The 53,471-nt window shown below is 62.0% G+C and carries 61 protein-coding genes and 1 tRNA gene (1 of these 62 only partly in view); 31 read left to right on the top strand and 31 right to left on the bottom strand.

What is annotated here, in order from left to right:
- Positions 1-276, top strand: partial view of a sigma-70 family RNA polymerase sigma factor gene (locus OSJ75_RS15500; protein WP_416362577.1) — the final stretch only. The gene continues 639 nt to the left of window position 1, outside the view; the window shows 276 of its 915 coding nt (coding positions 640-915); its start codon lies off the left edge, out of view; its stop codon occupies positions 274-276.
- Between the two features lie 30 nt (positions 277-306).
- Positions 307-1,092, top strand: a complete 786-nt coding sequence (locus OSJ75_RS15495; protein ID WP_267228662.1) for a PhzF family phenazine biosynthesis protein — start codon at positions 307-309, stop codon at positions 1,090-1,092.
- Here the strand turns inward: OSJ75_RS15495 and OSJ75_RS15490 are convergent.
- The gene (locus OSJ75_RS15490) at positions 1,080-2,414 is read right to left on the bottom strand and encodes a dihydroorotase (RefSeq protein ID WP_267228661.1); all 1,335 of its coding nucleotides are present in this window, start codon (positions 2,412-2,414) and stop codon (positions 1,080-1,082) included. The two genes, OSJ75_RS15495 and OSJ75_RS15490, sit on opposite strands and share 13 nt — an antisense overlap.
- A gap of 72 nt (positions 2,415-2,486) precedes the next feature.
- Between OSJ75_RS15490 and OSJ75_RS15485 the strand changes: the two genes are divergently transcribed.
- The 5 genes from OSJ75_RS15485 to OSJ75_RS15465 are packed head-to-tail and all read left to right on the top strand — an operon-like array spanning position 2,487 to position 5,993.
- Positions 2,487-3,338 carry a YgfZ/GcvT domain-containing protein gene (locus tag OSJ75_RS15485; RefSeq protein WP_267228660.1) on the top strand — a complete coding sequence of 284 codons (852 nt, stop codon included), beginning with the start codon at positions 2,487-2,489 and terminating at the stop codon, positions 3,336-3,338.
- A 9-nt stretch (positions 3,339-3,347) separates the two neighbouring features.
- A complete protein-coding gene (locus OSJ75_RS15480; RefSeq protein ID WP_267228659.1) occupies positions 3,348-3,983 on the top strand; it encodes an HD family hydrolase in 636 nt (211 codons plus the stop codon).
- A gap of 3 nt (positions 3,984-3,986) precedes the next feature.
- Positions 3,987-4,508: a tyrosine phosphatase family protein gene (locus tag OSJ75_RS15475; protein WP_267228658.1), complete on the top strand. Its 522-nt coding sequence runs from the start codon at positions 3,987-3,989 to the stop codon at positions 4,506-4,508.
- Entirely contained in the window at positions 4,505-5,464 is a 960-nt protein-coding gene (locus tag OSJ75_RS15470) for an NUDIX hydrolase (RefSeq protein WP_267228657.1), read from the top strand. Before OSJ75_RS15475 ends, OSJ75_RS15470 begins: the two co-directional genes overlap by 4 nt.
- Before the next feature lie 10 nt (positions 5,465-5,474).
- On the top strand, positions 5,475-5,993 hold the full coding sequence (locus OSJ75_RS15465; RefSeq protein WP_250014486.1) for a cupin domain-containing protein: 519 nt from the start codon (positions 5,475-5,477) through the stop codon (positions 5,991-5,993).
- Between the two features lie 25 nt (positions 5,994-6,018).
- Here OSJ75_RS15465 and OSJ75_RS15460 read toward each other — a convergent pair whose 3' ends face one another.
- Complete coding sequence (locus OSJ75_RS15460; RefSeq protein WP_416362572.1) at positions 6,019-6,900, bottom strand: VOC family protein; 882 nt, start codon at positions 6,898-6,900, stop codon at positions 6,019-6,021.
- Positions 6,901-7,126: 226 nt separating this feature from the next.
- Between OSJ75_RS15460 and OSJ75_RS15455 the strand changes: the two genes are divergently transcribed.
- Positions 7,127-7,675: an RBBP9/YdeN family alpha/beta hydrolase gene (locus tag OSJ75_RS15455; RefSeq protein WP_250014488.1), complete on the top strand. Its 549-nt coding sequence runs from the start codon at positions 7,127-7,129 to the stop codon at positions 7,673-7,675.
- Between the two features lie 4 nt (positions 7,676-7,679).
- Here the strand turns inward: OSJ75_RS15455 and OSJ75_RS15450 are convergent, their stop codons facing one another.
- Positions 7,680-8,447: an HpcH/HpaI aldolase family protein gene (locus OSJ75_RS15450; protein WP_250014489.1), complete on the bottom strand. Its 768-nt coding sequence runs from the start codon at positions 8,445-8,447 to the stop codon at positions 7,680-7,682.
- A gap of 187 nt (positions 8,448-8,634) precedes the next feature.
- Positions 8,635-8,955 carry a DUF1476 domain-containing protein gene (locus OSJ75_RS15445; RefSeq protein WP_250014490.1) on the bottom strand — a complete coding sequence of 107 codons (321 nt, stop codon included), beginning with the start codon at positions 8,953-8,955 and terminating at the stop codon, positions 8,635-8,637.
- A gap of 303 nt (positions 8,956-9,258) precedes the next feature.
- On the opposite strand from OSJ75_RS15445, the gene purC reads away from it, so the two are divergent.
- From purC to OSJ75_RS15420, 5 genes are all read left to right on the top strand, one after another.
- A complete protein-coding gene (gene purC / locus OSJ75_RS15440) occupies positions 9,259-10,023 on the top strand; it encodes a phosphoribosylaminoimidazolesuccinocarboxamide synthase (protein WP_250014491.1) in 765 nt (254 codons plus the stop codon).
- A gap of 32 nt (positions 10,024-10,055) precedes the next feature.
- A complete protein-coding gene (gene purS / locus OSJ75_RS15435) occupies positions 10,056-10,295 on the top strand; it encodes a phosphoribosylformylglycinamidine synthase subunit PurS (protein ID WP_267228656.1) in 240 nt (79 codons plus the stop codon).
- Between the two features lie 28 nt (positions 10,296-10,323).
- Entirely contained in the window at positions 10,324-10,992 is a 669-nt protein-coding gene (gene purQ / locus OSJ75_RS15430; RefSeq protein ID WP_250014495.1) for a phosphoribosylformylglycinamidine synthase subunit PurQ, read from the top strand.
- 111 nt (positions 10,993-11,103) lie between these two features.
- Positions 11,104-11,763, top strand: coding sequence for a glutathione S-transferase family protein (locus tag OSJ75_RS15425; RefSeq protein ID WP_267228655.1), 660 nt, complete (start codon positions 11,104-11,106; stop codon positions 11,761-11,763).
- A gap of 57 nt (positions 11,764-11,820) precedes the next feature.
- Positions 11,821-12,237, top strand: a complete 417-nt coding sequence (locus OSJ75_RS15420) for a hypothetical protein (RefSeq protein ID WP_267228782.1) — start codon at positions 11,821-11,823, stop codon at positions 12,235-12,237.
- 11 nt (positions 12,238-12,248) lie between these two features.
- Here the strand turns inward: OSJ75_RS15420 and panB are convergent, their stop codons facing one another.
- The 19 genes from panB to rpoZ all read right to left on the bottom strand — a co-directional run bounded on the left by panB (position 12,249) and on the right by rpoZ (position 28,657).
- Positions 12,249-13,061 carry a 3-methyl-2-oxobutanoate hydroxymethyltransferase gene (gene panB / locus OSJ75_RS15415; protein WP_267228654.1) on the bottom strand — a complete coding sequence of 271 codons (813 nt, stop codon included), beginning with the start codon at positions 13,059-13,061 and terminating at the stop codon, positions 12,249-12,251.
- A 17-nt stretch (positions 13,062-13,078) separates the two neighbouring features.
- The gene (gene panC, locus OSJ75_RS15410; protein ID WP_267228653.1) at positions 13,079-13,924 is read right to left on the bottom strand and encodes a pantoate--beta-alanine ligase; all 846 of its coding nucleotides are present in this window, start codon (positions 13,922-13,924) and stop codon (positions 13,079-13,081) included.
- Positions 13,921-14,808 (bottom strand): carboxylating nicotinate-nucleotide diphosphorylase, encoded by an 888-nt coding sequence (gene nadC, locus OSJ75_RS15405; protein WP_267228652.1) that lies wholly within the window; start codon positions 14,806-14,808, stop codon positions 13,921-13,923. The genes panC and nadC overlap by 4 nt, the downstream gene beginning before the upstream one ends.
- Complete coding sequence (locus tag OSJ75_RS15400) at positions 14,805-16,364, bottom strand: L-aspartate oxidase (protein ID WP_267228651.1); 1,560 nt, start codon at positions 16,362-16,364, stop codon at positions 14,805-14,807. Before OSJ75_RS15400 ends, nadC begins: the two co-directional genes overlap by 4 nt.
- A gap of 16 nt (positions 16,365-16,380) precedes the next feature.
- Entirely contained in the window at positions 16,381-17,454 is a 1,074-nt protein-coding gene (nadA, locus tag OSJ75_RS15395) for a quinolinate synthase NadA (protein ID WP_250014502.1), read from the bottom strand.
- 230 nt (positions 17,455-17,684) lie between these two features.
- Entirely contained in the window at positions 17,685-17,897 is a 213-nt protein-coding gene (locus OSJ75_RS15390) for a hypothetical protein (RefSeq protein ID WP_250014503.1), read from the bottom strand.
- Between the two features lie 121 nt (positions 17,898-18,018).
- Entirely contained in the window at positions 18,019-18,306 is a 288-nt protein-coding gene (locus tag OSJ75_RS15385) for a PTS sugar transporter subunit IIB (protein WP_250014505.1), read from the bottom strand.
- 24 nt (positions 18,307-18,330) lie between these two features.
- Positions 18,331-18,792, bottom strand: coding sequence for a PTS sugar transporter subunit IIA (locus OSJ75_RS15380; RefSeq protein WP_250014507.1), 462 nt, complete (start codon positions 18,790-18,792; stop codon positions 18,331-18,333).
- 15 nt (positions 18,793-18,807) lie between these two features.
- On the bottom strand, positions 18,808-20,217 hold the full coding sequence (locus tag OSJ75_RS15375; RefSeq protein WP_267228650.1) for a PTS galactitol transporter subunit IIC: 1,410 nt from the start codon (positions 20,215-20,217) through the stop codon (positions 18,808-18,810).
- A gap of 183 nt (positions 20,218-20,400) precedes the next feature.
- The gene (locus OSJ75_RS15370; RefSeq protein WP_267228649.1) at positions 20,401-20,943 is read right to left on the bottom strand and encodes a PaaI family thioesterase; all 543 of its coding nucleotides are present in this window, start codon (positions 20,941-20,943) and stop codon (positions 20,401-20,403) included.
- A gap of 27 nt (positions 20,944-20,970) precedes the next feature.
- A complete protein-coding gene (gene recO, locus OSJ75_RS15365) occupies positions 20,971-21,705 on the bottom strand; it encodes a DNA repair protein RecO (protein ID WP_267228648.1) in 735 nt (244 codons plus the stop codon).
- 18 nt (positions 21,706-21,723) lie between these two features.
- Complete coding sequence (era, locus tag OSJ75_RS15360) at positions 21,724-22,656, bottom strand: GTPase Era (RefSeq protein WP_250014516.1); 933 nt, start codon at positions 22,654-22,656, stop codon at positions 21,724-21,726.
- Positions 22,649-23,365: a ribonuclease III gene (gene rnc / locus OSJ75_RS15355; protein ID WP_267228647.1), complete on the bottom strand. Its 717-nt coding sequence runs from the start codon at positions 23,363-23,365 to the stop codon at positions 22,649-22,651. The genes era and rnc overlap by 8 nt, the downstream gene beginning before the upstream one ends.
- Positions 23,366-23,372: 7 nt before the next feature.
- The gene (gene lepB, locus OSJ75_RS15350; RefSeq protein WP_267228646.1) at positions 23,373-24,161 is read right to left on the bottom strand and encodes a signal peptidase I; all 789 of its coding nucleotides are present in this window, start codon (positions 24,159-24,161) and stop codon (positions 23,373-23,375) included.
- Between the two features lie 96 nt (positions 24,162-24,257).
- Positions 24,258-24,671, bottom strand: coding sequence for a holo-ACP synthase (gene acpS, locus OSJ75_RS15345; RefSeq protein WP_267228645.1), 414 nt, complete (start codon positions 24,669-24,671; stop codon positions 24,258-24,260).
- Positions 24,668-25,228 carry a DUF2062 domain-containing protein gene (locus OSJ75_RS15340; protein WP_250014520.1) on the bottom strand — a complete coding sequence of 187 codons (561 nt, stop codon included), beginning with the start codon at positions 25,226-25,228 and terminating at the stop codon, positions 24,668-24,670. Before OSJ75_RS15340 ends, acpS begins: the two co-directional genes overlap by 4 nt.
- Positions 25,229-25,288: 60 nt before the next feature.
- Positions 25,289-25,867: an orotate phosphoribosyltransferase gene (gene pyrE / locus OSJ75_RS15335; RefSeq protein WP_250014521.1), complete on the bottom strand. Its 579-nt coding sequence runs from the start codon at positions 25,865-25,867 to the stop codon at positions 25,289-25,291.
- A 13-nt stretch (positions 25,868-25,880) separates the two neighbouring features.
- Entirely contained in the window at positions 25,881-28,100 is a 2,220-nt protein-coding gene (locus OSJ75_RS15330) for a RelA/SpoT family protein (RefSeq protein WP_250014522.1), read from the bottom strand.
- A gap of 155 nt (positions 28,101-28,255) precedes the next feature.
- Positions 28,256-28,657, bottom strand: a complete 402-nt coding sequence (gene rpoZ / locus OSJ75_RS15325) for a DNA-directed RNA polymerase subunit omega (protein WP_250014524.1) — start codon at positions 28,655-28,657, stop codon at positions 28,256-28,258.
- A gap of 372 nt (positions 28,658-29,029) precedes the next feature.
- Here rpoZ and OSJ75_RS15320 point away from each other — a divergent pair, with 372 nt between their 5' ends.
- Both OSJ75_RS15320 and OSJ75_RS15315 read left to right on the top strand, forming a co-directional pair.
- Positions 29,030-29,605, top strand: a complete 576-nt coding sequence (locus OSJ75_RS15320) for an NYN domain-containing protein (protein WP_250014526.1) — start codon at positions 29,030-29,032, stop codon at positions 29,603-29,605.
- Between the two features lie 72 nt (positions 29,606-29,677).
- Positions 29,678-30,337, top strand: a complete 660-nt coding sequence (locus OSJ75_RS15315; protein WP_267228644.1) for a uracil-DNA glycosylase — start codon at positions 29,678-29,680, stop codon at positions 30,335-30,337.
- Here OSJ75_RS15315 and smpB read toward each other — a convergent pair whose 3' ends face one another.
- Positions 30,338-30,826 (bottom strand): SsrA-binding protein SmpB, encoded by a 489-nt coding sequence (gene smpB, locus OSJ75_RS15310; RefSeq protein WP_250014530.1) that lies wholly within the window; start codon positions 30,824-30,826, stop codon positions 30,338-30,340.
- Positions 30,827-30,857: 31 nt separating this feature from the next.
- The gene (gene dapA, locus OSJ75_RS15305) at positions 30,858-31,739 is read right to left on the bottom strand and encodes a 4-hydroxy-tetrahydrodipicolinate synthase (RefSeq protein ID WP_250014533.1); all 882 of its coding nucleotides are present in this window, start codon (positions 31,737-31,739) and stop codon (positions 30,858-30,860) included.
- Positions 31,740-32,001: 262 nt separating this feature from the next.
- On the opposite strand from dapA, the gene OSJ75_RS15300 reads away from it, so the two are divergent.
- Both OSJ75_RS15300 and OSJ75_RS15295 read left to right on the top strand, forming a co-directional pair.
- Positions 32,002-34,107: a lytic transglycosylase domain-containing protein gene (locus tag OSJ75_RS15300; protein WP_267228643.1), complete on the top strand. Its 2,106-nt coding sequence runs from the start codon at positions 32,002-32,004 to the stop codon at positions 34,105-34,107.
- Positions 34,108-34,112: 5 nt separating this feature from the next.
- Positions 34,113-35,003: an alpha/beta fold hydrolase gene (locus OSJ75_RS15295; RefSeq protein ID WP_267228642.1), complete on the top strand. Its 891-nt coding sequence runs from the start codon at positions 34,113-34,115 to the stop codon at positions 35,001-35,003.
- On the opposite strand, the gene OSJ75_RS15290 is transcribed toward OSJ75_RS15295, so the two are convergent.
- The 3 genes from OSJ75_RS15290 to OSJ75_RS15280 form a co-directional block, all read right to left on the bottom strand.
- Positions 34,992-35,636, bottom strand: coding sequence for a 50S ribosomal protein L21 (locus OSJ75_RS15290; RefSeq protein WP_267228641.1), 645 nt, complete (start codon positions 35,634-35,636; stop codon positions 34,992-34,994). The two genes, OSJ75_RS15295 and OSJ75_RS15290, sit on opposite strands and share 12 nt — an antisense overlap.
- Before the next feature lie 135 nt (positions 35,637-35,771).
- Positions 35,772-36,431: a BON domain-containing protein gene (locus OSJ75_RS15285; protein ID WP_267228640.1), complete on the bottom strand. Its 660-nt coding sequence runs from the start codon at positions 36,429-36,431 to the stop codon at positions 35,772-35,774.
- A gap of 203 nt (positions 36,432-36,634) precedes the next feature.
- Positions 36,635-37,705 (bottom strand): porin, encoded by a 1,071-nt coding sequence (locus OSJ75_RS15280; protein ID WP_267228639.1) that lies wholly within the window; start codon positions 37,703-37,705, stop codon positions 36,635-36,637.
- Between the two features lie 403 nt (positions 37,706-38,108).
- Between OSJ75_RS15280 and OSJ75_RS15275 the strand changes: the two genes are divergently transcribed.
- The 5 genes from OSJ75_RS15275 to OSJ75_RS15255 all read left to right on the top strand — a co-directional run bounded on the left by OSJ75_RS15275 (position 38,109) and on the right by OSJ75_RS15255 (position 41,525).
- Entirely contained in the window at positions 38,109-38,438 is a 330-nt protein-coding gene (locus tag OSJ75_RS15275; protein WP_250014547.1) for a DMT family transporter, read from the top strand.
- Positions 38,439-38,499: 61 nt separating this feature from the next.
- On the top strand, positions 38,500-39,525 hold the full coding sequence (locus OSJ75_RS15270; protein ID WP_250014550.1) for a porin: 1,026 nt from the start codon (positions 38,500-38,502) through the stop codon (positions 39,523-39,525).
- A gap of 330 nt (positions 39,526-39,855) precedes the next feature.
- The gene (locus OSJ75_RS15265; protein ID WP_267228638.1) at positions 39,856-40,788 is read left to right on the top strand and encodes a tyrosine-type recombinase/integrase; all 933 of its coding nucleotides are present in this window, start codon (positions 39,856-39,858) and stop codon (positions 40,786-40,788) included.
- A gap of 181 nt (positions 40,789-40,969) precedes the next feature.
- Positions 40,970-41,140: a hypothetical protein gene (locus OSJ75_RS15260; protein ID WP_250014554.1), complete on the top strand. Its 171-nt coding sequence runs from the start codon at positions 40,970-40,972 to the stop codon at positions 41,138-41,140.
- Positions 41,130-41,525, top strand: coding sequence for a type II toxin-antitoxin system death-on-curing family toxin (locus OSJ75_RS15255; protein ID WP_267228637.1), 396 nt, complete (start codon positions 41,130-41,132; stop codon positions 41,523-41,525). Before OSJ75_RS15260 ends, OSJ75_RS15255 begins: the two co-directional genes overlap by 11 nt.
- 225 nt (positions 41,526-41,750) lie before the next feature.
- Here OSJ75_RS15255 and OSJ75_RS15250 read toward each other — a convergent pair.
- A tRNA-Ser gene (locus OSJ75_RS15250) sits at positions 41,751-41,841 on the bottom strand.
- A 429-nt stretch (positions 41,842-42,270) separates the two neighbouring features.
- Between OSJ75_RS15250 and OSJ75_RS15245 the strand changes: the two genes are divergently transcribed.
- The 3 genes from OSJ75_RS15245 (at position 42,271) to OSJ75_RS15235 (ending at position 43,669) form a co-directional block, all read left to right on the top strand.
- Complete coding sequence (locus OSJ75_RS15245; protein ID WP_267228636.1) at positions 42,271-42,882, top strand: hypothetical protein; 612 nt, start codon at positions 42,271-42,273, stop codon at positions 42,880-42,882.
- 84 nt (positions 42,883-42,966) lie between these two features.
- Positions 42,967-43,332, top strand: a complete 366-nt coding sequence (locus OSJ75_RS15240; protein ID WP_267228635.1) for a hypothetical protein — start codon at positions 42,967-42,969, stop codon at positions 43,330-43,332.
- A 175-nt stretch (positions 43,333-43,507) separates the two neighbouring features.
- On the top strand, positions 43,508-43,669 hold the full coding sequence (locus OSJ75_RS15235) for a hypothetical protein (RefSeq protein WP_267228634.1): 162 nt from the start codon (positions 43,508-43,510) through the stop codon (positions 43,667-43,669).
- 533 nt (positions 43,670-44,202) lie between these two features.
- Here OSJ75_RS15235 and OSJ75_RS15230 read toward each other — a convergent pair.
- Positions 44,203-44,790: a TetR/AcrR family transcriptional regulator gene (locus tag OSJ75_RS15230; RefSeq protein ID WP_250014564.1), complete on the bottom strand. Its 588-nt coding sequence runs from the start codon at positions 44,788-44,790 to the stop codon at positions 44,203-44,205.
- 178 nt (positions 44,791-44,968) lie between these two features.
- Here OSJ75_RS15230 and OSJ75_RS15225 point away from each other — a divergent pair, with 178 nt between their 5' ends.
- The 4 genes from OSJ75_RS15225 (at position 44,969) to OSJ75_RS15210 (ending at position 50,311) form a co-directional block, all read left to right on the top strand.
- On the top strand, positions 44,969-46,192 hold the full coding sequence (locus OSJ75_RS15225) for an efflux RND transporter periplasmic adaptor subunit (protein WP_267228633.1): 1,224 nt from the start codon (positions 44,969-44,971) through the stop codon (positions 46,190-46,192).
- Between the two features lie 112 nt (positions 46,193-46,304).
- Positions 46,305-49,520 carry an efflux RND transporter permease subunit gene (locus OSJ75_RS15220; protein ID WP_250014569.1) on the top strand — a complete coding sequence of 1,072 codons (3,216 nt, stop codon included), beginning with the start codon at positions 46,305-46,307 and terminating at the stop codon, positions 49,518-49,520.
- A 241-nt stretch (positions 49,521-49,761) separates the two neighbouring features.
- Positions 49,762-49,887: a hypothetical protein gene (locus tag OSJ75_RS15215; RefSeq protein WP_256473425.1), complete on the top strand. Its 126-nt coding sequence runs from the start codon at positions 49,762-49,764 to the stop codon at positions 49,885-49,887.
- 163 nt (positions 49,888-50,050) lie between these two features.
- Entirely contained in the window at positions 50,051-50,311 is a 261-nt protein-coding gene (locus tag OSJ75_RS15210) for a hypothetical protein (RefSeq protein ID WP_267228632.1), read from the top strand.
- A 16-nt stretch (positions 50,312-50,327) separates the two neighbouring features.
- Here the strand turns inward: OSJ75_RS15210 and OSJ75_RS15205 are convergent, their stop codons facing one another.
- A complete protein-coding gene (locus OSJ75_RS15205; protein WP_267228631.1) occupies positions 50,328-50,900 on the bottom strand; it encodes a DUF1236 domain-containing protein in 573 nt (190 codons plus the stop codon).
- 250 nt (positions 50,901-51,150) lie between these two features.
- Between OSJ75_RS15205 and OSJ75_RS15200 the strand changes: the two genes are divergently transcribed.
- Both OSJ75_RS15200 and OSJ75_RS15195 read left to right on the top strand, forming a co-directional pair.
- Complete coding sequence (locus OSJ75_RS15200) at positions 51,151-52,254, top strand: pyridoxal phosphate-dependent aminotransferase (protein ID WP_267228630.1); 1,104 nt, start codon at positions 51,151-51,153, stop codon at positions 52,252-52,254.
- Positions 52,255-52,688: 434 nt separating this feature from the next.
- Positions 52,689-53,054, top strand: a complete 366-nt coding sequence (locus OSJ75_RS15195; RefSeq protein WP_250014574.1) for a DUF423 domain-containing protein — start codon at positions 52,689-52,691, stop codon at positions 53,052-53,054.
- Positions 53,055-53,471: the final 417 nt, after the last annotated feature.

The following is a 53,471-nucleotide window of genomic DNA, read 5'->3' as shown; positions in this document are numbered from 1 at the left end:
CGTGTCGCGACGATCAATCCCGTGGTTACCGTGGCCAATGTCTGCCGCTTCTTCAAAGGAACGGCGCGGCGCGAGAATTTCACCGCGCCGCGGGTGCTTTACGAAGGGCCGATCGACGGGCTGCCCGGTCTGGTGACGATGGAGACCGACGGCATCGCGCAGTCGATGGCCTTCGAGATCGAGCACGGCAGGATCAAATCGATCTATGTCGTGCGCAATCCCCAGAAACTTGCGCATCTGCGATTTGCGCAGGCGCCATCCGGCGGTACAGCTTGATCCTTCGCGATATGCAGGGTGGATCCGCTGATGACCAGGCTTGACATGTATCAGGTCGATGCCTTTACGACCGAGCTCTTCAGCGGCAATCCGGCGGCGGTGCTGGTGCTCGACGATTGGCTCGACGAAGGCACCATGCAGTCCATCGCGGCGGAGAACAATCTGGCCGAGACCGCCTTCGTCAGGCGCGGCCGGGATGGCTGGGACCTGCGCTGGTTCACGCCGGTGCACGAGGTCGATTTCTGCGGCCACGCCACCCTCGCCTCGGCGCATGTGCTTGCCCGCGAACTCGGCATCAAGGGCCCGTATTCGTTCGAAACCCGCGTCGGGACCTTGCGGGTAAGCGAAGGCGACGGCGCCTATCAGCTCGATTTCCCGTCTTTCCCGCCCGAACCGCTGGGGGATGTGGAACTGCCGGAGGGCCTTTCGGCCACGCCGATCGTCGCGGCGTTCCGCAATTTCGAGAATGTGTTCATCGAGATCGAAAGCGAGGCGGCGCTGGCCGAATTCGTTCCCGACCATCAGAAGATACTGCGCCTGCAGCCGCTGAGCCTGGTCGTGACCGCCAGGGGCGACGAACATGATTTCGTTTCGCGCTATTTCGCGCCCCATGCCGGCATACCGGAGGACCCGGTTACCGGCTCGATCCACGCCACCCTGACGCCCTATTGGGCCGGAAGACTGGGCAAGAACAGGCTGTCGGCGTTCCAGCGTTCGCGGCGCGGCGGCAGGCTCGGCTGCGAACTCGCCGGCGACCGCGTTCTCATCACCGGCGCGGCGATAACCTTCATGAAGGCCGAGATCTATCTTCCCTGAAGCGCTTCGGCGAACAGCACCGGTTCGCCCTGCCCCGGCGTCACGATCTCGCCTTCCCACATGATCTTGCGGCCGCGAACGATGGTGCCGACCGGCCAGCCGGTGACGATCCTGCCGTCATAGGGCGTCCATCCGGCCTTCGAGCCGACCTGCGCATTGGTGATGGTCTCGCGCCGCTTCATGTCCACGATGGTCAGGTCGGCGTCATAGCCCACCGCAATGCGGCCCTTGCGCGCCATGCCGAAGAGCCGGTTGGGGCCATGCGAGGTGAGGTCGACGAAGCGCTCGATCGAAAGCCGGCCCTCATTGACATGGTCGAGCATGATCGGCACCAGCGTCTGCACGCCCGTCATGCCCGAGGGAGATGACGGGTACGGCTTCGACTTCTCCTCCAGCGTATGCGGGGCATGGTCCGACCCCAGCACATCGACGATGCCCTGCGAGACGCCTTTCCACACCCCGTCGCGATGGCGCACGTCGCGCACCGGCGGGTTCATCTGGATGAGGTTGCCGAGCGTCGCATATTGGCTCGCTTCGAGCGTCAGATGGTGCGGCGTCGCCTCGCAGCTCGCCACATCCTTGTGATCGGCAAGGAAATCGATCTCCTCGGCCGTCGAAATGTGAAGGACGTGGATGCGCGCCCGGGTCTCCTGCGCGATGCGGACCAGCCGCTGCGTGCATTGCAGCGCTGCGATTTCGTCGCGCCAGACCGGATGCGAGGCAGGATCGCCCGCTACGCGCAGGCCTTCCCGCTCGCGCAGGCGGAACTCGTCCTCCGAATGGAACGCCGCGCGCCGGCGCGTATTCCTCAGGATTGACCGGACGCCCTCGTCGTCCTCGACCAGGAGATTGCCTGTGGACGAGCCCATGAACACCTTGATGCCGGCCGCGCCCGGCAGGCGCTCGAGTTCGGCCACGTCCTGCGCATTTTCCCGCGTGCCGCCCACCCAGAAGGCAAAATCGCAGTGCATGCGATGGCGGGCGCGCTTCACCTTGTCTTCCAGCGTTTCCGCCGAAGTGGTCAGGGGCTTGGTGTTCGGCATTTCGAACACGGAGGTTACGCCGCCAAGTACCGCCGAACGCGAGCCGCTTTCGAGGTCTTCCTTGTGCTCGAGGCCGGGCTCGCGGAAATGAACCTGGCTATCGACCACGCCGGGCAGGATATGGAGACCCGTCGCATCGACGATTTCGGCGGCGGAGGCGGTGCCGAGATTGCCGATGGCGGCGATCCGCCCGTCTCTGATGCCGATATCACGCAGCGCAACGCCATCATGATTGACGACCATCCCGCTTCTGAAAATCGTGTCGAAGGTTTGAGCCATTTGCATCCGGTTCCTTGCGAAGCTGTCCACAGCGGATTACGTAACAGAAGCAGGAAAGGCAAGGGTGATGCTATGCCGACGGTGGATTTGAGCGAAAGAGCTGTGATTGATGTGGATGGCGAGGATGCGGAAAGCTTTCTGCAGAATCTCATCACGACCAACCTCGACGATCTCGCGCCGGACGATCTGAAGCCGGGCGCGCTTCTCAGCCCGCAAGGCAAGATCCTGTTTCAGTTCCTGGTGTCGCGCAAGGCCGGCGGCGGTTTCCGCCTCGATCTGCCGCAGGCGCCGGCGGACGATCTCGTCAAGCGCCTGACGCTTTACAGGCTGCGGGCGAAAGTCGCGATTTCGAAGCAATCCGAAGCACTTGTGCGCATAAGTTTCGGTGATGATTCCGCTGCTTCGCATACAGAATCAACCTATCGCGACCGGCGCTTTGCGGCCGAGCCCGTCTACCGTGCCTATGGCGCGGCCCCGGCTGCGAATTCGGATGAGCGCGAATGGACATTGCTGCGCATCCGCCACGGCGTCGCAGAGGCACCCGCCGATTTCACGCTCGGCGACGCGTTTCCCCATGACATCAATTTCGACCAGATCGAAGGCGTCTCGTTCAGGAAGGGCTGTTTTGTCGGGCAGGAAGTGGTCTCGCGCATGCAGCACCGGGGAACGGCGCGCCGGCGGGTGCTCATCGCCTCGGCCGAACAGTCGTTGCCCGAGGCGGGAACGCCAGTGACCGTCAATGGCCGCGAGATCGGGACGCTCGGCAGCACGGTGGACAATACCGGACTGGCGCTGGTGCGCATCGACCGCGTGAAAGACGCGATGGATGGCGGCGCGGCGATCCTGGCAGGAGATATCGCCATCCGTCTTGCCATTCCGCCCGAACACCGGTTTACTTTTCCGGCTGAAACACAAGAGGCATAGCAGGAACCCATGCTGCGATCGGTGAAGCCGCCAGCAATCTCTGAAAAGCCGGAACTGCGGGCCTGGCAGCGCATGCTGTCGGGGCGGCGGCTGGATCTGCTCGACCCCTCGCCGCTCGATATCGAGATCGAGGACATCGCCCACGGGCTCTCGCGCGTCGCGCGCTGGAACGGCCAGACCATCGGCGAGCACGCCTATTCGGTCGCGCAGCATTCGCTGCTGGTCGAACAGATCTTCGGCTTGATCTTTCCGCGCGCCACGCCGGAGCAACGCCTGTCGACGCTGCTGCACGATGCAGCGGAATATGTCATCGGCGACATGATCTCGCCCTTCAAGGCGGTCGTCGGCGGCGATTACAAGAGCGTCGAGACGCGGCTGCAGCGGGCGATCCATCTGCGCTTCTCGCTTGCGGATGGTACCGGTGACGATCTGCGGCGTTCGATCAAGCGCGCCGACGCCGTTGCCGCCTATTACGAGGCGACGCGGCTTGCGGGGTTCTCCGAGCCGGAAGCCGCCGAGTTCTTCGGGCGGCCGCGCGGCATCGATCCGGACAGGCTCGAACTCATGCCCTTGCCGACGCGCAGCGCCCAGACCCGTTTTCTCGAACGATTCGCCGCGCTCGACCAATTGCGATCGGAGGGATAGACCATGCCGCACATCGTCGTATCCCCTCTTTCCAGGCTCGCGGAGGCGGCGGCGCAGTTCGGCGCCCGCGACATGCTGAGCCTGATCAATGCCGGGACGCCCGTCACCCGTCCGGCTGAAATCGAGGCCGCCCGTCACCTCTTCATCGGCTTCAACGACATAGTCGAGCCGATGGAGGGCATGACCCACCCGACGGTCGAGCACATCAACCAGTTCCTGGAATTCGGCAGGCGGTGGGACCGGCGCGCGCCGCTGCTCATCCATTGCTATGCCGGTATTTCGCGCTCCACCGCCGGCGCCTATATCACCGCCCTTGCGCTCAATCCCGAGCTGGACGAGGTGGAACTGGCACAGACCTTGCGGCGGAATGCGCCTTCCGCCACCCCGAATGGGCGGCTCGTGGCGCTGGCGGACGACATGCTGGGCCGCAAGGGCCGCATGGTCGATGCGATCAAGGCCATCGGCCGCGGCGAAGAAGCCTTCGAGGGCACGCCCTTCATTCTGCCGCTGACGATCCCCCGATGACGACTGCCATCAATGCCGTTGAAATCAATCTCAGCGCCGCCATCGTTGCGGTCGCCAACAATGTGCCGCTGATCCTCACCACCCGCTCCGAAACGACACCTTCGCTGGAAGAACTGCCGTTCGGGCCGTTCAATCCGCTGCAGCACCGGACATTCGAGACCGGACTGCGTGCTTGGGTTGCAGAGCAGACGCCTTTGCAACTTGGATATGTGGAGCAGCTCTATACGTTCGGCGATCGCGGCAGGCACAAGACGGCGGAAGACAGGGATCTCCACGTCGTTTCGGTCGGTTATCTGGCGCTGACCCGGCTGACGGAGAATGATGGCGAGGCGCTGCGCAAGGCCGGGGCGCAATGGCGCAGCTGGTATTCGTTCCTGCCCTGGGAGGACTGGCGCGGCGGAAAGCCGGCGATCATCGACAGCGCCATCCGCCCGGCCCTGCTGGAGTGGGCGCAGCAGAGCGGTGTCCAATCCCGGCTCAGCCGCTTCCGGCTGGCCTTTGGCGACGACAACATCGGCTGGGACGAAGAGCGCGTCCTCGAACGCTATGAATTGCTCTACGAGGCCGGGCTGGTGGCGGAGGCCGTGCGCGATGGCCGGGCGGAACGCGACGCATCGCACTGCGTGGCCGGCATTGCCATGAGCTTCGACCATCGCCGCATCCTGGCGACCGCCATTTCGCGCCTGCGCGCCAAGCTCAAATATCGGCCCGTCGTGTTCGAGCTGATGCCGCCGACATTCACGCTTACCGCCCTGCAGGAGACGGTGGAGGCCATTTCCGGCCGCCACCTGCACAAGCAGAACTTCCGCCGACTGGTCGAAACCACCGAACTCGTGGAGCCGACCGGCGCCGAGCAGACCCAGGCGCGCGGGCGACCGGCAGCGCTTTATCGCTTCCGCCACAATGTCCTCGAGGAGCGCAGCGTGGCGGGCCTGAGGGTCGGCAACAGGTCATGAGGAGGACGTCTTGAGCGAAGGACCGACATCGAAGAACGCCGACGGGATATTCGAGCCGTTCGCCTCCGCCGACGTGCCGCTGGAGCAATGGTCCGAGGGTACGCGCTATGGCAGCAGCTACCGCTATCTGTCCGGCTATGGCGGCGCGACCCATGTCGGCGTCGCACTCGAGGAACTCGCGCCCGGCAAGGAATCGACCCTCAACCATTTCCACATGCTGGAGGAAGAGCAGGCCTTCATTCTGGAAGGCGAGATGACCTTGCGCCTCGGCGACAGAACCTACCGCATGAAGGCGGGCGACCATGTCTGCTTTCCCGCCGGGCAGCAGGCCGGCCATTCCTTCTACAATCACGGCGATGCGCCGTGCCGCTTTCTCATCATCGGCGAGAAGAACCCGAACGAGGTCGTAGTCTATCCCGAAACCGGCCGTGTCGCCGTCCGCCTGCTCGGCGAGGGCTATGCCCGCGCCGCGAAGATGGATTACTGGCAGGGGGCGGATGTTGCGGGCAAGCCGGACATTGCCGACTGAGCGGAGCGCGCCCTGTCCCTCGCCCCTATGACGGCACGATGCGGATGACGTTGCCCCACGGATCGACGAGCTCGCGCTCGCCCGTCGCGCCTGCGGAACTGAATTCCGCCCAGGCAAGGCCCGATCGGTCCGCATCGCGCTTGCCGGCGCCGCGGCTCTGCCAGATATTGGCCGCGACGTGATGGTGATATCCGCCTGACGACATGAAAACGGCCGAAGGTCCGTATTCGGCAACCGTCTGCAGGCCGACTTCCCGGTGCCACCAGTCCTCGGCCTCGCGCGCATTGCCGACCCGCAGGTGAAGATGTCCCACCATGGTGCCGTCCGGCGCGCCGGTCCATTCCTCGCCGGCGCCTTGTTCGGTCATCAGATTGGCGACATCCAGCCGTTCGGTGGCCATGGCAATACGCGGCCCCTCCCAGCGCCAGGCCTCGGGAGCGCGATCGGCATAGATTTCGACGCCATTGCCCTCGGGGTCCGTCAGGTAGATCGCCTCGCTGACGTGATGGTCCGAAGCGCCGGTGATCGGCGTGCGCCTGTCGATGGCGCGCCGCGCCCAGCGCGCAAGGTCGCTACGCCCAGGCAGGAGGAATGCCGTATGATAGAGACCGGCGCTATGCGGATCGTCCGCGCGCACGGCCGAGGCCTGTTCGATCTCCAGCAAGGCCCTGTCGCCGGCGCCGAGAACGATGGAAGCGCCCTTTCTCGCGATCTCGCGCAGGCCAAGCACGTCCGTGTAGTAGCCCGCCAGCGCTTCGGCGTCCTTCGCCTTGATGCCGATCTTCGAGACATGGATCGGTGTCTGTCCCGCAAATGGTATTTCAGTCATTCTGGCCTCCGCACGCCCTGCGACCGTTGCTGCAAGGCCGGCGATCGCCGCCACCAAGCTTCGCCGTGTCAATTGCATGGCCGCATCCTGTTTCCGTTGCCATGGAAGCTCGGTCTTTGTCGGCCCGAATACAAGAGCGCCGGCGGCGACAGCATGTTCACCATTCGTGAACCGGCGCCATGGTTTCGTCCATTGGCCGCCTATGCTCAGCCCTCGCCGCGACAGTTGCGGATCAAGGAAAATCTTCTATGTAGGGTGTATCGGCGGGGTGCAAATGTTAGAATCAGACCACTAGATACGGCGCATGAAAGTCAAAGATACCGATATTCTCATCATTCCGGGCTATACCAATTCCGGGCCGGACCATTGGCAGACCCGCTGGCAGACGCGGCTATCGACAGCACGCCGGGTCGAGCAGGCCGAATGGAGCAAGCCGGTGCGCGAGGATTGGGTGGCCGAAGTCGTCAAGGCCATTGGCGAGGCGACGCGCCCCGTCGTGGTGGTCGCCCATTCGCTCGGCGTGCCCACCTTCATCCATGCCATTCCGGAGATCGGCGACAAGGTGAAGGGTGCGTTCCTCGTCACCCCGCCGGATGTCTCCAATCCGAAGATCAGGCCGAAGCACCTGATGACCTTCGGGCCCTATCCGCGCGATCCGTTCACTTTCCCCTCGATCGTCGTCGCCAGCCGCAACGATCATTATTGCAGCTATGAGGTCGCGGACGACCTTGCCGCCGCCTGGGGCTCGCTGATCGTCGATGCGGGCGAGTCCGGCCACATCAATGCCGAATCGGGGCATGGACCATGGCCGGAGGGCTCCATGGTCTTCGCGCAGTTCCTGTCACGGCTCTGACGGCTCAGGGCTTGTCCAGCCCATCGAGAATACCCTGGACCCCGGCGATCAGATAGGCGGTATCGACCCCAAGCGCGATGTAGCGATAGCCGAGACCGGCGAAACGGTTGGCGATCTGCGCGTTGGCGGCGTAGATGCCGCAAAGCTTGCCGGCATCCCTCGCCTTCTCGGCGATCCGCGTCAAGGGCTCGATGATCGCCTCCGATCCGGCGTCGACCTCGGCGCCATTGCTCCAGGCGATGGAAAAATCCGACGGCCCGACGAAGACGCCGTCTATGCCGTCCGTCGCAAGGATGTCTTCGGTCCGCTCATAGGCTTCCCGCGTCTCGATCATGGCGAATGCCAGCGTTTCATCGTTGACCTGGCGCAGATAGGCGCCGGAACCGCCTTCGCCATAATTGCCGGGACGGCCGCGCAGCTGTCCCCATGAGCGTTCGCCGACCGGCGGATATTTCATCGCCCGCGCGAAGAGCCGGGCATCGGCGACGTTGTTGATCATTGGCGCGACGACGGCCTCGACGCCGAAATCGAGCGCGCGGCTGGCAAGGTCGAAACGCCCGACCGGAACCCTCACCGCCGCATGCTTGCCGGCCGCGCGCATGATCCCGGTCAGGGCGACGATGCTGGCCGTATCATGCGCACCGTGCTGCATGTCCAACAGCGTCGTCTGCAGCGGCGTGCGGCACAGGGCCTCCATCGCCAGAGGATCGGTCAGGCTCGACCAGCCCGAATAAAGGGTTTCACCGCCCCTGAGGCGCTTGGCTAATGACATGATTTTTCGACTCTCCCTATGCAGAACGGCATATTGCGAAAGGCGGCAAGCGGCGGTCAAGGGCCTGAAGGTCGCGGTCGGCCATAAAAAAAAGCCGCCTTGCGGCGGCCGAGGCTGCTGGACAGCCCGTGTCGACAATGTGGACCCGGCGAACCGGCTTCTCGCCGGCCGGCCGGGTCCTCGAATTCTACGATGCGCTTTCGACCTGGCGGATGGCCTCGATCATCAGTTCTTCCATGGTGCGGCGAATGCGATGATCCGACTGGTCTATGCCGGCAGCATCGAAATCCGCCCGGATCTTGCGGAAAACATCCTCATCACCGGCCTCATGGAAATCGGCAACAATGACTTCCTTTGCGTAGGCTTCGGCCTCTTCCCCGGTCTTGCCGAGCTTTTCAGCCGCCCACAATCCGAGTAGCTTGTTGCGCCGCGCCTCAGCCCGGAACCGGACTTCCGCGTCATGCGCGTACTTGTTCTCGGCAGCGTTCTTGCGATCTTCCATGGTCATATGTATTGCTCCCGCAATTGATTGGGTCATCCTCTGTATATCCGGTCTTACGGCATTTTTCAGGCCTGACCAGATACAAAATCCATTCCGACACCCCATATAAACAAAACGTGCAAAACCGAAAGCCTCAATCGGGAAGCTGCAATCTGCATTTCGCCGGGCGCTGGAGGCACGTGGCAGTTCGACAAAACAGGGGAGCCATGCAATGCATCATTGTGAAATGCCCCATTTTGCTATAGTTAGCGCCCCAAACATGACTGCCCCCATACGGGCGGGCCGATAACTCCAATACAGAGATTTTAAATGAATCGTCGCCGCCGTGTCTACGAAGGCAAAGCAAAAATCCTTTATGAAGGTCCTGAGCCCGGCACCCTCGTCCAGCATTTCAAAGATGAAACGACTGTGCTGCACCCCAAGAAGAGCGAGGTGATCGACGGCAAGGGTGTCCTGAACAACCGGATTTCCGAGTATATATTCGCCCAGCTCAACCGCATGGGCATCCCGACGCATTTCATCCGCCGCCTCAACATGCGCGAGCAGCTGATCAAGGAAGTGGAAATCATCCCGCTTCAGGTCGTGGTGCGCAATGTGGCCGCGGGCTCGCTGGCAAAGCGCCTCGGCATCGAGGAAGGGACCGTTCTTCCGCGCTCGATCATCGAGTTCTACTACAAGAATGACGAGCTCGACGACCCGATGGTCTCCGAGGAGCACATCACGGCGTTCGGCTGGGCCGCGCCGCAGGAGATCGACGACATCATGGCGCTCGCCATCCGTATCAACGACTTCCTCAGCGGTCTGTTTCTCGGCGTCGGCATCCAGCTCATCGATTTCAAGATCGAATGTGGCAGGCTCTATGAGGGCGACCTCATGCGCATCGTGCTCGCGGACGAGTTCACGCCCGATTCCGCCCGGCTCTGGGACAGCCAGACGGCGGAGAAGCTGGACAAGGACCGGTTCCGCCGCGACATGGGCGGGTTGATCGAGGCCTATCAGGAAGTTGCGCGGCGCCTCGGAATCATGAACGAGAATGAGCAGAACCGCCCGGCGGGGCCCGTTCTGGTAAAATGACAGCGGATCTTTCCCAGGAGAAGAATAGAGCGATGAAGGCACGTGTTACGGTTACCTTGAAAAATGGTGTTCTTGACCCGCAGGGCAAGGCCATTGTCGGCGCATTGGGCAGCCTCGGCTTCGAGGGGGTCAACTCGGTGCGCCAGGGCAAGGTTTTCGATATCGAGATCGACGGGAGCGACCGCGCCAGCGCGGAGGAAAACCTCAAGGTCATGTGCGAGAAGCTGCTCGCCAATACCGTGATCGAGAATTACAGTATCGCCATCGATTGATCAGCACAGCAAGGATGGAATTGCTTCCATGAAATCAGCAGTCGTTCTTCTCCCCGGCCTCAATCGCGACCGCGACATGATTGCGGCCCTGACAAAGATTTCCGGCGTGGCACCGCAGACGGTGTGGCAGACCGACACGGAAATTCCCGATGTCGATCTCATCGTCATTCCCGGCGGCTTCTCCTACGGCGATTATCTGCGTTGCGGTGCAATCGCAGCGCGCATGCCGGTCATGCAGGCGATCCGCGACAAGGCGGACAAGGGCGTGATGGTCATGGGCGTATGCAACGGGTTCCAGATCCTGGTGGAAGCCGGCCTGCTGCCTGGCGCGCTGATGCGCAATTCCTCGCTGAAATTCGTCTGCAGGAAGGTGAAGCTCGAGGTGACCAACGCCAATACGCCGTTCACCCGCGGCTATTCCCACGGCCAGATCATCGATTGCCCGGTGGCGCATCACGACGGCAATTACTTCGCCGATGAAGAGACGCTGGCGCGTCTCGAGGGCGAAGGCCAGATCACCTTCCGCTATGCGCAGGGCACCAATCCGAACGGCTCGATCAACGACATTGCCGGTATCATCAACAGCAAGGGCAATGTCCTCGGCATGATGCCGCATCCGGAAAACCTGATCGAGAGCGCCCATGGCGGCGATGATGGCCGGGCGCTGTTTGCCGGCGTGCTGGGCGTCGCCGCCTGATTCGACAAGGCGCGCCGGTCTGGCGCGACCTTTCTTGATCTCTTGCAGCATTCCTATAGGCTCGATGCAGCGGCTCCACGCAAAGAGAGCCGCTTCTCAAGGAGGAATGCAATGAAACTCTACTCCCGCCCCCTCTCGCCCTATTCCTCAGTCATTCGTTGTATCGCCTATTACAAGAATGCGCCGGTGAAGGTGGTGGCGCCGCCCGCCGGCAATCCCATACCGGAAGAGTTTCGCGCCGTTTCTCCGTTCAAGCGCATTCCAGTCCTCGTCACGGGCTCCGGCCTGACCATCATCGAAGCGCCGGTGATCGCGGAATATCTGGAAGAGCATTTTCCCGAACCGGCAATCCTGCCCGCCGACTCGCGCGACCGCGCCGTCGTCCGCATGGTGGCGCGCATCGCCGAACAGGAGGTGCTGGTTCCGGTCATGCAGCTGTTCGAACTGCTCTATTTCAAGTCCAGCGACGCCAAGCAGATTTCGGCGCTTTACGAGAGAATGGAGCGCGGCCTGGCCGAGCTCGAGGATCGTATCGGCCACGGCGTCTTCGCCCATGGCGATCAGTTGACGCTCGCCGATGCCTGGCTGACGCCGATCCGCTTCGTATTCAACAATTTCCGCCAGCTTTCCGGCCGTTCCGACCTTCTGGAGCCCTATCCGAATTTCGATGCCTATGAGCAACGAATTCTTCAGGACCCGGTGCTATCGGTGGTCTGGTACGAGATGACGGATGGATTGAAGGTCTTCATGAAGCCCCTCGAGTCCGCCTGATCTTCCAGACCATCCATTTGACCGCACGGCGGCGCCACCGGAGAGCATGCAATGAGAATGTCGCATATGGTGGCGATCGCCACCGTTCTGATCACCACCGGCGCGCTCTCCGCCTGCCAGTCCGCCAGCAAACCCGGTCCCGGCAGCCTCGCCTTCTCCTCCAGCAAGGCGGCGCTGCCGACGATGGAACGCGTGGCGCTCGCCGCCAATAGCTGCTGGTTCAAGGCGAATGATTCGAGCTTCCGCGCCTATCGTCTCGCACCCGAGCTCAATTCCTATTCAGGCCGGCCGCGCATCCTCGTCGTGCCGGGCAACAATCCCGGCGGTCGCCCGCTGCTCGTCGTTCACGCGGAAGGCAATCCGGCGAAGGTCGAGGCCTTCGGTCCGCTGATGCATGCCTCGGTCGGCAGCCGTATCGGCGCGGATGTCAAGCGCTGGGCCGATGGCGATTCTTCCTGCTCCGCCAAGGGCTAAGCCACGTTTTCTCACAGACCGTAGACATTGGCGTCGGTCGGAAAGACGCGCGAGCGCACATCATCCGCATAGGCCTTGATCGCGTCATCGGTGGCAGCACCGACAGCGCCATAGACCTTGACGAATTTCGGCGGCCTCGGATTGTAGCCGAGCATATCCTCCATGACGAGAATCTGGCCGTCGCACTGGCGCGAACCGCCGATGCCGATGGTCGGAATGGCGATCTCGCGCGAAATCTCGGCCGCCAATGGTTCGACGATACCTTCGAGGACGACCGCGAAGGCCCCGGCCTGGCTGACCGCCTCCGCATCCGCCTTGATCCGTGGCCAGAGCGCCTGGTCGCGGCCTTGCGTCTTGAAACCGCCCAGTGTGTTGATGGATTGCGGCGTCAGCCCCACATGCGCCATGACGGGAATGCCGCGCCCGGTCAGAAAGGCGATGGTGGCCGCCATCAAGGCGCCACCCTCGAGCTTCACCGCCCCGCACCCCGTCTCCTGCATGATGCGGGCGGCGTTTTCGAATGCGGTCTGCGGGCTCGATTCGTAGGAGCCGAACGGCATGTCCACCACGATCAGCGCCTGCGACGTGCTGCGCACCACCGCCTTGCCATGTATGATCATCATGTCGAGCGTGACGCCGAGCGTCGATTCCATCGCGTAGAGCACCATGCCGAGACTGTCGCCGACGAGCAGCAGATCCGCATGGGGATCGGCGATCCGCGCCGTGGTGGCATGATAGGCGGTGAGCGCCACGATCGGCTCTGCGCCTTTTCGGCCGCGGATATCAGGCGCGGTGACGCGCCTGGTCACGATTTGCTTGCTCATGTTTTCCTCCCCGTCCCCTAACCGATGACGCGCTGGTCGATCAGGCGGACCTTGCCAAATCTCACGGTCAGAAGAACGACCACCGATTGCCTTATCCGCCCCGATACGGGATCGAGCGTCCCGGCATCGCGAATATCGACGGCTTCGATCTGCGCGCGCGGTTCGCCCTGCAATATCTCCCGCACCTTGTTGCGCAGCGCCGACACGGAGCGCTGGCCCTCCGCAAAGAGCCGCGCGGCTTCGTCGAGCGCCCGGGCGAGCACAGGCGCTGCCGTGCGGTCTTCCGCCGTCAGCAGCGCATTGCGCGACGAACAGGCGAGCCCGTCCGCCTCGCGCATGGTGGCAACGCCGTTGATCCTGATCGGCATGTCGAGATCTTCGACCATCCGGCGGATGATGACCAATTGCTGGTAGTCCTTCTCGCCGAAGAACGCTTCATCCGGCTGGACGATGTTGAAGAGCTTGGTGACCACGGTCGTGACGCCGCGGAAATGACCCGGCCTGATCTTGCCCATGAGTATGCGCGAGAGTACCGGATTTTCGACGATCGTATGGGCGCCGGGGCGGTAGATTTCCGCCACTTCCGGCGTGAAGACGTAATCCGCGCCCTCGGCCTCGAGCTTGGCGAGGTCTCCCTGCATGTCGCGCGGATAGGTCGAAAGGTCCTCGTTCGGCGCAAATTGGGTCGGATTGACGAATATGGAAACAATCGTCACGTCGCAGGCAGCCCTTGCCCGGCGCACCAGTTCCATATGGCCGACATGCAGGTAGCCCATGGTCGGCACCAGGCCGATCGTCCGGCCTTTTCGGCGCTCGGCCGCCAGCGCCGCCCGCAATTCCGCAATCGTAGCAATCACTTTCATCGCAGTTCGATATCCAGTCCGATATCCAGTGTCGGCGCCGCCATGGTGATCTTCGACGTGGAAATATAATCGACGCCGGTTTCGGCGACGGCCTTGATCGTCTCGAAGTCGATCCGGCCCGACGCTTCCAGCTTCGCCCGGCCTGCATTGATTTCTACCGCCTTTTCAAGCAGTTCCGGCCCCATATTATCAAGTAGAATCACATCGGCGCCGACATCCAGCGCCTGCTGCATCTGCTCCAATCCATCGACCTCCACTTCGATCTTGACCAAATGGCCCGCATAGGCCCGCGCCGCCAATATTGCCTTGGCAACGCCTCCGGCAACGGCGATGTGATTATCCTTGATCAAAATGGCATCGTCGAGGCCGAAGCGATGGTTGGAGCCGCCACCGCATTTGACCGCATATTTGGCGAAGGCACGCATGCCGGGAATGGTCTTGCGCGTATCGCATACCCTCGCCTTCGTATGGGCGATGAGGGCGGCAAAACGCGCCGTATGGGTGGCGATCCCGCTCAGGTGCATCAGGAAATTCAATCCGACGCGCTCGGCGGAAAGGATGGCGCGGGCATTGCCCTCGACTGTCGCGACGTGCTGGCCGGGGCTGACACGCTCTCCGTCGCCGACAATTGCCTGGAAGGAGATGGCCCGATCGATGGCGGCGAAGGCAGCCCGGGCGAAGTCGACGCCGCAGATCACGCCGTCCTCGCGGCTGGAAAGCACTGCCCTCGCGCGCGCCTCTTCCGGCAGCGTCGCATTCGTCGTCAGATCGCCGGCACGGCCGAGATCTTCGAGCAGCGCGGCCCGCACCGCATCGACGATCAATATCTGCGGCAGGCTCGGCCGATGGGCGGCGACCTGCTTCTGCGCATTGGCGCTCATCATGCAAACTCCATCAACTCGGCAATGGTTGCCTCGGCATCGGAAAGGGTGAGAAAGGTCCGGTGCTGCCATTCCGGCCGGGTCTCGGCGAAATCGGTGCGGAAATGCCCGCCCCTGCTCTCCAGCCGGCGCAGGGCGCTGGTGGCGACGAGCTTTGCCGTGGCCAGGGCATTGCGGAAGGCCGCATCCTTGTTCGCCTTTTCGAGGTCGAGGATCACCCTCAAACCCTCCAGCATGTCGTCGCGATTGCGCAGCACGCCGAAGCTGGCGCTCATCGTCTGCCGCAGCCGCGTCATCGCGGCGCTGTCCGTTTCGGCGACCAGGTCGTCGCATTCGACCGACCCCTTCGACCAGTCACGGGCATTGCCATCTTCGCCCTTGCCGAGGCTGGCGGCGATCCGTGCGGAGAACACCACGGCTTCGAGGAGCGAATTGGATGCCAGGCGGTTCGCCCCATGCGCGCCGGTGGAGGTGCATTCGCCGCAGGCCCAGAGGCCATCGATCGAGGTGCGGCCATTGCTGTCGGTCAGGATGCCGCCCATGAAATAATGCGCTGCCGGGACCACCGGGATGGGCTGCGTCACCGGATCGATGCCGGCGTCGCGGCAATATTTGTAGACGGTCGGGAATTCCTCCGGAAACGCAGCGCCGACCGCGCTGGTGCAATCCAGCCAGGCGCCGCGGCCGCTGCGCACTTCCGCATAGATGCCGCGAGCCACTACGTCGCGCGGCGCAAGCTCGCCCGCCGGGTCGATCTTGAGCATGAACCTTTCGCCCATGCGGTTGACCAATGTCGCGCCATGCCCGCGCAGGGCTTCCGTGGCCAGGGGCGCGGGGTCCTTGTCGACATCGAGCGCCGTCGGATGAAACTGCACGAACTCCATGTCGGCCATCATGGCGCCGGCCCTTGCCGCCATGCCGATGCCTTCACCCCTCGCCTCGGAGGGATTGGTCGTCACCGCATAGAGGTGACCGATGCCGCCGGTCGCAAGGACGATTGTCGAGGCGGCGAGGCGCGTCTTCGCACCGCGTCCCGCGTCCGGCCGGGCGATGACACCGGTGACAGCGCCCCGCGCCGTGGTGATATCCTCGGCGACATAGCCCTCCAGCAGCCTGATCGAGGGCGTCGCCTCGACCGCGCGCACCAGCGCCTGCATGATGGCGCGGCCCGCCATGTCGCCCCTCACCCGCACGATGCGGCTTTCGGAATGCGCGGCCTCGCGGGAAACCTGCAGCCGGCCCTCCAGGTCGCGGTCGAAGGGGACGCCGTATTCGAGCAGGTCGTGGACACGCGCCGCCGCCTCGCCCGCCATCAGCCGGGCAATGGCCTCGTCGACGATGCCGTCGCCAGCGGCCACAGTGTCGGCCACGTGCTTGTCCATCGTGTCGCCCTGCGATACGGCGGCGGCAATGCCGGCCTGCGCCCAGGCCGACGAGGCGCCACGGCCTATCGGCGCGGCGGCAAGGATCGTCACGGGGCGCGGCGCCAGCTTGAGCGCGCAGAACAGGCCGGCGAGGCCCCCGCCGATGATGATGACGGGATCGGGGCGAACAGACATCGTCGTTCCTTCCGCCTCAGTTGTTGAGATTGACCATGCGCTCCACGGCGAGACGCGCTTTCTCGGCGACCAGCGGGTCCACATGGACCTCGTCCCGCATATAGACGAGGCTTTCCAATATGTTGGGGAGCGTGATCCGCTTCATATGCGGGCAGAGATTGCACGGCTTGATGAACTCGACGCCCGGCACTTCGGATTCGATGTTGGAGGCCATCGAGCATTCCGTGACGAGCAGGACCTTGGCCGGTCGGTTGTCCTTGACGTAGTTGATCATGCCGCTCGTCGATCCGGTATAATCGGCCACGGCGACCACCTCTGGCGGGCATTCCGGATGCGCGATGATCTGGATCGACGGATCGGCGGCGCGATAGGCAAGCAGTTCCTCGGCGGTGAACCTTTCATGCACTTCGCAGTGGCCTTTCCAGGTCAGGATCTTCACCTTGGTCTGCGCGGCGACATTCAGCGCCAGGAACTCGTCGGGAATGCAAAGCACACGGTCGACGCCGAAACTCTCGACGACCTGCACCGCATTGGCGGAGGTGCAGCAGATATCGCTTTCCGCCTTCACTTCGGCGGAGGTGTTCACATAGGTGACGATCGGCACGCCCGGATAGGTCTCGCGCAACAGGCGGACATCGGCGCCGGTGATCGATTCGGCCAGCGAGCAGCCGGCGCGCATGTCGGGGATGAGCACGGTCTTGTGCGGATTGAGCAGTTTCGAGGTCTCGGCCATGAAATGCACGCCGCACTGGACGATGATATCGGCATCGACCTTGGTGGCTTCCTTGGCGAGCTGCAGCGAGTCGCCGACAATATCGGCGACGCAGTGGAAAATCTCCGGCGTCTGGTAATTATGCGCGAGAATGACGGCGTTGCGCTGCTTCTTCAGGCGGTTGATCGCCGCCACATAGGGCGCATAGACCGGCCACTCGATCCTTGGAATGTGATGGGCCACCCGCTCGTAGAGATGGGCAGTCTCGGCTTCCACCGCCGGCGTATAGGCGAGGTCCGGCATGGGCAGGATGCCAAAACGATCGGCGGCGGCCATGCCGGGCGCGCGGTGATCATTGCTACGGGCTGTGCTGGTCATATCCACATTCCTCCTGGACATCCTTGGATCGGCGCCCTTCCGCACCGCGATCATTTATACTCACTTTGAGCATATTTACGATCAAAAGAAAAACGGCAGCGCCGTTCTTCCTTTAATTAGGCGATAAATTCGCTGGCTTCAAGGCCGTAATTTCTCCTCGCCCGCAAAAAGCGCCTTCGCAGCCGCCGCAGAACCCCGCGATTCGGTTGCGGAAACGCCCTTTAAAACCATCAGTTGCGCCAGTAATCGCCACGGTAGCGACGTTCGGAACGCTCGCGCTTGCGCGGGCTGTCGCCACCGATGCGCGGGGTGCAATCGGTAAAGACCTTCGCATTGAAATCGGTCGGCCGGTCGCACCAGACCAGCGGGCTCACCCTGCCCGAATTGGCGCAGCCTGCCAGTGTTACAAGTCCAAGGGCCAGAACCGGCAGTGTCATGCGCATGGGTAATCCTTTCGAAAGCTCAAGTCTTCGAGCTTATTTAGACCGTGCCGGGGTTTATTCAACCGTGGCACTCCGGAATAAGCGCGCGGCCCTGCCCTCTGGCGCCTGCCTGTCGCGAGGATCAATCGCGCAGCGCTGCCTCGATCTGGTCGAGCACATCCGTCTTGCCGATACCGGTCAGGAAGGCCAGCGTGGTGATGCTGGGCTTGCCGAGGTCTTTCGGCAATTGCGCCGTCGAGACGACCAGATCGACATCGTCGATATTGCTCGCAACTTCCGTTGCCTTGCACTGGCGCGTATTGATGCGAATGCCGCGTTCCTTCAATGCGTCCTCGACAGCATGGGCCACCACCGTCGAAGTGGCTATGCCGGTCCCGCATGCGAAAAGCACAGTCTTCTGCTTGTTCATTTGCTCCCCCTTTTGATTATCAGCCTAACGCAGAAGCTGCAGTACGTCCTGCGTTGATTTTGCCTGGCCGAGCGCCGCGATCAGTTCGGGCGATTGTATCGTCCCGGCGATCTCCTGCAGCAGCTCGATCTGCTTGTCCTTATCGTTGAGCGCCATGAGAAAAACCAGCCTTACCTTCAGCTTCTCCTCAGGGTTTTCCATATTGGCGAACTCCACCGGCTCGGCAAGACTGGCGAAGGCAATGCCTGCCTTCAGGACATGTTCCGGGTCCGTATGCGGCACGGCGACATTGCCATCCGCGCCGAGCGGCAGGCCCGTCGGAAGGCTCGCCTCGCGGGCAAGGACCGCTTCGCCATAGCTCTCCCTGACATAGCCGAGGGCGAAGAGCCGTTCGGCCAGCAGTTCTATGACCTCGCGGTCGGAAGCTGCCCTGACCCCGAGGAGGATTGCCCCGGGGTCGAGATGTTCGATCAAGGCTTGCGCCATAATTGCTGCTCCAGTCTATGATGCCGTTTCGTCGGCAGTATCGCTGTCCGCGCCGGCCGCGCGTTCCCATGCCGCCGTGTTCCTGCGATAGGCCCAGAATGCGGCGGCAATGATGGCGGCAAGGACGACGAGGCCGATGGCTCCCAGATTGTTGATCAGGGAGATCACCACATAGGGGATCCACAGGAAGCCATCCACGACGCTGGTGATCTGCACGGCGTTGGCCGGCATTTCGAACCCGGAGGACTGGGCGGCCGCGGTGAAGAGCGGCGCCAGCGCATTGGCGACGTAGAAGCCGACCGCCAATGTGAACGTGCCGACGATGACCATGCGGAAGACATTGCCCTTCAGGAGCGGTGCCGTCATCGCCACGATGAACGGGATCACCGCGAGATCGGCAAAGAGGATGACGCGGTTGCCCGGCAGGATGACCGACAGGATGATCGCGATCGGCACCAGGATCAATGACGAGGAAATCGCCGCCGGATGGCCGATCAGGATCGCCGAATCGAGGCCGACCAGCAATTCGCGGTCGCCGGTGCGCTTGCGGACGAATTCCTGCGCGGCTTCCGATACCGGAAGCAGGCCTTCCATCAGGATCTTGACCATGCGCGGCAGGAGCAGCATCACCGCGGCGAGCGTCATGCCGGTTTGCAGGACCTTGGTCAGCACGATTCCGAAATCGCCCGCATTGTAATAGGCGATGACGCCAAGGACGAGGCCGATCACGAGGCCGAGAATGACCGGCTCGCCAAAGACGCCGAAGCGGCGCTCGAACGTCTCGGTGTTGAGTTCGATCCTGTTGAGGCCGGGAATGCGGTCCATGATCCAGTTGAGGATGATCGCAATCGGCAGGATCTGCGCCGAAGCCAGATGCGGCACCGAAATGCCGGGAATGCCATAGAATTTCTGCACTGCCCGTGCCGACCAGTCGGCGAACAGCAGGGTGAGCGCCACCATCAGCGCCGCGACGATCAGGCCATAGGCAAGGCTGTTGGTCGCGGCGACCGCCAATGAGCCGATGAAGGCGAAATGCCAGAAATTCCATACGTCGACGTTCAGCGTGCGCGTGAGCCGCGTCAGCAGAAGCACGATATTGACGGCGATGGCTATCGGGATGACCCAGAGGCCCACCGAAGAGCCAAAGGCGATGGCAGCCGCCGATGGCCAGCCGACATCGACGATATCGCGCTGAATGCCGGTATTCGTGACGATCGCCTTGGCGACGTCGCCGATCGACGTCAGCATCAGCCCAAGCACGAGATTGATGCCGATGAAGGCGACGCCGATGGTGACCGCGGCGCGGAACGCCCTGCCGATCTTCGCCCCGAGAACCAGCGCTATGATGAAAATCACGATCGGCAACAGGACAGTCGGTCCCATTGCGTCGACAGCGGCCTTAAGGCCGGTCAAGAAACTATCCATTATTCCTCCCCGCGGCTCCCCACCGCCCCTGATTCGTCACAGAACTTTTGCATTTTGTGACGAATGAAAGTTCATCACATGCAATTGATCGAGTCAACGCGCCCCGCAGGCCGGTGACGGGTTCGATCGTTCGTTGCGTCGATGCAGTTGCAGAGTTTCAACAGATTCCGCGCGGTTTTCGACTCATTTGCCGCGCATGAAGCTCTCCAGCGGGAAGATTGCACAGGTTTCGGTGCCGTGAGCGAGCAATTTGCCGCTCGCATCGCGCAGGAAAGCCTCCGACGTCGCCAGCGTCCTGCCGCGATGGATGAGACGCCCCTCGCAATAGACCATGCCCATGCCGGCAGTGAGCGGCCTGACGAGATTGATCTTGAATTCCGCCGTCGTATAGGCCTCGCCGGGCTTCAAGGTGGTCATGATGCAGCAGGCCAGCGCGGAATCCATCAGGCTGGCGATCCAGCCGCCATGGATGCCGCCCATCGGATTGCGGTGCTCCGGCGAAGGCAGTCCCTTGAAGACGACACGGTCCTGTTCGACCTCATGCAGAGCGAACGACAGCGTCTGCGCCATGGGCGGCGCGGGATATTCGCCGCGCAGCATGGCCTGCAATATTTCCAGCCCGCCCCGCGTCGCAAGGTCGCCCAATGGCAGGAGGCCGACGCCACTCGGGAAGGTGATCGCCTCGCTCACGTCACGGTTAGTGTCATCGTCGATGTCTGGGCTCATGGCAGATCCGGTGTGCCGGCGCGGAATCTAGGCTGCCTGCAACGAACGCGCCAGGGCATTGAGGAAGCCGTCCCGCGCTTCCGGTGGTTTCTGGGCGCGGGGCTCCCATACATGCCGGGAGAAAAAGAAGGCGGTCAACCGGAAAGCGTCGACGAGCTCCGGCAGGGAGGCGGCGCGGACATTGGTACTGACCATGAAGGCCGGCATCGCCAGCAGTTTCTCCGCCCAGGGCGCGCCCGCCTCGCGCGACACGGCCCGGCCGGATTTCGGCGAGACATAAGCCAGGTCTTCGGCGCTGCCGGTCGCGGCGCAGCGCCGAAGATCGAGGCCGAAGCCCAGTTCCTCCAGCATGGCGATTTCAAACCGCAGCAGCAGTTCGCCCGCCACCAGCGAATCCTCGCTGTGTTCGAGGATGACCGCCAGCGTCTCGAACAGGTTGCGGTGCGGATCGCGCTCGGGAAGCAGCCTCAGATGCGAGGCGGCGAGCTGAAGCCCGAACAGCGCCACCGGCTGCTCGATCAGCCGTGCAGCGGCAAAATTGACTGGCTCGACCTGCATCATGCCGAGATGCTCGTCCATGCGGGCGCGCCAGACCACATCGACGCGATTGCCGGGCTGGATCATCGGCTGCATGCGGCGCGACCTGCCACCGCGGACGAGGCCGAGATGGCGGCCATGGTCGCGGGTCATCACCTCGAGGATGATGCTCGTTTCTCCATGCCGCCTTGCTCCGAGGATTATGCCTTCGTCGCGCCATTCCATCGGACGAGATTCACGCCATCAGCGCGGAAATTCAAGGCCCATTTCGCGATAGCGCTCGGGATCATTGCCCCAATTGTCACGAACCTTGACGAAGAGGAACAGGTGTACCTTCTGCTCCAGGATTTCCATCAGCTCCTTGCGCGAGGCCTGGCCGATGGATTTGATCGCCTGTCCTTCATGGCCGAGGACGATCTTCTTCTGGCTGTCGCGTTCCACATAGATGACCTGCTGGATGCGGACGGAGCCGTCCGGCTTTTCCTCCCAGCTCTCGGTCTCGACAGTGGAGGAATAGGGCAGTTCATTATGCAGGCGCAGATAGAGCTTCTCGCGCGTGATCTCGGCCGCCAGCATGCGCATCGGCATGTCCGAAATCTGGTCTTCCGGATAGTACCACGGCCCTTCCGGCAGATTGTCGGCCAGGTATTTCAGCAGGTCCTTGCAGCCATAGCCCTTGAGGGCGGAAATCATGAACGTCCGGTCGAAAGGCACCATTTCATTGGCCTGCCTGGCCAGTTCCAGGAGCTTGGGCGCTTCGATCCGATCCACCTTGTTGAGGACGAGGATGACCTTGCGCTGCCGCTCCCTGATGCCGGAGAGCAGCCGTTCCACCTCTTCGGTGATGCCCTGCTCGACATCGATAAGGACGAGGATGATATCCGCATCCTTGGCCCCGCCCCAGGCGGTGGTGACCATGGCCTTGTCGAGGCGCCGCTTCGGCTTGAAGATGCCGGGCGTATCCACCAGCACCATCTGCGCATTGTCATGGATGACGATGCCGCGAACCAGCGCGCGCGTGGTCTGCACCTTGTGCGTGACGATCGAGACCTTGCTGCCCACCAGCTGGTTGACCAGGGTGGACTTGCCCGCATTCGGCGCGCCGATAAGCGCGATGAAACCGGAGCGGGTCGGCCCTTCCCCCGGGGTCTGCGGCGTTTGTTCCTGTTCAGCCATTTGCTGCATCTTCCTGCGTTCTCTGCCGAACGCCTTCCCTGAAAAGCAGGGCCATAGCGGCTTCCTGCTCGGCAATTCTCTTCGACCGGCCCATACCTATCGCCGGTTCAAATCCCTTGACGCTCGCCCTCACCGTGAACTGCGGATCATGGTCGGGTCCGGTACGCTCGATCACTTCATAGAGCGGCTGGGCGCCGTCCTGCTGATGGGCCCATTCCTGCAATTCCGTCTTCGGGTCGCGCTGGCCCGAGTTTACCTGACGCGAGCGTTCGCTCCAATGGCGTTCTATGAAGGGCTGCGCCGCCTCCAGTCCGCCATCGAGATAGATCGTCGCGATCAGCGATTCGACCACGTCGGCGCGAAGGCTGCGGAGCCGCTTGTCCGCCAGCCCCTTCACATCGGCGCCGGTGCGTATGAATTCGTGCAGGCCGATATCGTCGGCCACCGAGGCGCAGGTATCGGCGTTCACCAGCGAGTTCAGCCGCAGGGACAATTCGCCCTCGGTCGCCGTCGGATAGGCGCGGAACAGAAGGTCGGCGATCACGAGCCCGAGCACGCGGTCGCCGAGGAATTCCAGCCGTTCATAATCGGAGCCTGCCGAGGAACGGGCGCTTGCATGGGTAAGCGCACGCTCCAGCCGGCCAAGATCGAGGAACTTGTGCTGTGTCTTCTCTTCCAGTCTCCGGACCGAGTCGGCGGAAAGGCTCATAGGCGTGTCAATTGTTCTCGACCGAATTCGGAGCCGCATTCACACTGTGCAGCAAGCGGTCGAACCTGATCTCGGAAGGCCAGCGCCAGATGGCCAGCGGGCTCGTCCTGCCGGCGATCGAGAAGAAGATGACATTGGCGCGGCCGATGAAATTCTCCAGCGGCACATAGCCGACGCCGCCCTCGGACGCATCCACGCGGCTGTCGCTGGAATTGTCGCGATTGTCGCCCATCATGAAATAATGTCCGGCGGGGACGACGAATTCGCGCGTATCGTCGCTGTAGCCATTGGGCGACAGGTCGAGCGTGTCATAGGTGATGCCGTTCGGCAGCGTCTCGCGATAGACATCGACCGGCTGGTTGGATGCGGTGACATCGGGATTGCTGATCTGCCCGACCTTCTCGCGCGGCACTGCGACATCATTGATGTAGAGCACGCCGGCGCGCATCTGGATACGGTCGCCGGGCAGGCCGATCACGCGCTTGATGAAATCGAGCGATGTATCGCTGGGCTTGCGGAACACGGCGATATCGCCGCGCTGCGGCTCGCCGGACCAGATACGGCCGGAGAACAGGTTGGGCGACCACGGGATCGAATATTTCGAATATCCATAGGAGAATTTCGAGACGAAGAGATAATCACCCTCCAGCAGCGTCGGGCGCATCGATCCCGATGGAATGTTGAACGGCTGGAACAGGAGCGTGCGGATAACCAGTGCGAGCAGGAGCGCCTGCACGATAACGCTGATCGTCTCGCCGAGACCACCGGAATTCTTTACAACAGCTTTATCGCTCACGCTTCACATATCTCCATAACTGAATTTGCCTCTCTTAGCCGCTGGGGGCCCGCGGGGCAATGCGCTTCAATCGCGCTCTTTGGCGTTTGATTACGGCTATTCTTCGATTTTCGAAGTTTCAACCGCTTCGATGATCACGAATGCTTGTGCAAGCGGGAAATCATCGGTGATGGTCAGATGGATGCGCGGCGTATGGCCCGGCGGTACGATCTTCTCCAGACGCCGGGCCGCGCCGTTTTCGAGCCGCATCGTCGGCGCCCCGCTCGGCAGGTTCACGACACCCATGTCGCGCCAGAACACGCCCTGCGACAGCCCCGTCCCCAGGGCCTTGGCGCAGGCCTCCTTGGCGGCGAAGCGCTTGGCATAGGAAGCGGCGCGCTGTTTGCGGCGCTCGGACTTGGCCTGTTCGATCGGTGTATAGACCCGGTCGATGAACCGCTGGCCGTGACGTTCCAGCGTCTTTTCGATCCTGCGTATGTCGATGAGATCGCTGCCAATTCCGATGATCATGAAGTCTCAGCCATTTTTTGCAGCCGGCAGGCGGGCGTCCGCTTGTTCTGGAAACCGGCAACGGCCCAACGGACGGGGAAATAGGCCAGGAGGCCGGCGGCGAGGCCGAGCGGCACCGCGCCGATGAGCATGGGTTCGAAGAGCGGATGCCAGAGCGTTCCGAAATCCAGATGATGCAGCATGGCGCCGAGATGCTCCGGCATCGGATCGCCGCTGAAGCTGCCGGTCATGACGAAGCGCCCGGTTTCGAGCGTTGCCGCCCAGATGAACGGCAGAAACAGCGGATTGCCCAGCGTCGTGCCCAATATGGCAGCGGCCATGTTGCCGCCGATCAGCCATGCGACGGCGAGCGCCACCGCGATATGGATGCCGAGGAGCGGAATGAAGGCCGCGAAAATGCCGCAGGCAAAGCCCGCCGCAATGGCGTGCGGCGTAGCCCGCAGGCGCAGGACGCGCTTGCCGAAATAGCGCAGCGACCGGCTGACAGACCGGCGCGGCCACAATGCGAGGCGCAGGCGCTCGCCTATTCCAGGCCTATGTCGCTGCTTGAACAGCATGTTGAACGCATCCCTTTCAGCCCCGGGCTCTTGCCGGCCCGGCAGGTCCGTATAGTCCTGCTATATATTCCTGCTACCGGGCTTGACCGGCGGAATTGCGGCAAGCTCCGGTGGAAGCTGGTCGGCAGGATAAGCCGGAACTTCATATTCCGCCAGCGCAATCAAAGGAACGCCGATCTCGCTCTTGCCGGCGGAACGGTCGATGATGCAGGCGGCGGCCAGGACTTCGGCGCCGAGTTCCCTGAGGCAGGTCACCGTCTCGCGGATGGAAAGCCCGGTGGTCACGATGTCCTCGACGATGACGACGCGCGCGCCCTTGGCGATGTCGAACCGGCGCAGCTTGAACGTGCCGCCTTCCCGCTCCACCCAGATCGCCGGCACGCCGAGATGGCGCGAGGTCTCATAGGCCGGGATGATGCCGCCGATGGCCGGGCCGACCACATAGTCGATCGGGCCGAGTTCCGCCTGCCTGATCCTTTGCGCAAGGCCCCTGCACACGCGCTCCGTCTTGTCGGCATGCATGAAAACGCGGGCCTTCTGCAGGAAAACGGGGCTGCGCAGCCCCGAAGTCAGGATGAAATGGCCGTGCAGGATGGCCCCTGCCTCGCGAAAGACGTCCAGTACTTCTTCGGTGTTCATGTTGCCCCCTTGCTTAGCCATTCACGCGCTGCGCATCGCTCACGCATTTGCTCTCTTTGAGTTTCGACAGGATGCGGTTGAGATGTTTCAGGTTCCACACCTCGATATCGACGATCATCTGGGTGAAGTCGGGCGCCGAGCGCACCATCGAGAGGTTGTGGATGTTCGTCTCGCTATCGGCGATGATCTGGGCGATCTCGGCCAGCGAACCCGGCGCGTTGATCGCGGAAATGCTGATGCGCGCCGGAAACCGGTCGCGGCGGCTCTCGTCCACATCCCAGCGCACGTCGATCCAGCGCTCCGGCTGGTCGTCATAGGCCATCAGCGCGGAAGACTGGATCGGATAGATGGTCATGCCGGAGCCGGGCTGCAGGATGCCGACGATGCGATCGCCCGGCACGGCGCCCTCGGGCGAGAAATGCACCGCCATGTCGGCGCTTGCGCCGCGGATCGGCAGCGCCTGCGGGCCGCCCGGCTCGACGCCGGCCGCTTCCGCGCCCTCGGGCATCTTGAAGATCATGCCGGCGGCGTTGCGGAAATTCACCCAGCCCTCCTCGCGCTCCGTCGCCGACGGCTTGGGCTTCGCGTCCTGATATTCCGGATAGACCGCCTTCATGACATCGGAGGACGGCAATTCGCCCCGGCCGACCGCCGCGAGCACGTCGTCGATCTCCTTGCGGGCCAGGCGCGGCAGGCCCTTCTTCAGTTCGTCGCGCGAGTAGACCTTGCCGGCGCGCTCGAAGGCCCGTTCGAGAATCTGCATGCCAAGGCCGGAATATTGCTTGCGCACCGCAAGCCGCGTCGCCCGGCGGATGGCGGCGCGCGCCTTGCCGGTGACAACGAGCGCCTCCCATGCGGCTGGTGGCGTCTGCGCCTTGGAGCGGATGATCTCCACCTCGTCGCCATTATGCAGCACGGTCATGAGCGGCATGATGCGGCCATTGACCTTGGCGCCGACGCAGCTGTCGCCGATGCTCGTGTGGACGGCATAGGCGAAATCGATGGGCGTCGCGCCGCGCGGCAAGGCGATCAGCCTCCCCTTCGGCGTAAAGCAGAACACCTGGTCCTGGAAAAGCTCGAGCTTGGTGTGTTCGAGGAATTCTTCCGGATTGTCGCCCTCGGCCAGCGCCTCGATGGTCTGCCGCAGCCAGGCATAGGCATTGGTCTCGGTGGAAATGACATGCGGGTTCTGCGCGCTGCCGCGATCCTTGTAGATGGAATGCGCCGCCACGCCATATTCGGCGATGTCGTCCATCTCGCGCGTGCGGATCTGCAGCTCGACGCGTTGCCGCGATGGTCCGACGATCGTCGTGTGGATGGAACGATAATCGTTCTGCTTGGGCGTCGAAATGTAATCCTTGAAGCGCCCCGGCACCATCGACCAGGTGGTATGGATGATGCCGAGCGCATTGTAGCAATCGCCGACCGTATCGACGATGACGCGGAAGCCGAAAATATCCGACAGTTGCTCGAAGGAGAGGCCCTTGCTCTCCATCTTGCGGAAGACCGACCAGGCCTTCTTCTGACGGCTCTTGACGCTGGCCTTGATGCCGTGCTGGGCGAACAGGGTGGAAAGGTCGGTCTCGATCTGCTGCAGCGTCGGCCGGTTCTTCTCCATCAGCTCGGCAAGGCGGTTGGTCACCGCATTGAAGGCTTCCGGATTGATATGGCGGAAGGCGAGCTGCTCCAGCTCCTCGCGCATGTCCTGCATGCCCATGCGCCCGGCCAGCGGCGCATAGATGTCCATCGTCTCCTCGGAAATGCGCAGGCGCTTGTCCTCGGGAACGTGGTTCAGCGTGCGCATATTGTGCAGCCGGTCGGCAAGCTTCACCAGAAGCACGCGCACATCGTCGGAAATCGCCAGCAGCAGCTTGCGCAGGTTCTCCGCCTGCACCGCCTTCTTGGAAACGAGATCGAGCTTTTTCAGCTTGGTCAGGCCCTCGACGAGCTTGCCGATGTCGGGCCCGAACAGCGTATCGATCTCCTGGCGCGTCGCCGAAGTATCCTCGATCGTATCATGCAGCAGCGCGATGGCGATGGTCGCCTCGTCCAGGTGCATGTCCGTCAGGATCGCCGCGACTTCGAGAGGATGGGAGAAATAGGGATCGCCGGAAGCCCGCTTCTGCGTACCATGCTTCTGCATGGCATAGACATATGCCTTGTTGAGCAGCGCCTCATTCACGTCAGGCTTGTAACGCTGGACACGCTCGACAAGCTCATACTGACGCATCATGGGCGCACACCTCCGGGATTACACTAATACTGGCACAGATTGGCATCTGCGCCGTCTATATGGGCATTTGCGCGGCAATGCGCAAAAATAATGCGCCGCAGTTTCGTGCGACGCATCAAGGCCTTGCGGCCGCTATCGCGTTGACCGCGACTTGATCAGTAATCGTCGCTCTTTTCCGGTGCCACCAGGCCTTCGATGCCTGCAAGCAGTTCCTCTTCCGACATGGAGTCGAAGGAAACATTGTCGTCGGCGTCGCTCGCCGTCTCGACGGTTTCGCCTTCGGCAGTGATCAGCTGGGGCGCTGCGGCGGCTGCTTCGGGCTCGTCGACTTCGACATGCTTCTGCAGCGAATGGATCAGGTCTTCCTTCAGGTCGCCGGGAGACAGGGTCTCGTCTGCGATCTCACGCAGGGCGACAACCGGGTTCTTATCATTGTCGCGGTCGACGGTGATCGCGGCGCCTTGCGAAATCAGGCGGGCGCGATGACTTGCCAGCAGCACCAGCTCGAAGCGGTTCTCTACCTTGTCAACGCAATCTTCAACAGTGACGCGGGCCATGAACTGCCCCTTTCATTTTTCAAGAATTGGCGGATTAATGCGCACATAACGCGGTTGCCGGCAAAAAACAAGTAAAAGCGCTCAAATCAACATGGATTCGTGCCGCCGCCACCGGTCAATTCGCCGTGCAAACCCATCGGACGGCGTGATCGACCGATGGCCCACAGGACCTGGTCACGGCTAATTCACTTCCTCACGGAACATTTAACAGCTATGTCCAGTTATCTGTACAAATTTAGCGCAATGGGTATTGGCATTTGCGACAAGTCGCCCTACTGATATATTAAGACTTTCGTATAAGATCAGATCGGGCTACTTGAGAGATCAAGCTCATTTGAATTGACGCTCGAATTTTCGAAATGGAACCATATTATGTTTGATCCCCGTGAAAAGATTGTCTTGTTCATCGACGGTGCAAATCTCTACGCAGCTTCAAAGGTACTCGGTTTCGATATTGATTATCGCAAGCTTCTGGCAGCTTTTCAAAAGCGCGGTTACCTGCTTCGCGCCTATTATTACACGGCGCTCGTCGAGGACCAGGAATATTCATCCATTCGGCCGCTGATCGATTGGCTCGACTATAATGGCTACAAGGTCGTGACCAAGCCTGCCAAGGAATTCACCGATTCCGCCGGCCGCCGCAAGATCAAGGGCAATATGGACATCGAGCTTGCCGTCGATGCCATGCAGCTGACCGATACGGTCGACCACTTCGTCATCTTCTCCGGCGATGGCGACTTCCGCTCGCTGGTCGAGGCGCTCCAGCGCAAGGGCCGCAAGGTCAGCGTCGTGTCGACGCTTTCCACCCAGCCGCCGATGATCTCGGACGAACTGCGGCGCCAGGCCGACCACTTCATCGACCTCACCTCGCTGCGCACCGAAATCGGCCGCGAAACGAGCGAACGCGTGCAGCGCCAGAGGGTCGAGGAAGAACAGGCCGACTACTGATCGGCACATCCAGAAAATGCCGCCGGAAAATGCCGCATGGAAAACCGTCCGGCATTGTGCTTTTAACGGCACATGAGTGTCGAACCCTCCCCCGATTGCCCGATCTGCGTGCGGCTCCATGATTTCATCGCCAGCTGGCGCTTGAAAGAACCGGGCTGGCACAATGCCCCCGTCCCGACCTTCCTGCCGGTCGAAGGACCGGATTCGGTCAGGCTTCTCATCGTCGGCCTCGCGCCGGGCCTGCGCGGCGCCAACCGCACCGGACGCCCGTTCACCGGCGACTATGCCGGCGACCTGCTCTATGGGACATTGGATGAATTCGGCTTCTCGCGCGGCAAGTTCGCTGCCCGCCCCGATGACGGGCTGGAGCTGATCGGGGCGGCGATCACCAATGCGGTGCGCTGCGTGCCGCCCGAAAACAAGCCGGTCGGCGGCGAGATCAGCAATTGCCGGCGCTTTCTCACGCCGACGATCGGGCGGTTCGGTCGCTTGCGCGCCATCGTCACGCTCGGCACGATCGCGCATCAATCGACCGTGCGGGCCATGGCGCGGCCGGTGGCAAGGCATCCTTTCAGCCATGGCGGCCAGAGCGACATCGGCAGCGTCCGGCTGTTCTCCAGCTATCATTGCTCGCGCTACAACACCAATACGGGACGGCTGACGGAACAGATGTTCCGCAGCGTCTTCGCCAATGTGCGGGATTATCTCGACGGGATCGAGAACGAGGCCTGATCAGCCGCGGTCGCGCAGCAGACGCGATTTCTCGCGGTTCCAGTCGCGCTGCTTTTCAGTCTCGCGCTTGTCGTGCAATTTCTTGCCTCGCGCAACCGCAAGTTCCAGCTTGGCCCTGCCGCGATCGTTGAAATAAAGCTTCAGCGGCACGATGGTCATGCCTTCGCGATCGACCGATTGCGCCATGCGCGCCATTTCGCGGCGGCTGACCAGCAGCTTGCGATGGCGGCGCGGCTCGTGATTGAAGCGATTGGCCTGCAGATATTCCGGAATGTAGGAATTGATCAGCCAGAACTCGCCATTCTCGAAGCTCGCATAGCTTTCCGCAATGTTCGACTGGTTGTTGCGCAGCGACTTCACTTCCGTGCCCTGCAAGACGATGCCAGCCTCTATCGTGTCGAGAATCTCGAAATTGAAGCGCGCTTTGCGGTTTTCAGCAATGATCTTGCGAACCGTCGGTGTCTTTGAGGCAGTTTTTGGCTTGTTCATGCGATCTATATAGGCACTGCGTGGCCTTTTGTCAGTTGACCAGCCCCGCATGACGCATGGCATCGTCGATCCGGGCCGCGGTCGCCGCCTCGATCTGCACCATCGGCGAGCGTAGCGCATTCTGCATCTTGCCAAGCTTGGACAGGGCATATTTCGGCCCGCCCGGATTGGGCTCGAGGAACAGCGCCTTGTGCAGCGGCATCAGCTTGTCCTGGATCTCCAGCGCGGCCGGGTAGTCGCCGCTCAAGGTCGCGGCCTGGAACTCGGCGCAGAGCCGCGGCGCGACATTCGACGTCACCGAAATGCAGCCGACGCCGCCATGGGCGTTGAAGCCGAGCGCCGTCGCATCCTCGCCCGAAAGCTGGATGAAGTCCTTGCCGCAGGTGATCCGCTGTTCCGAAACGCGCTCGATCTTGCCGGTCGCATCCTTCACGCCTGCTATGTGCTTGAATTCGTTCGAAAGCTTGCCCATCGTCTCCGGCGTCATGTCGATGATGGAGCGGCCGGGGATATTATAGATAATGATCGGCAGCGATACCGCCTGGGCAATCGCCTTGTAATGCTCGTAGAGCCCGCGCTGGCTGGGCTTGTTGTAATAGGGCGTCACGACGAGGATGGCGTCCGCGCCGGCCTTCTCGGAGAATTCGGCGAGTTCGATCGCCTCGCGGGTATTGTTGGAGCCGGCGCCGGCGATGACCGGCACCTTCCCGGCGGCTTCCTCGATGCAGACTTCGACCACGCGCTTGTGCTCCGCGTGGGAAAGCGTCGGCGATTCACCCGTGGTTCCGACGGGAACGAGGCCGTTGGTACCCTCGCTGATCTGCCAGGATACGAAGGCGCGAAAGGCTTTTTCGTCGAAGGCACCATTGTCGAGGAATGGCGTGACGAGTGCGGTGATTGAGCCTTTCAGCATGGGTAACTCCGAGTATTGATGATGCGAACCGCCAGTTTCAAACCAGAACGGTCGTAAGGTGGCGCACCATAATCGCGCAGGCCCGCTGGCACAAGTTGATTTCCTTGATGAAAACTATCAACTTGCCAGAAGTGAAAGATTGCAATCTACTTGTCGCGGTAAGGTTCCGTTAAGAAGGCTTTCATAGGTCCGCCATTATTGTCTGTCTACGTCTCGCCGAGCGGGACGTTCAAGACCCGCTTTCGTGAATTTGGTAGCCCGTATGCTGAGAAAACTTGTTCTGCGTTCCGTCATTCTTGGCTTTGGCCTTCCGGCTGCGGCATTGACCGCGCACGCCCAGGCTCCAACACCGCCGGCAGCCGTGCCGGTGCCGACCCTGAAGCCCTTCGCGCCGACACAAACGCGCGTCAGTCCGGCTATCCAGGCCGTGACGCCGCCAGACCCGGTGACGACTTCGGCCATCAAGCCGCCTTCGAGCCCGACCGCTGTGGCCGGGAGCCTGAAAAGCGGTCTCGATGCGCTCTCTTCCGGAGATGTGCGCCGCGCGCTCGCCATCCGCAACGGCCTGCCGCAGAACGCCCTCGACCGCCATATCCTCACCTGGGCGATCGGGCTGTCGAACGCGCCGGGCCTGCCGAGTTCCGAGATCGCGAGAGCGGCGGCGGAACTGCCGGGCTGGCCGGGAATGGCGACATTCCGCAGCAATTCCGAGCGGGCGCTTTTCAAGGAGAACCCGCCGGCCGCGACCGTCATCAACGCCTTCGGCAATACCAGGCCGCAGACGCCCGAGGGCATGATCATCCTTGCCCGCGCCCATGTCGCAAATGGCGATACAGCGAGGGCCCGGCAGGTTCTCGGGCCGTTCTGGCGCACCAGGAAGCTGGATGACGGCCAGGAAGCGGCGATCCTCAAGGAGTTTTCGCAGGTCATCGCCCGCGAAGACCATCTGATGCGGATGCTGACCATGCTCTATGAGGGCAAGGTGAAATCCGCCGGGCGGGTCGCCGGGCTTTCCAACGCGGAATCGCTGTACCAGGCTTTTGCGGCGGTGCTGAAGAAATCGCCCGATGCCGGCAAGAAGCTCGCTGCCGTGCACGAGAGCTGGAAGGGCAACCCGGCCTATATATTCGCCAAGGCGCAATATCTGCGCCGCCAGGAGAAGTTCAAGGAAGCCGCCGATGTGATCAATACCGCGCCGCGCAATGCCGCCGCGCTGGTCGATCCTGATGCGTGGTGGACCGAGCGGCGCGTGCTTTCGCGCGAGCTTCTCGATATCGGCGATGCCAAGCGCGCCTATCGCGTTGCCGCAATGCACGTCGCGGAGACGCCGGTGGTGGCGGCCGATGCCGAATTCCATGCGGGATGGTATGCGCTGCGGGCACTGCGCGATGCGCGTACGGCCCATCGCCATTTCGCCCGCATCGCCGAACTCTCCTCGCGGCCGATGTCCGCCTCGCGCGCCTATTACTGGCTCGGCCGCGCCGCCGAGGCAGGCGCCGGCGGCAATTCACGCGATTATTATGCGCGCGCCGCCCATTACGGCACGACCTTCTACGGCCAGCTCGCAGCCGCCAAGCTTGGCCAGACCGGGCTGCAACTGCCCTATCCGCGCCCGACGGATGCGGAACGGAACCGGTTTGCCCAGCGCGAAGCCGTGCGCGCCATCCAGCGGCTGGAGCAGGCAGGCTATGATTCCCGCGCCGCCCTGCTCTATTCGAGCCTGGCACAGGAACTCGACAGTCCGGGCGAACTCGCCCTCCTCGCGGTCATGGCGGAGCGCAAGAACAATCATTTCGTCGCCTTGCGCGTCGGCAAGGCGGCGGCCCAGCGGGGCATCGACGTCGGGGCCCTGTCGCATCCGATCGGCGCCATTCCCGAGAATGCCAATATTTCCGGCTCCGGCGCCGCCCTCGCCTATGCCATCGCCCGGCAGGAAAGCGAGTTCAACCCCGGCGCAGTGTCGAGTGCGGGTGCCCGCGGCCTCTTGCAACTCCTGCCTGGTACGGCCAAGGGCGTTGCAACCCGTGCGGGCATGTCCTATTCGCAGTCGCGCCTCACCACGGATGCGGCCTACAATGCGACGCTCGGTGCGAAATTCCTCGGCGAGCAGATCGCCAAGTTCGACGGTTCCTATGTGCTGACCTTTGCCGGGTACAATGCCGGGCCGACGCGCGCCAATGAGTGGAAGGCACGCTATGGCGATCCGCGCGGCAAGAGCGTCGAGGAAGTCGTCGACTGGATCGAGCGCATTCCCTATACCGAGACCCGCAATTACGTTCAGCGCGTCATGGAGAATTACCAGGTCTACAAGGCGCGGCTGACCGGCAAGGCCCGGATCGAGAGCGACCTGACGGCCGGTCGGAGCTAGGAGCTTTGGCGCAGCCCTGTCGCGACCATTTCTACAAGGCCGCCGACGGGCTGGACCTCTATGCCCGCATCTACCCGGCAAGCGGCGGCGATGCGGGCCTGCCGCTCGTCTGCCTGCCGGGCCTTACCCGCAACAGCCGCGATTTTCACGAACTGGCGTTTCATCTCGCCAATCAGGCCGAGAGGCCGCGCATGGTCGTGGCCTTCGACTATCGCGGCCGGGGCCGTTCCGGTTACGATCCGGTCTGGACGAACTACAATGTCGGCGTCGAGGCCGGGGACATACTGGCCGGCCTTGCCAGCCTGCGCCTGGAGCGCGCCATCTTCCTCGGCACGTCGCGCGGCGGCCTGATCACCCACATCCTGGCGGCAATGGCGCCCGCCATGATCGCCGGCGTCATACTGAACGACATCGGACCGGAGATCAGCCCGGCCGGCCTGATGCAGATTGCGCACTACCTCTCCGTCCCGTCCGACCCGATCCGCAGCTGGGCCGAGGCGGCCGAGCAGCAGCGCAAGGTCCACGGCGCGGCATTTCCGGCCCTGGACGCCGCCGACTGGAACCGCTTCGCCATGGCGATCTACCGCGAGGACGATGGTTTCATCGTCCCGGATTACGATCCGCAACTGCGCAATACGCTGCAGGGCATCGACTTCGGCGCGAAGCTTCCGGATCTGTGGCCGCAATTCTCGCTGATGGCGCAGCTGCCGCTTTTGCTGGTGCGCGGCGAGAATACGAGCCTCGTCACGCGTGAGACCGTGGACGAGATGCGGCGGCTGCATCGCTCCATGCAATATCTGGAAGTTCCGGGCCAGGGCCATGCGCCGCTGCTCGAAACGGGAGAGATTCCCGCCCGGATTTCGCAATTCTGCGCGGATATCGATCTATTTCGTTGATTTCCGCTGAGGTTTTGCGGCTTTCGGCGCGGCGGTGCTTGCCGTTGCCTTCGGCGCCACGCTTGCCTTCGGCGCTATGGTCTTGACGAAACCCGCCGCCTGTTGCGGCCATTTCTCCCTCGTCGCCCGGCCGGAAAAGCCGATCTCGTCGCTGATCCATGCCGCCTGTTCGGCATTCCAGCTGGCGATCTGGTCAAAGTGGAACACGCCGATACCATGCAGCCGGGTCTGGATCGCCGGGCCTATGCCGTCGATGAGGGTGAGGTCGTCGGCCTTGCCGCGCCGCGCCTTGGCCAGCAGCGAGGGCTTGTTGGCCTCGATCTGGCGCGGATGCGAACGCTTTTCCTGGACCTGCGGCGTTTTCCGCTTTGCAGGCGGGCTCTTGAGCGGCTTTGGCGGCACCGGCTCCGCCGGCGGAACCATGGCAGCGGCGTCCGCCGCCGATTTGCGCACGTCCTCGGCGGCTGTCGGCAAGGCGCCGCGGGCGGCAAGGCGAGCATCGGCGGCACGGGTCGAATCCGCGGCGGCAGACGGTTGTCCGGGTGAAAAATGCCGATAGAAGCGCCCGATGACGGCGCCGATCACGAAGGCGGCGGCGATGAGAAACAGCGATTGCAGAAGAAACATGACCATGGCGTTTATACTCCCCGCATCATGTCAGGCGCCACGCCCGTCATGGGTTGCCCAGCCGACATAGAAGCCGACGAGCAGCGCCACGATCAGAAACAGCCATAATTGCCCCATGAGATATAGCATGCCGACATCCCCCTATCCGCCGTTGGAATTCTGAACCGTCAGGTTAATGTCTCCCTGGCTCAATTGTCCAGGAATCCCCGCCCGGAGCGCCTCCGTCACCGATGCGCGGGCTGCGGCATTAGCCACGGCTCCGCGGATGGTGAGGACGGAGCCGGATATTTCGATCTCGCCATTGATCAGCTGCGCCGCCTGCACGAGGGCGAAATTCGCCATGTCGAGGAAATCCGCCGGCGCGCCCCGCGCTACGGCCAGTTCGTCCAGTATTTCAATGCCGGGCATGGCCAGTTCGGCGGCATCCAGCACCCTGGCGCGCATGTCGCCATAGGGCACATTGCCCGAAAGCAGCACGCCATCATCGGATTTCGTCACGGCAAAGGTAAATGGATCGGCCAGTTGCAGCAGCGTGGTCTGGTTGTCGACGATGCGCACGCCCGGCGTTTCATCCGCGAGCCGCACCGCCGCCGCCAGATCTTCAGGCGAAGGCGCGACGCCCTTGAGGATCAGGTCGCGGCCATCGACCTCCACGCTGGCCCAGGGCTGCGCTTCCAGTGCCGTCGTCGCCGCCGCCGTTATCCTTTCGTCGATCGGCCCGGCCAGAAACCAGCCGGCGAGCACGGTCAGCAGGCCAATGGTGATGAGCCCCGGCCAGAACCAGCTAACTATCGAGCGCATGTCGCATTATTATCCCTATCGCCGCAGCCCGGCCGCCCGGCGCGGCCCCATGACCCCTGGCCGCCCGGCGCGGCCCATAACTCCAAAAGTCACGAAGCAAGGTTCTGCCGCATGTGCCCGGCAATTTCAACTCGCGGCACGGAATAAAGAAAGCCCGGCAGTTTTCACTGCCGGGCTTCTTTCAACAATAATCCGTGAAAGGATTAGAAGTTGCGCTGGAAGCGGATGATGCCCTGGAAAGCGTCGTCGCTTCCGGAAACGTCAGCACGATCGCCATCAAACTTGGTGTAGTTGATTTCCGGGGTGATTACGAAGCCAGGAACCAGCTCGTAAGCTACGTTGGCAGCGGCAGCGAACGTGCCGTCGTCTTCGTATGCGCCCTGGATGTTGAAGGTTGCCTTTTCGGAAACCTTGGCAGCGAGACCGCCCCAGACAGCGAAGTCACCATTCCAACGACCGAAGTAGTTGTTGCGGTATTCGTCGCCATTGGACTTGTAGCCACCCTGTACCCAAGCCGAGATGGTGTCGGTGAAGTTCACGTTAACGCGAACCTTACCAGCCCACTCTTCGGAAAGAGCGTCGTAACCGGCAACGGCACCGATCATGCCCCAAGCCTGGTCGAACTTCACACCGGCAACGACGTGCGGCATGTAATCGTCGATTACGTAGTTGTCGCTTGAGCCGTAGTAGGAGTTGAAGCCAGCATCGTCACCCTGTTCCAGGCCGATCGTGGCCGAGAAACCATTGCCGCCGGCAAAGGTGTAGCTGATCTGGTTGGTAACATAACCGCCTGGCTCGATGACGTCATCCGAGATGATGTCGCCGAGGTAGCCGAGGTACGACGTGAACTGCGAGTCGGTTGCACCGACGCGGAAGCCGCCGAGTTCGATGAAGCCGTTGTTCAGCTCGACGGAGTCGGCATTGGCGCCATCGTCGAAGTTGTAACGCAGTTCGACGTACGAACGCAGCGTGCCAAGCTCGGTCTCGTTACGAGCGTCGACGCGCAGAGTTGCACGGCTGCGCTTTGCCCAGGTGTCGCGCTCGAAGCCAGTGTAGGCATCGTCGCCAGCCTTGGCGTCGTAACGTACGTAACCGCTGATCTTCAGGCAGGTTTCGGTCCCCGGAATATAGAAGAAGCCTGCGCCGTACGTGTCGCAAACGCGAACGTATTCAACGGGCTCCGGCTCGGCAACGACGACTGCATCGGCAGCGCGTGCACCGGTTGCTGCAACGAGAACTGCAGCTGAGCCGAGAAGAAGGCTCTTAATGTTCATTTCTGACCTCCAGTCAAAGTTAAAAATGGGTCTGGGCATTCCAATTTGGCTGAAGGACAACCTGCCCCCATCCCCTAAGTCTCAGAAGAAATGCGGATAACGCCCTTCCTCTCGATTGACCATACTCGGCAGCGCTACTCTTTCAACAGCGAATGTCGGCCGGGGCATCCTCTCCCGGCTCGTAGACCAGGTGCTGTTGCACAAAAGCCACGAAATAGCCGCTTCCCGTGGAATATCTTTACCACTCATTAATATAGGTAACCCGGATTTTAACGAAATTTTCGCCTGCGATGCCGGTAACGGAACGGCAGCGCCGCCGAGAATCGCCTATTTCGAGGCGGTTTTCGCGGCTGTTCCCTTCGAATCGCCTCGCCGCCGGCCAATCTCCCAATGGTGATTTGACATGACTTATCTCTACCTCCTTGTTGCCATAGTCTGCGAAGTGATCGCCACGTCCGCGCTGAAGCAGGCCGATGGCTTCACCCGGCTGTGGCCGTCGCTCATCTGCATCGCCGGCTATGGCGCGGCGTTCTACCTGCTGTCGATCCCGCTCAAGACCATGCCGGTCGGCATCGTCTATGCGATCTGGTCAGGCGCCGGCATCGTCCTCATCGCCGCCGTCGGCCTCGTCTGGTTCAAGCAGTCGCTCGATCTGGCGGCGGTCATCGGCCTCGCTTTGATCATAGCGGGCGTGCTGATCGTCAACCTCTTCTCCCGCACGATCGGCCATTAACCGCCGCTGAAACGGCTCGTTCTCCGCTGCCTCCAGTCCGAATCTTGACTGGAGGTCAGAAATGAACATCAAGAGCCTTCTTCTCGGCTCCGCTGCAGTACTCGTTGCAGCAACCGGCGCACGCGCCGCAGACGCAGTTGTCGTCGCCGAACCCGAGCCCGTCGAATATGTCCGCGTTTGCGACACCTACGGCGCCGGCTTCTTCTACATCCCCGGCACGGAGACCTGCCTGAAGATCGACGGTTATGTCCGCGTCGACGTAAAAGGCGGCGATCTTCTGGGCCGCAACACCGACACCGATGCCGAAATCGATAGCTACAAGCATCGCTCGCGCGGCGTCGTCCGTTTCGATGCCCGCTCCGATACAGAGCTCGGCACGCTCCGTTCCTACATCGCGACCGAATTCACGGTTGACGAAGGTGCTGACAGTGTAGGCTTGCCGCACGCATTCATCGAGCTTGGCGGCTTCCGCATCGGCGTGACCGACTCGGTATTCGGCAGCTGGACCGGCGGCGGCAATGTCATCAACGACGACCTTATCGACTATGACGGCGACAAGACCAACCAGGTCAACTACACCTTCGCCGGCGGCAACGGCTTCTCCGCCGTCATCGGCCTGGAACAGGGCGACAAGGATCACCTGGTCACCGATTACATGCCGCATGTCGTAGCGGGCGCGAAGTTCAAGCAGGCCTGGGGCGCTATCTCCGGCGTGGTCGGCTACGACTCGGTCGTGGAAGAGTTTGCCGGCAAGCTCCGTCTGGATGCCAATTTCAGCGACAGCATCACCGGTTTCATCATGGCTGGCTATCAGTCTGATGCCTACACCAAGGCCAAGATCAAGAACTATTACGGTGCATGGTCCGGCGACTGGGCTGTCTGGGGTGGTCTCTCCGCCAAGGTGTCCGACAAGGCAACGATCAATGGCCAGCTCGCCTATACGGAAGCTGAAACCATCGCTGCTTCTTTGAACGTCGATTATGAACTCGTGCATGGCTTCGTCATCACGCCGGAAATCGACTACAAGGACGAAAAGAAGACCAAAGATCAGTTCGGCGGCATTATCCGCTTCCAGCGCAACTTCTAATCACAACTCGCATACCGACGCCGGGTGACCGGCGTCGGCTTTTTCACGATCGTTTCATATTGGCTATTTTTCAGCGCCGGCCTTGGCAGCGCAGCACTCATTTCAAGAGAAGAAAGGATTTCAGCACCGGTCGCGGACCGAGGAGAGATTGGAAATGCCTGGAACGACATTGATGGCGTGGAGGGTCGATAGAACCGGTTATGGTTTTATCGAACGAAGGTCTATCATTCTAAAGTGGCATGGCTGGGTGCATTGCGTTTTTCGGGAAGGCGGGTACAACTCTCCGCATATTTTACCGATCGATGTTTTTAATGCCAGGGTGTCGCCCGCATGTTGATTTCAGCCATTTCCCATCCGGCCGGAGCGGTCGAACCCTCCTTTGCGGTCCAGTATGACTATGATTTGCGCTATTCATCGCAGAGCCAGGGCAAGCTGCATCTCAGGCGGGAGCACAGCCTGCATGATCTGGCGGCGAATTATATCAGCATCCTCTGGGATGAGGGCCCGCACAAGACGAATGTGCGCTCCTTTCTCGGCGAGATGGGCGAGATCCTGATTGGCCGGCGCTTCAGCAATTTCACGCAGGAGATGCTGGACCATGTGGTGGGCACGCTCCGCGAGCGTGGCAACAGCAATGCCACGATCAACAGGAAGATGGCGGCCTTGAGCAAGCTGCTTCGAAAAGCCCAGAAGATGGGCGATATTGACGGCCTGCCGGAGTTTCAACGGCAGAAGGAGCGTCAGGGCCGCATCCGCTTTCTCGAGCAGGATGAAGAACTCGCGCTGTTCGAGGCGATAAGGTCGCGCTGCGAAGACAGTTACCGGCTCGCCATCTTTCTCGTCGATACGGGCTGCCGCCTCGGCGAGGCGATCGGGCTTTCCTGGAACGATCTGCAGCAGGCGCGCGCGACATTCTGGCTGACGAAATCCGGCCGCAGCCGCACGGTCCCCCTCACCTTGCGCGCCCGGCAATCGACCGAGATTCCCCATGGCCGGCTGAAAGGGCCTTACGCCATGCTCGCCCAGGTGCGTTTCCGCGCCATATGGAACGAGGCGAAGCAGCAAGTCGGTCTTGGCGCGGACGACCAGGTCGTGCCGCATATATTGCGCCACACCTGCGCCTCGCGGCTGGTGCGCGGCGGTATCGACATCAGGCGCGTCCAGATCTGGCTCGGCCACCAGACATTGTCGATGACCATGCGCTACGCCCACCTCGCCACCAACGACCTCGACGCCTGCGTGGCAGTATTGGAACGGGCGTAGTGTATGGCTCAGCAGAACCGGCCCGATAATCGTGATGGAACATTGTGATGTCGATTGCAGCTGGCGACTGGTTCGAGCGGTTGCGATTGGGCGGGAAAGCGCCGTCTGCTTGACTTGTTGCGGATATCGCAACATATGTATGACACACGCACGTAAACATCTGGCATGAAGGGAGAGCGTGATGGTTTCCAACACAAATACGTTCACTCACACGGCTAAAGATGCCCGCGAGTCGCAGAACAGCGACACCGGATTCGACGCACGCCCAACGGCCAGCAAGACCGATTACACGGCCTTCACCAAGGACGTTATCAAGCGATTCCCCAAGGTAATCGCTGAACTTGCCAAGTGAGCCAAGATGGCTGCCGCTCAAGGCGGTTGTAGAAATCAATCGGGCCCATGTTGAGGATACGGGAGAAAATCACGCTCTCCTGTCGAAGCCGAAGCTGGAGGGCGCGTTGGTGCGTCCTCAAAATCTTTTTCATTACCGGAGCGTATATAGCGTCGTAACATTAGGCGTCAGCCTGATGTTTGCCATAGCAGAGACACACGCCTTCGAGCAGGGCAACAAGAGGACGGGGTTCACATCCGGACTGGCCTTCCTGCACGAGAATGGCTTCATCTATGATGGGCCCGATACGGTCGATCTTGCCACGAGCTTCAAGAAGGTGATCGAGAGAAAAGCCTCTCAGATGTGGTTCCAGAGTCAATTCATAGAGCACGTCTTCGAGATATAGGTCACTCGATGTCCCGATAGGAGGCATTCGAAGCGGCAGTGCGTATCCGGGCCTCCAGGCGGGCCGGTTCCGGTTCGCCAAACCGAAGCGCAAGGCCGGGAACATGAATGGGGTTTGTGTGCCCGCCCCATGAAGGACAGCACCGCCGCCTGCCACGCCAAGCGACCGGAAGAAAACCCAGGTCGCACAAACAGGCTTCGAAGTCAGCGGGTTGCATAAGAAAAATGGCGGAGAAGAAGGGATTCGAACCCTCGAGAGCCTTTTGAGCCCTACTCCCTTAGCAGGGGAGCGCCTTCGACCACTCGGCCACCTCTCCGAGGACGCTGACTAAAGATGAAACCCCGCCTTGGCAAGGTTTTTGTTTCAGTGCCGCCTAAAAAATGCCGCCAGCCTCGCCCGGTTCGGCGAAGTGCGGGATCGACCTGCAATTTTACGCTGCATTGCGGCAACCAAAAGACGAAAAGCGAATGAATGTGGCGAAATAATCACAATATGATGGCGGTGATTTCACGGGAAAAACCGAGTTCAAACCTCTGGCCGAAAAGCGCTTTTCGCCTGACGATCGTCGCCATGGCCGTTCTCGCACCTAACCAATGGATGGGATTCCCAATCGGCTCCGAATTTGTAACATAGGTGCGAATCGCAGTGATCTTGGACCATGGAGGCCAGCATGAAGCAGTGTCGCTCTATTGCCTTGGGAGCGTCGCTCGGAGCAGCGCTTGTCTGCTCCTCAATCAGCACGAGCATGGCAGCAGACAAAGCCGCAGCCAGCACCGAACGGAAGCCATTCATCTATTTTGCCACCACCGATCCATTCCTTGCGCCGGGGCAAAAGCCGACGCGCAATGATGTGACGCTCTTTGGCGGGCCCTTCACCACCGATACGGCCGGCGGCGCATTGAGCATCTTCGGTGCCGACTACACGTCCAACTACATTATCGGCGTCACCTATGGCCGCGATGTCTTCGATCTCGGCGCCGGCTTCCTGCTTGGCGGCGTCGCCGGCGTCGCCATCCGCTTCGGCGAGGATGACGATACATCGGGCGAAATCTGGGGCGGCGTGCGGCTCAAGCATCAGGGCCTCGTCATCGGCGACATCGTGATCTCGCCGGCCTTCACCGCCGGTCTCAGCGCGGTCACCGGCGAGACGGAAATCGAGAAGGAACGCGAGGCGCGCTATGACGGCGACGCCTCCTTCATCGGCTTCCTCGGGCCCGAACTGTCGGTCCGCTGGCGCGGCGCGCCCAATCTGGAACTGACCTGGCAGCTGCATCACCGCTCCGGCGGCGGCGGCACCTTCGGCGACATGGGCGAAACATCGAACGCCAATACGATCGGCATTCGCTACCGCTTCTGAGCGGTGCCTCGGGGCCGGGTCCATCTGGCACATAGCGCTCGACAGGCCCGGGCCGGCCCGCTAGGTTGTGGCCAAGGGGGCGCCATGGATCTGACCAGGCTGGTTGCGGCAGGTTTGCCTGCATTGTTCATCGCTGCATGCACCACCACCGGTGCGAGCGGCGGATTGACCGATGACGCGCGCAGCCTCGTCACCACCTCCTACCGATGCCAGGAGGCGCTTGGCCGCGAGCCGCATTTTTCCGCCATCGAGAGCAGCGAGACGGTGCTGAGGCATCTCGGCAGCTCGCCGGAACAGGCCGATGGCACGGTGCGCGGCTGGCTGCGCGAATTGATCGCCTCAAGCCACAAGCCGAACGATCTCGATGCGGCTACCTGTCGCGATACGCTGCTCAAGCAAGCGGAAAAATTGCGAATCGGCAATGAGCGGTTGAGACGGCGGCCGGCCTGAGCCTATCGTTGCGCCAGCAATCGGCAGCGATTCTTGTAATTTTCGTGCGCATGGAGGCTGTATTTCGCAACTATGCGCAGTGTGTCGGATGTTTGCAAATCTTGAATTGCCGTTGCGGAACCACCGTCCTATCTCCGGGATTATAGGGGCCACAAAGCTCAATGGAGATTGCAGAATGACGACACCTACCGTTCCGCAGGATGTTTACCTCCGTCACGAAAGAGAATGGCAAATGCTGCGCCAGGCTCTGCACAGCAAGCCTGAAACCGAGAAGAAGCCCGCTTTCGACGCTCCGGCAAAGGTCAACGCGGAAAAGCGCGCCGACCTCGCCCAATAGCCACCGCTATGTTCTGAATCCTGCCACCAGCATTGCGCGTTGGTGGCAGGGCAGTGATTCCGTGGCACTGGCGGGGGTTCATGAAACCGCCTGCATGCAATGAATACCCCCTCTGCCACCTCCCTCATGCTGCCCCCCCTCATGTTGGGCCTCCACCCCCCTCATGCTGAGCTTGTCGAAGCACGAAGCACGCACGATTTTGATACAGCGCTCCAGAAAGGGATTGCACAAACGTTGCTGCGCCCTTCGACAAGCTCAGGATGAGGGGAAATAGAGTTTTGCAGGGAGGTCGTTCTGCGAGGTTTCTAGCTCACCATGAGGAAGCCCGCGTGGGCACTTGCAGGCTCGGGTTGAATGAACCGGGAGGATTGCAACGGCATCCCCGCCCCTGCAACACCATCAGCACGCAAAATCCCGACCGGGGTTAGTGACCGAACCTGAAGTTCATCCGACGCTGCTGCAATAATGTAGTGAACTTCAGATTCGATAGGGTCACTAGCAACCACAGTCAGGCGTATTTCAATTCCACCACACTAGTTCGAGCCCGGCCAGGCGCGCATGGCGATATCGACCAGGCGGTGGATCTCCTCGCGATTCGAACCGCTGGCGGCCTGGACGGCGGTGCCCTGCGACACGGTCAGCAGATAGCGCGCGAGGTCCTCGGCATTGCAGTCGGCGGGAAGATCGCCTTCGCGCTTGGAACGTTCGAAGCGCCGCGCCAGCGCCTTCTGCCCCATCTGCCGCTTTTCGATGATCGTCTTCTGGATCGCCTCGGCCGCATCGCTGCAGGCCATGGCGGCGTTCACGCCGAGGCAGCCGCTCGGATTGTACTCGCAGGTCTGCGCATCGGCAAAGCCGTAAAGCACGGCCCGCGCGACGCTGCGCGCATCCGGCAGTTCCAATGCCTTCCAGAAAAAGGCCATGTAATTCTGTTCGTAGCGCTCCAGCGCCATGCGGAAGAGCTCTTCCTTGTTGCCGAAAGTTCCGTAAAGGCTGGGCTTGGTGATGCCCATGCTATCGGTCAGATCCGTGATGGACGTTCCTTCGTAACCCTTACGCCAGAACAGTTCCAGGGCAGTCTGCAGAGCATCGTCCGCATCAAATTCCCTTGGCCGTCCCATTGGACAACACTCCCTAAATATTTATACCGCTCGGTATAAAATCCATTGACAGCTGCCGTCTCGCAGCCTTATATCGCCGTTCTATACCGATCGGTATGGATCGTCAATGATCGAATTCGCGCATCGAATTCAACCACGCCATCCTCCCAATGGCTGAAATTCAAGCAGGATGACCACGATGTCAATCAGCACTTCAAAAAGAAATCTTGCCATAGGCGGTCTCGTTTTGGCGCTTGGCCTTGCCGCCGGCACCCAATATCTCGACCTGAGCCAGAGCCGGGCCGAAGGCGAGCAGCAGCAATCCGCGCAGCCGCAGGCGACGCCCGTTTCGGTTGCTGTCGTCCAGCCGCAGCGCATAACGCGCTGGAGCGAATTCTCCGGCCGTCTCGAGGCGGTGGACCAGGTGGAGCTGCGCTCGCGGGTGGCGGGCGCCGTCCAGTCCATCCATTTCAAGGAAGGCTCGATCGTGCAGAAGGACGATCTCCTGGTAAAGATCGACCCTGCGCCCTATGAGGCGGAAGTCGCCCGGGCAAAGGCGCAGGTAAGCTCTGCCGAATCGCGCCTCTCCCTCGCCCGCAACGAACTGGAACGCGGCAAGCGGCTCATCGATTCCCGCACCGTCTCGCAAAGCGATTACGATCAGCGGTTGAATGTGCAGGCCGGCGCCCTCGCCGATCTCGAAGCGGCCAAGGCGGTGCTGAAGACTGCGATGCTCAACCTCGAATATACGGATATCCGCGCGCCGATCACCGGCCGCGTCGGCCGCATCGAGGTGACGCAGGGCAATCTGATCTCCGCCGGGCCCACCTCGCCGGTCCTCACCACGCTGGTGTCGATCAGCCCGATCTATGCAAGCTTCGAGGCCGACGAGGATGTCGTGGCATCGGCGCTGGCCGAACTGCCGGAAGGTCTCAACAGCCGGGATTTCGTCGGCCGCATCCCGGTGCGCATGGATGTTCACACCCAGAAGGACATTACCGGCACGCTGCAATTGATCAATAACAGCGTTGGCGCGGCCAGCGGCACGGTGCAGGTGCGCGCGGTGTTCGACAATCCGGATGGACGGCTGATCCCGGGCCAGTTCGCCAAGGTCCGCATGGGCCAGGCGACCGAGCGCGAGGAATTGCTGGTGGACGAAAAGGCCGTCGGCACCGACCAGAACAAGAAGTTCGTGCTGGTGGTCAATCCCGAAAACGTCGCCGAATACCGCGAAATCAGCCTTGGCGGCCAGGCAAAAGGCCTGCGCATCGTCACGGCCGGGCTGAGCGCCGACGAAAAGGTCGTCGTCAACGGCCTGCAGCGCATCCGCCCCGGCGCGCTGGTGCAACCGGAAATGGTAGCCATGGGCGGTGACGGCACGCAGATGCAGGCCCAGGCCGACCAGGCGAAGCTGAAACAATAAGCGATTGCGCCGCAGCTTCGGATGAAGCTGCGGCGCTTGCTTTTCAAAATCCCGCGCATTTCGCCTGCATCAGGAAGATGGGGCGCATGTGCTCATAGGCAGGTAAATTGCTATGAACATCTCCAATTTCTTCATCGACCGCCCGGTCTTCGCCGGCGTTCTCTCCTTCGTCATCTTCCTCGGCGGCTTGATAGCGCTGACGGCGATGCCGGTTTCCGAATATCCCGACGTCGTGCCGCCTTCGGTGGTGGTGCGCGCTCAATATCCAGGCGCCAATCCGAAAGTCATCGCCGAAACGGTGGCGACGCCGATGGAAGAGGCGATCAACGGCGTCGAAGGCATGCTCTACATGGGCAGCCAGGCGACGTCCGACGGCCAGCTGACGCTTACCGTCACCTTCGCCCTCGGCACCGACCCGGACAAGGCGCAGCAGCTGGTGCAGAACCGCGTGTCCCAGGCCGAGCCCCGCCTGCCGGAAGAGGTGCGCGCGCTCGGCATCACCACGGTCAAGAGTTCGCCGGACCTGATGCTCGTCGTCAACCTGATCTCGCCCAATGACCGCTACGACGTCACCTACCTGCGCAATTACGCGCTGATCAACGTCAAGGACCGGCTGGCCCGCATCGATGGCGTCGGCGACGTGCAATTGTTCGGCTCGGGCGATTATTCCATGCGCGTCTGGCTCGATCCGCAGAAGACCGCCGAGCTCGGCCTTTCGGCCACGGATGTGCTGAACGAGATTCGCGCGCAGAACGTGCAGGCTGCGGCCGGCACCATCGGCGCCTCGCCTAATGAAAACAGCGTGAACCTGCAATTGTCGGTCAATGCCCAGGGCCGCCTCCAGACGGAGGAGGAATTCGGGCAGATCATCGTCAAGACGGCGGCCAATGGCGCCATCACGCATCTGCGCGACATTGCCCGCATCGAGCTCGGCTCGGCGCAATATTCGCTGCGTTCGCTGCTGGACAACAAGTCGGCGGTGGCCGTTCCGGTGTTCCAGGCGCCGGGTTCCAATGCGATCCAGATCGCCGACCAGGTCCGCAAGGTCATGGAAGAGGTCAAGCTGACCATGCCCGAGGGCGTGGATTATCGCATCGTCTACGACACGACCCAGTTCGTGCGCGCCTCCATCGAGGCCGTCGTCCACACGCTGCTCGAAGCGGTGGTGCTGGTGGTGCTGGTGGTCATCCTGTTCCTGCAGACATGGCGCGCCTCGATCATCCCGCTCATCGCCGTGCCCGTATCCATCGTCGGCACCTTCGCCGTGATGCATCTTTTCGGCTTCTCGGTGAACGCGCTGAGCCTTTTCGGCCTCGTTCTCGCCATCGGCATCGTGGTCGACGACGCGATCGTGGTCGTCGAGAATGTCGAGCGCAACATCGAGAACGGCCTGGCGCCGAGACAGGCGACCATCCAGGCCATGAGGGAAGTTTCCGGCCCGATCATCGCCATCGCGCTCGTGCTGGTGGCCGTGTTCGTTCCTCTCGCCTTCATCAGCGGCCTGACCGGCCAGTTCTACCGGCAATTCGCGCTGACGATCGCCATCTCGACGGTCATCTCGGCGTTCAATTCGCTGACGCTCTCCCCGGCCCTGGCCGCGCTGCTGCTGAAGGGCCATGACCAGCCGAAGGATGTGCTGACGCGCTTCATGGATCGCTGGCTCGGCTGGCTGTTCCGCGGTTTCAACACCATGTTCACGCGCGGCGCCAATGGCTATAGCCGCGGCGTGCGCGGCGTCATCTCGCGCAAGACGGTGATGATGGGCGTCTATCTCGTGCTCATCGCGACGACGGCGCTGCTGTTCCGCGCCGTGCCCGGCGGCTTCGTGCCGCCGCAGGACAAGCAATATCTGGTCGGCTTCACCCAATTGCCCGATGGCGCCACGCTCGACCGCACGGAAGCCGTGGTGCGCCGCATCGGCGACATGGCGCTGGCCATTCCCGGCGTCGAAAGCACCATCGCCTTCCCCGGCCTTTCCATCGCCGGCTTCACCAACAGCTCCAATGCCGGCGTGGTCTTCGTCTCGCTCAAGCCATTCGAGGAACGCACGACGCCGGAACTGAGCGCCGGCGCCATTGCCATGGCGCTCAACCAGCAATTGGGCGGCATCCAGGAATCCTTCAGCGCCGTATTCCCGCCGCCCCCGGTGCAGGGTCTCGGTTCGATCGGCGGCTTCAAGCTGCAGATCGAGGATCGCAACGGCCTCGGCTATGAGGCGCTCGATGCGGCCACCAAGGCGTTCCTCGCCAAGGCGGCAGAGGCGCCGGAACTGACGGGACTGTTCACCAGCTACCAGATCAATGTCCCGCAGCTCTATGCCGATGTCGATCGTGCCAAGGCGCGCCAGCTGAATGTTTCCCTGCCGGAGATATTCAACACGCTGCAGATCTATCTCGGCTCGGTCTATGTCAATGATTTCAACAAGTTCGGCCGCACCTACTCGGTGCGCATGCAGGCGGAATCCAATTTCCGCGCCAAGGCCGAAGACATAGGCGACCTGAAGGTCCGCTCCGGCTCGGGCGAGATGATCCCGCTTTCGGCGCTGCTCAACGTCTCATCCACGGCGGGACCGGAACGCGCGCAGCGCTATAATGGCTTCCTTTCCGCCGATGTGAACGGCAATGCGGCGCCCGGCTTCTCTTCCGGCCAGGCGCGGGCGGCGGTCGAAAAGATCGCGGCGGAGACCCTCCCCGCCGGCATAGGCTTCGAATGGACGGAACTGACCTATCAGGAGATCATCGCGGGCAATTCCGCCTACTGGATCTTCCCGCTGTCGATCCTGCTGGTCTTCCTCGTGCTCGCGGCGCAATATGAAAGCCTGTCGCTGCCGCTGTCGATCGTCATGATCGTCCCCCTCGCCTTGCTGGCCGCGCTGTTCGGCGTCTGGCTGACTGCGGGCGACAATAATGTCTTCACGCAGATCGGCCTCATCGTCCTTGTCGGCCTGTCGGCGAAGAATGCGATCCTGATCGTCGAATTCGCGCGCGAGCTCGAATTTGCGGGAGCAACGCCGTTCAAGGCCGTGGTCGAGGCCAGCCGGCTGCGCCTGCGGCCGATCCTGATGACGTCGCTCGCCTTCATCATGGGCGTGGTGCCGCTCGTCACGTCCACGGGTGCCGGCGCCGAGATGCGCAGCGCCATGGGCGTCGCGGTTTTCTCCGGCATGATCGGGGTGACGCTGTTCGGCCTGTTCATGACGCCGGTGTTCTATGTGCTCGTCCGCTCGCTCACCGGCAACCGCGCGCTGAAGCATCATGGCAGCCATTTCGATGGCGAAACCGGCCACAATTCCGGCGTTATCGCGCCGAGCCCCGCCCCGGCGGAATAACAATCCGGGCAGCGCGGCGGCTGGTGCCAGCCGCGCTGCCCTCGCCTAAACCACTGAATACAGCGGTGATTTCGACGCACCGCCCGCATCTATCCCACAGCTTCCAGTTATTTTTCCGTGGGTGCATTTTTTGGGTGACAAAACATTGCACCGTGTTACATTCATGTGACCAAGCCGAATATCGGCCTAACGATCATGACCACCGGCGCTATGCAGGGGGTCGTCAAATCGGGAGATGCAGATGCCAAGCTTTGCTGCTGCCAATGACAACCGCAAGATCAGCGATGGGTTCGTTCCGCTTGTGAGCTTCCTGCTCGGAACACAGATTGTCGCCGCGCTGCTTTTGACCGTACCGAACTGGTACTGAGATGGCCCGCCCCTGCCGCATGGCGGGGCGCTTCTGTCGCGCGAGCGTTTCCACTCTAAAACAACCTCCGGTAGGTTGCAGCGACTTTTCCGATGGATCATAACATTGCCCAGGCATAAATTATGCGCAGGACATTCCAGATGTCGCGCAATGGAGTTAGGGCATGAGAGCACTGGCGGCCGCGATCCTGATATCATCGGCATTCCTGGCAGGCTGTACGACGATCACGCCTGAGGAACAGCGGGCGATCGATAGCCGCACCTGCCTGTCCTATGGCTTCAAGCGCAAGACCGATGCCTATTCCACCTGCCTGCTGCAGCTGGAACTGGACCGCCGCGCCGAGCGACGGTCCAGGTTCGAACAGATGCAGTATAGAAACCAGCCCATGCTGCTCTATGGTGGCTATCGCCCCCTCTGGTGGTAAGCCGGGAAGCCCGAACTTAGCGCACCCAGACGACGCGGCGCGAATCGTTCTCCACCAGCGCCGGCCGGTCATCCACATAGACGTAGGAATAGCCCGGCTCGTCCGGCACCCTGACCAGCGGCACATCGGCCGGGATCACCGTTCCGGTGGTCAATTCGCCCTCATAGACGATGGGGTCCGTCGGGTGTCTCTCGATATAGGTCACCACTTCAGCCGGAATTTCTGATGCCGGGATTTCTGAGGCGGGGATTTCGGGGCCGGCATTCGGGCCTTCGGTATAATAGACCACCTGGCGGTTTTCCATCGATACGATCACCGGGCGCCCGTCGACATAGATATAGCCATAGCCCGGGCTTTCGGGGATAGGCCGCAGGGTCACCGTGTCGGGCACGACATAGCCCTGGCTGATATCGTCCTCGATCACCACCGGATCGGCCGGATTTTCGATCACATAGTCGCGGGCCGATTGGGGCACCTCGACGAGCACGGTGTCCTGCGCCATGGCCAGACCAGACGGGGCAAGACCAGCCGGGGCAAGACCGGACGTGGCGATAAGCGCCGCCGCCGTTAACATAAGAGCCTTTTTCATTTTCAGCCTCTCTTTCGAGTTTGCGTCCCAATGGCTGAAACAACCGGCCAGCGGATCATTGGTTCCGCCCGCGGCCATCACACTTGATGAAACGGCCCGTAACATTCCGCTCCCGCATCCGCCCCCGGCATTCCAATTGGGCAAGCCCGATGGGAGAAGCCGGCGACAGGAAAAAAATCACCTGCGACCTGATGACGGGGCGCACAAGTTTTGCTTTCCCGCCGCATAAAAACTGCTATCCGTTGCAGCCATGGAACCGAAGCTTACCCCCCTTATCGACAGCCTGCCCTCCACCGTTCCCTTCGTCGGACCGGAGGCACTGGAGCGACGACGCGGCAGCGCTTTCCGTGCGCGGCTCGGCGCCAATGAAAACGGCTTCGGACCGGCGCCATCGGTGATCGCGGCGATTTGCGACGATGCGGGCAATGCCTGGAAATATGCCGATCCGGAGAATTTCGAGCTCAAGCATGCCCTCGCCCGCAAGCACGGCGTGGACGCGGCCAATATCGTCGTCGGCGAAGGCGTGGACGCGCTGCTCGGCCTTGCCGTCCGCCAATATGTCACGGCCGGGACGACCGTGGTGACCTCGCTCGGCGCCTACCCGACCTTCAATTTCCATGTCGCCGGTTTCGGCGGGCGGCTCGTCACCGTCCCCTACCGCCGCGACCGCGAGGATCTTGGCGCGCTCCTGCAGGCGGTGAAGCGCGAAAATGCGCCGCTGGTCTATTTTTCCAATCCGGACAATCCGATGGGCACATGGTGGGAGGCCAGCGACGTGCAGGCCTTCATCGAGGCGCTGCCCGCAACCACCATGCTGATCCTCGACGAGGCCTATACCGAGACGGCGCCGGATACGGCGCGGCCGGCGCTCGACATATCGCGGCCCAATGTGCTGCGCATGCGCACCTTTTCCAAGGCCTATGGCCTGGCGGGCATGCGCTGCGGCTATGCGATCGGCGCCAAAGAACAGATCGCCGCCTTCGACAAGGTGCGCAACCATTTCGGCATGAACAGGCTGACGCAGATTGCCGCCCTCGCCGCGCTGGAGGACCAGGACTATCTCCGCGACGTCTGCGACCGCATTGCCGAGGGCCGCGACCGGATCAGCGCCATCGCCGCCGCCAATGGCCTCGGCCCGATTGCCTCGGCGACCAATTTCGTGACCATCGATTGCCGCCGCGATGGCGCCTTTGCGCTCGCCGTGCTCAATGCGCTGGCGGAGCGCGACATATTCGTGCGCAAGCCGGCGGCGCCGGTGCTCGACCGCTGCATTCGCGTCAGCGTCGGACCCGCCGCCGAACTCGACCTTTTCGCCGAGGAACTGCCCGATGCGCTGCGGCGGGCGGCGGGGTGAAATGACGGGTTGGTGAGATGGCGGGTTGGTGAAATGGCGGGGGTCGGTACGCCGAAATCGTTGAGCCCGGAGCGGTGGGCCGCATCGGCTGGCTTGATCCGGCTGGCGGGGCATTTGCAGCGTCCTCGCCAATGACGGGTCTGGCAGAAAGCATGGCGGGACAAGTCGAGATGGTGATTGGGGGTCAGGAAGCCGGCGACTGACGCGCCACTCGATCCGGCTGACGGGGCAAAGGAGAAAACCGTGGATGTTCACCCCTCGATTGCAACCATGTTGAATGCGGCGCGGTTGAAGGCAGCGCGGTTGAAGGCAGCGCGGTTGAAGGCTGCACCGTGGAATGCAGCGTGGTTAAAGACAGCGCTGGCGGACAGCTCGAACTTGGATTGGCCGCATGCGTGGCAGTTTGCGCCTATAACCCGCGCTAAGGAGGAAAAATGAATATTCATCGTGGATTTGTCGCTATTGGCGGGTTGATCGGGGCCGGCGGCATTGCCTCCTATGCGGCGGCGGCGCATTCGCCCAGCGGCCACATCGCCACGATCGCCCCGATGCTGCTGATCCATGCGCCGGTGTTCCTGGCTCTTTCGCCGCTGGCGCGGATCAACCGCGCCGCGCTGCTCGGCGGTCTGATCCTGGCGCTCGGCCTGTTGCTGTTCGTCGGCGACCTGTTCTCCCGCGATCTCACCGGCGCGAGGGCGTTTGCCTTTGCGGCGCCGCTCGGTGGTTCGCTGCTGATCATCGGCTGGCTCGGCATCGCCGCCACCGCCTTCCGCGCCCTCGATTTCCAACGGGGTTCCTGATCTCTCTCCAACTGGTGCCAACCTCCCATTGTCCAAGGGGTCGCATGATCAAGGGGTCGCATGATATTGTTGCCACCCCGAGGTCGACAAAAGGCGATTGCACCACTGCCCCGCGTGCTTCGACAGGCTCAGCATGAGGGAGGTTGGAAGCTGGGCATGAGGGAGGTTGAGTCAGCATGAGGGAGGTTGGAGGCTCGGCATGAGGGGTTGGAGGCCCGGCATGAGGGGTGGAGGCTCGGCATGAGGGGTGGAGGCTCGGCATGAGGGGGGTGGATGCCCGGCATGAGGGGGTAGATGCCCGGCATGAGGGGGTAGACAATGGCACGGTGATAGCTTTGTGAGGTTTCCATCTCTGGCTCCCTGCTTTCCTGCAAACAACAATTTACCCTCATGCTGAGCCCGTCGAAGCACGCGCTT

Source organism: Phyllobacterium sp. 0TCS1.6A (genome assembly GCF_026420825.1).
GTDB lineage: Bacteria > Pseudomonadota > Alphaproteobacteria > Rhizobiales > Rhizobiaceae > Phyllobacterium.
Note: the sequence above shows the minus strand (reverse complement) of the source record. Positions and strands in the feature narration are given on the sequence as shown.

Excerpts from the sequence above, each read along its gene's own strand:
- OSJ75_RS15495 (WP_267228662.1), top strand. The coding sequence starts at position 307 with ATGACCAGGCTTGACATGTATCAGGTCGATGCCTTTACGACCGAGCTC.
- OSJ75_RS15490 (WP_267228661.1), bottom strand. The coding sequence starts at position 2,414 with ATGGCTCAAACCTTCGACACGATTTTCAGAAGCGGGATGGTCGTCAAT.
- OSJ75_RS15485 (WP_267228660.1), top strand. The coding sequence starts at position 2,487 with ATGCCGACGGTGGATTTGAGCGAAAGAGCTGTGATTGATGTGGATGGC.
- OSJ75_RS15480 (WP_267228659.1), top strand. The coding sequence starts at position 3,348 with ATGCTGCGATCGGTGAAGCCGCCAGCAATCTCTGAAAAGCCGGAACTG.
- OSJ75_RS15475 (WP_267228658.1), top strand. The coding sequence starts at position 3,987 with ATGCCGCACATCGTCGTATCCCCTCTTTCCAGGCTCGCGGAGGCGGCG.
- OSJ75_RS15470 (WP_267228657.1), top strand. The coding sequence starts at position 4,505 with ATGACGACTGCCATCAATGCCGTTGAAATCAATCTCAGCGCCGCCATC.
- OSJ75_RS15460 (WP_416362572.1), bottom strand. The coding sequence starts at position 6,900 with ATGCAATTGACACGGCGAAGCTTGGTGGCGGCGATCGCCGGCCTTGCA.
- OSJ75_RS15455 (WP_250014488.1), top strand. The coding sequence starts at position 7,127 with ATGAAAGTCAAAGATACCGATATTCTCATCATTCCGGGCTATACCAAT.
- OSJ75_RS15450 (WP_250014489.1), bottom strand. The coding sequence starts at position 8,447 with ATGTCATTAGCCAAGCGCCTCAGGGGCGGTGAAACCCTTTATTCGGGC.
- OSJ75_RS15445 (WP_250014490.1), bottom strand. The coding sequence starts at position 8,955 with ATGACCATGGAAGATCGCAAGAACGCTGCCGAGAACAAGTACGCGCAT.
- purC (WP_250014491.1), top strand. The coding sequence starts at position 9,259 with ATGAATCGTCGCCGCCGTGTCTACGAAGGCAAAGCAAAAATCCTTTAT.
- purS (WP_267228656.1), top strand. The coding sequence starts at position 10,056 with ATGAAGGCACGTGTTACGGTTACCTTGAAAAATGGTGTTCTTGACCCG.
- purQ (WP_250014495.1), top strand. The coding sequence starts at position 10,324 with ATGAAATCAGCAGTCGTTCTTCTCCCCGGCCTCAATCGCGACCGCGAC.
- OSJ75_RS15425 (WP_267228655.1), top strand. The coding sequence starts at position 11,104 with ATGAAACTCTACTCCCGCCCCCTCTCGCCCTATTCCTCAGTCATTCGT.
- OSJ75_RS15420 (WP_267228782.1), top strand. The coding sequence starts at position 11,821 with ATGTCGCATATGGTGGCGATCGCCACCGTTCTGATCACCACCGGCGCG.
- panB (WP_267228654.1), bottom strand. The coding sequence starts at position 13,061 with ATGAGCAAGCAAATCGTGACCAGGCGCGTCACCGCGCCTGATATCCGC.
- panC (WP_267228653.1), bottom strand. The coding sequence starts at position 13,924 with ATGAAAGTGATTGCTACGATTGCGGAATTGCGGGCGGCGCTGGCGGCC.
- nadC (WP_267228652.1), bottom strand. The coding sequence starts at position 14,808 with ATGATGAGCGCCAATGCGCAGAAGCAGGTCGCCGCCCATCGGCCGAGC.
- OSJ75_RS15400 (WP_267228651.1), bottom strand. The coding sequence starts at position 16,364 with ATGTCTGTTCGCCCCGATCCCGTCATCATCATCGGCGGGGGCCTCGCC.
- nadA (WP_250014502.1), bottom strand. The coding sequence starts at position 17,454 with ATGACCAGCACAGCCCGTAGCAATGATCACCGCGCGCCCGGCATGGCC.
- OSJ75_RS15390 (WP_250014503.1), bottom strand. The coding sequence starts at position 17,897 with ATGCGCATGACACTGCCGGTTCTGGCCCTTGGACTTGTAACACTGGCA.
- OSJ75_RS15385 (WP_250014505.1), bottom strand. The coding sequence starts at position 18,306 with ATGAACAAGCAGAAGACTGTGCTTTTCGCATGCGGGACCGGCATAGCC.
- OSJ75_RS15380 (WP_250014507.1), bottom strand. The coding sequence starts at position 18,792 with ATGGCGCAAGCCTTGATCGAACATCTCGACCCCGGGGCAATCCTCCTC.
- OSJ75_RS15375 (WP_267228650.1), bottom strand. The coding sequence starts at position 20,217 with ATGGATAGTTTCTTGACCGGCCTTAAGGCCGCTGTCGACGCAATGGGA.
- OSJ75_RS15370 (WP_267228649.1), bottom strand. The coding sequence starts at position 20,943 with ATGAGCCCAGACATCGACGATGACACTAACCGTGACGTGAGCGAGGCG.
- recO (WP_267228648.1), bottom strand. The coding sequence starts at position 21,705 with ATGGAATGGCGCGACGAAGGCATAATCCTCGGAGCAAGGCGGCATGGA.
- era (WP_250014516.1), bottom strand. The coding sequence starts at position 22,656 with ATGGCTGAACAGGAACAAACGCCGCAGACCCCGGGGGAAGGGCCGACC.
- rnc (WP_267228647.1), bottom strand. The coding sequence starts at position 23,365 with ATGAGCCTTTCCGCCGACTCGGTCCGGAGACTGGAAGAGAAGACACAG.
- acpS (WP_267228645.1), bottom strand. The coding sequence starts at position 24,671 with ATGATCATCGGAATTGGCAGCGATCTCATCGACATACGCAGGATCGAA.
- OSJ75_RS15340 (WP_250014520.1), bottom strand. The coding sequence starts at position 25,228 with ATGCTGTTCAAGCAGCGACATAGGCCTGGAATAGGCGAGCGCCTGCGC.
- pyrE (WP_250014521.1), bottom strand. The coding sequence starts at position 25,867 with ATGAACACCGAAGAAGTACTGGACGTCTTTCGCGAGGCAGGGGCCATC.
- OSJ75_RS15330 (WP_250014522.1), bottom strand. The coding sequence starts at position 28,100 with ATGATGCGTCAGTATGAGCTTGTCGAGCGTGTCCAGCGTTACAAGCCT.
- rpoZ (WP_250014524.1), bottom strand. The coding sequence starts at position 28,657 with ATGGCCCGCGTCACTGTTGAAGATTGCGTTGACAAGGTAGAGAACCGC.
- OSJ75_RS15320 (WP_250014526.1), top strand. The coding sequence starts at position 29,030 with ATGTTTGATCCCCGTGAAAAGATTGTCTTGTTCATCGACGGTGCAAAT.
- OSJ75_RS15315 (WP_267228644.1), top strand. The coding sequence starts at position 29,678 with ATGAGTGTCGAACCCTCCCCCGATTGCCCGATCTGCGTGCGGCTCCAT.
- smpB (WP_250014530.1), bottom strand. The coding sequence starts at position 30,826 with ATGAACAAGCCAAAAACTGCCTCAAAGACACCGACGGTTCGCAAGATC.
- dapA (WP_250014533.1), bottom strand. The coding sequence starts at position 31,739 with ATGCTGAAAGGCTCAATCACCGCACTCGTCACGCCATTCCTCGACAAT.
- OSJ75_RS15300 (WP_267228643.1), top strand. The coding sequence starts at position 32,002 with ATGCTGAGAAAACTTGTTCTGCGTTCCGTCATTCTTGGCTTTGGCCTT.
- OSJ75_RS15290 (WP_267228641.1), bottom strand. The coding sequence starts at position 35,636 with ATGGTCATGTTTCTTCTGCAATCGCTGTTTCTCATCGCCGCCGCCTTC.
- OSJ75_RS15285 (WP_267228640.1), bottom strand. The coding sequence starts at position 36,431 with ATGCGCTCGATAGTTAGCTGGTTCTGGCCGGGGCTCATCACCATTGGC.
- OSJ75_RS15280 (WP_267228639.1), bottom strand. The coding sequence starts at position 37,705 with ATGAACATTAAGAGCCTTCTTCTCGGCTCAGCTGCAGTTCTCGTTGCA.
- OSJ75_RS15275 (WP_250014547.1), top strand. The coding sequence starts at position 38,109 with ATGACTTATCTCTACCTCCTTGTTGCCATAGTCTGCGAAGTGATCGCC.
- OSJ75_RS15270 (WP_250014550.1), top strand. The coding sequence starts at position 38,500 with ATGAACATCAAGAGCCTTCTTCTCGGCTCCGCTGCAGTACTCGTTGCA.
- OSJ75_RS15265 (WP_267228638.1), top strand. The coding sequence starts at position 39,856 with ATGTTGATTTCAGCCATTTCCCATCCGGCCGGAGCGGTCGAACCCTCC.
- OSJ75_RS15260 (WP_250014554.1), top strand. The coding sequence starts at position 40,970 with ATGGTTTCCAACACAAATACGTTCACTCACACGGCTAAAGATGCCCGC.
- OSJ75_RS15245 (WP_267228636.1), top strand. The coding sequence starts at position 42,271 with ATGGCAGCAGACAAAGCCGCAGCCAGCACCGAACGGAAGCCATTCATC.
- OSJ75_RS15240 (WP_267228635.1), top strand. The coding sequence starts at position 42,967 with ATGGATCTGACCAGGCTGGTTGCGGCAGGTTTGCCTGCATTGTTCATC.
- OSJ75_RS15235 (WP_267228634.1), top strand. The coding sequence starts at position 43,508 with ATGACGACACCTACCGTTCCGCAGGATGTTTACCTCCGTCACGAAAGA.
- OSJ75_RS15230 (WP_250014564.1), bottom strand. The coding sequence starts at position 44,790 with ATGGGACGGCCAAGGGAATTTGATGCGGACGATGCTCTGCAGACTGCC.
- OSJ75_RS15225 (WP_267228633.1), top strand. The coding sequence starts at position 44,969 with ATGTCAATCAGCACTTCAAAAAGAAATCTTGCCATAGGCGGTCTCGTT.
- OSJ75_RS15220 (WP_250014569.1), top strand. The coding sequence starts at position 46,305 with ATGAACATCTCCAATTTCTTCATCGACCGCCCGGTCTTCGCCGGCGTT.
- OSJ75_RS15215 (WP_256473425.1), top strand. The coding sequence starts at position 49,762 with ATGCCAAGCTTTGCTGCTGCCAATGACAACCGCAAGATCAGCGATGGG.
- OSJ75_RS15210 (WP_267228632.1), top strand. The coding sequence starts at position 50,051 with ATGAGAGCACTGGCGGCCGCGATCCTGATATCATCGGCATTCCTGGCA.
- OSJ75_RS15205 (WP_267228631.1), bottom strand. The coding sequence starts at position 50,900 with ATGAAAAAGGCTCTTATGTTAACGGCGGCGGCGCTTATCGCCACGTCC.
- OSJ75_RS15200 (WP_267228630.1), top strand. The coding sequence starts at position 51,151 with ATGGAACCGAAGCTTACCCCCCTTATCGACAGCCTGCCCTCCACCGTT.
- OSJ75_RS15195 (WP_250014574.1), top strand. The coding sequence starts at position 52,689 with ATGAATATTCATCGTGGATTTGTCGCTATTGGCGGGTTGATCGGGGCC.